The 57,671-nt window shown below is 52.2% G+C and carries 48 protein-coding genes and 3 pseudogenes (2 of these 51 running past the window's edge); 32 read left to right on the top strand and 19 right to left on the bottom strand.

The window, feature by feature from the left end; translation table 11 throughout:
• Both PVT68_RS00760 and PVT68_RS00755 read right to left on the bottom strand, forming a co-directional pair.
• Nucleotides 1–638 carry the 5' portion of a hypothetical protein gene (locus PVT68_RS00760; RefSeq protein ID WP_280320666.1) on the bottom strand. Its footprint begins 109 nt before the window's first position, so the window shows 638 of its 747 coding nt (coding positions 1–638); it begins with the start codon at nt 636–638; its stop codon lies off the left edge, out of view.
• Nucleotides 639–862: 224 nt separating this feature from the next.
• Nucleotides 863–3,472, bottom strand: a complete 2,610-nt coding sequence (locus PVT68_RS00755) for a TonB-dependent receptor (RefSeq protein ID WP_280320665.1) — start codon at nt 3,470–3,472, stop codon at nt 863–865.
• Between the two features lie 745 nt (nt 3,473–4,217).
• On the opposite strand from PVT68_RS00755, the gene PVT68_RS00750 reads away from it, so the two are divergent.
• Genes PVT68_RS00750 through PVT68_RS00740 form a run of 3 tightly spaced genes read left to right on the top strand, consistent with a single transcriptional unit; the run spans nt 4,218 to nt 6,767 of the window.
• Nucleotides 4,218–5,078 (top strand): NAD-dependent epimerase/dehydratase family protein, encoded by an 861-nt coding sequence (locus PVT68_RS00750; RefSeq protein ID WP_280320664.1) that lies wholly within the window; start codon nt 4,218–4,220, stop codon nt 5,076–5,078.
• Nucleotides 5,079–5,103: 25 nt separating this feature from the next.
• The gene (locus PVT68_RS00745) at nt 5,104–5,913 is read left to right on the top strand and encodes an SDR family NAD(P)-dependent oxidoreductase (protein ID WP_280320663.1); all 810 of its coding nucleotides are present in this window, start codon (nt 5,104–5,106) and stop codon (nt 5,911–5,913) included.
• 26 nt (nt 5,914–5,939) lie between these two features.
• Entirely contained in the window at nt 5,940–6,767 is an 828-nt protein-coding gene (locus tag PVT68_RS00740) for a hypothetical protein (RefSeq protein WP_280320662.1), read from the top strand.
• Between the two features lie 29 nt (nt 6,768–6,796).
• Here PVT68_RS00740 and PVT68_RS00735 read toward each other — a convergent pair whose 3' ends face one another.
• Nucleotides 6,797–7,417 carry a hypothetical protein gene (locus tag PVT68_RS00735; protein WP_280320661.1) on the bottom strand — a complete coding sequence of 207 codons (621 nt, stop codon included), beginning with the start codon at nt 7,415–7,417 and terminating at the stop codon, nt 6,797–6,799.
• 449 nt (nt 7,418–7,866) lie between these two features.
• Between PVT68_RS00735 and PVT68_RS00730 the strand changes: the two genes are divergently transcribed.
• From PVT68_RS00730 to PVT68_RS00715, 4 genes are all read left to right on the top strand, one after another.
• Nucleotides 7,867–9,183 (top strand): MFS transporter, encoded by a 1,317-nt coding sequence (locus PVT68_RS00730; protein ID WP_280320660.1) that lies wholly within the window; start codon nt 7,867–7,869, stop codon nt 9,181–9,183.
• A 141-nt stretch (nt 9,184–9,324) separates the two neighbouring features.
• A complete protein-coding gene (locus tag PVT68_RS00725) occupies nt 9,325–10,161 on the top strand; it encodes a hypothetical protein (protein ID WP_280320659.1) in 837 nt (278 codons plus the stop codon).
• 12 nt (nt 10,162–10,173) lie between these two features.
• A complete protein-coding gene (locus PVT68_RS00720) occupies nt 10,174–11,070 on the top strand; it encodes an isocitrate lyase/PEP mutase family protein (RefSeq protein ID WP_280320658.1) in 897 nt (298 codons plus the stop codon).
• Between the two features lie 29 nt (nt 11,071–11,099).
• Nucleotides 11,100–12,614, top strand: coding sequence for an aldehyde dehydrogenase family protein (locus PVT68_RS00715; RefSeq protein WP_280320657.1), 1,515 nt, complete (start codon nt 11,100–11,102; stop codon nt 12,612–12,614).
• 92 nt (nt 12,615–12,706) lie between these two features.
• Here PVT68_RS00715 and PVT68_RS00710 read toward each other — a convergent pair whose 3' ends face one another.
• The 11 genes from PVT68_RS00710 to PVT68_RS00660 all read right to left on the bottom strand — a co-directional run bounded on the left by PVT68_RS00710 (nt 12,707) and on the right by PVT68_RS00660 (nt 26,679).
• Nucleotides 12,707–13,150, bottom strand: a complete 444-nt coding sequence (locus tag PVT68_RS00710) for a DUF2141 domain-containing protein (RefSeq protein ID WP_280320656.1) — start codon at nt 13,148–13,150, stop codon at nt 12,707–12,709.
• 255 nt (nt 13,151–13,405) lie between these two features.
• Entirely contained in the window at nt 13,406–14,374 is a 969-nt protein-coding gene (locus PVT68_RS00705) for a hypothetical protein (RefSeq protein ID WP_280320655.1), read from the bottom strand.
• A 121-nt stretch (nt 14,375–14,495) separates the two neighbouring features.
• On the bottom strand, nt 14,496–17,144 hold the full coding sequence (locus PVT68_RS00700; protein WP_280320654.1) for a TonB-dependent receptor: 2,649 nt from the start codon (nt 17,142–17,144) through the stop codon (nt 14,496–14,498).
• A 179-nt stretch (nt 17,145–17,323) separates the two neighbouring features.
• On the bottom strand, nt 17,324–18,100 hold the full coding sequence (locus PVT68_RS00695) for a maleate cis-trans isomerase family protein (protein WP_280320653.1): 777 nt from the start codon (nt 18,098–18,100) through the stop codon (nt 17,324–17,326).
• Nucleotides 18,101–18,185: 85 nt separating this feature from the next.
• Nucleotides 18,186–19,487 (bottom strand): MFS transporter, encoded by a 1,302-nt coding sequence (locus tag PVT68_RS00690; RefSeq protein WP_280320652.1) that lies wholly within the window; start codon nt 19,485–19,487, stop codon nt 18,186–18,188.
• Nucleotides 19,488–19,572: 85 nt separating this feature from the next.
• On the bottom strand, nt 19,573–20,199 hold the full coding sequence (locus PVT68_RS00685) for an isochorismatase family protein (protein ID WP_280320651.1): 627 nt from the start codon (nt 20,197–20,199) through the stop codon (nt 19,573–19,575).
• Nucleotides 20,199–21,113 carry an alpha/beta fold hydrolase gene (locus PVT68_RS00680; protein ID WP_280320650.1) on the bottom strand — a complete coding sequence of 305 codons (915 nt, stop codon included), beginning with the start codon at nt 21,111–21,113 and terminating at the stop codon, nt 20,199–20,201. Before PVT68_RS00680 ends, PVT68_RS00685 begins: the two co-directional genes overlap by 1 nt.
• The gene (locus PVT68_RS00675) at nt 21,110–22,558 is read right to left on the bottom strand and encodes an aldehyde dehydrogenase family protein (protein ID WP_280320649.1); all 1,449 of its coding nucleotides are present in this window, start codon (nt 22,556–22,558) and stop codon (nt 21,110–21,112) included. Before PVT68_RS00675 ends, PVT68_RS00680 begins: the two co-directional genes overlap by 4 nt.
• Before the next feature lie 74 nt (nt 22,559–22,632).
• Complete coding sequence (locus PVT68_RS00670) at nt 22,633–23,898, bottom strand: acyl-CoA dehydrogenase family protein (RefSeq protein ID WP_280320648.1); 1,266 nt, start codon at nt 23,896–23,898, stop codon at nt 22,633–22,635.
• A gap of 108 nt (nt 23,899–24,006) precedes the next feature.
• A complete protein-coding gene (locus PVT68_RS00665; protein ID WP_280320647.1) occupies nt 24,007–24,753 on the bottom strand; it encodes a hypothetical protein in 747 nt (248 codons plus the stop codon).
• A 126-nt stretch (nt 24,754–24,879) separates the two neighbouring features.
• Nucleotides 24,880–26,679 carry a nitrilase-related carbon-nitrogen hydrolase gene (locus tag PVT68_RS00660; RefSeq protein ID WP_280320646.1) on the bottom strand — a complete coding sequence of 600 codons (1,800 nt, stop codon included), beginning with the start codon at nt 26,677–26,679 and terminating at the stop codon, nt 24,880–24,882.
• Nucleotides 26,680–26,867: 188 nt separating this feature from the next.
• On the opposite strand from PVT68_RS00660, the gene PVT68_RS00655 reads away from it, so the two are divergent.
• Nucleotides 26,868–28,208 (top strand): MFS transporter, encoded by a 1,341-nt coding sequence (locus PVT68_RS00655; protein ID WP_280320645.1) that lies wholly within the window; start codon nt 26,868–26,870, stop codon nt 28,206–28,208.
• 49 nt (nt 28,209–28,257) lie between these two features.
• Here PVT68_RS00655 and PVT68_RS00650 read toward each other — a convergent pair whose 3' ends face one another.
• Nucleotides 28,258–29,073, bottom strand: coding sequence for an SDR family NAD(P)-dependent oxidoreductase (locus PVT68_RS00650; protein WP_280320644.1), 816 nt, complete (start codon nt 29,071–29,073; stop codon nt 28,258–28,260).
• 174 nt (nt 29,074–29,247) lie between these two features.
• On the opposite strand from PVT68_RS00650, the gene PVT68_RS00645 reads away from it, so the two are divergent.
• The 15 genes and pseudogenes from PVT68_RS00645 to PVT68_RS00580 all read left to right on the top strand — a co-directional run bounded on the left by PVT68_RS00645 (nt 29,248) and on the right by PVT68_RS00580 (nt 48,008).
• Nucleotides 29,248–29,883 (top strand): hypothetical protein, encoded by a 636-nt coding sequence (locus tag PVT68_RS00645; RefSeq protein ID WP_280320643.1) that lies wholly within the window; start codon nt 29,248–29,250, stop codon nt 29,881–29,883.
• 139 nt (nt 29,884–30,022) lie between these two features.
• Nucleotides 30,023–31,009 (top strand): alpha/beta hydrolase, encoded by a 987-nt coding sequence (locus tag PVT68_RS00640; protein WP_280320642.1) that lies wholly within the window; start codon nt 30,023–30,025, stop codon nt 31,007–31,009.
• A 24-nt stretch (nt 31,010–31,033) separates the two neighbouring features.
• Complete coding sequence (locus PVT68_RS00635) at nt 31,034–32,473, top strand: FAD-dependent oxidoreductase (protein WP_280320641.1); 1,440 nt, start codon at nt 31,034–31,036, stop codon at nt 32,471–32,473.
• An 83-nt stretch (nt 32,474–32,556) separates the two neighbouring features.
• A complete protein-coding gene (locus PVT68_RS00630; RefSeq protein ID WP_280320640.1) occupies nt 32,557–33,528 on the top strand; it encodes a hypothetical protein in 972 nt (323 codons plus the stop codon).
• Nucleotides 33,518–34,051: a flavin reductase family protein gene (locus PVT68_RS00625; protein WP_280320639.1), complete on the top strand. Its 534-nt coding sequence runs from the start codon at nt 33,518–33,520 to the stop codon at nt 34,049–34,051. The genes PVT68_RS00630 and PVT68_RS00625 overlap by 11 nt, the downstream gene beginning before the upstream one ends.
• A 109-nt stretch (nt 34,052–34,160) precedes the next feature.
• On the top strand, nt 34,161–34,850 hold the full coding sequence (locus tag PVT68_RS00620; RefSeq protein WP_280320638.1) for a Crp/Fnr family transcriptional regulator: 690 nt from the start codon (nt 34,161–34,163) through the stop codon (nt 34,848–34,850).
• A 304-nt stretch (nt 34,851–35,154) separates the two neighbouring features.
• On the top strand, nt 35,155–39,858 hold the full coding sequence (locus PVT68_RS00615; protein ID WP_280320637.1) for an RHS repeat-associated core domain-containing protein: 4,704 nt from the start codon (nt 35,155–35,157) through the stop codon (nt 39,856–39,858).
• Between the two features lie 65 nt (nt 39,859–39,923).
• Nucleotides 39,924–40,529 (top strand): hypothetical protein, encoded by a 606-nt coding sequence (locus tag PVT68_RS00610; protein WP_280320636.1) that lies wholly within the window; start codon nt 39,924–39,926, stop codon nt 40,527–40,529.
• A gap of 167 nt (nt 40,530–40,696) precedes the next feature.
• Nucleotides 40,697–41,042: pseudogene (locus tag PVT68_RS18470) on the top strand (helix-turn-helix domain-containing protein); the annotation flags it as partial.
• Nucleotides 41,043–41,188: 146 nt separating this feature from the next.
• Entirely contained in the window at nt 41,189–41,701 is a 513-nt protein-coding gene (locus tag PVT68_RS00605) for a hypothetical protein (protein WP_280320635.1), read from the top strand.
• A 603-nt stretch (nt 41,702–42,304) separates the two neighbouring features.
• Entirely contained in the window at nt 42,305–42,697 is a 393-nt protein-coding gene (locus PVT68_RS00600; RefSeq protein WP_280320634.1) for a hypothetical protein, read from the top strand.
• Between the two features lie 485 nt (nt 42,698–43,182).
• Nucleotides 43,183–43,971: a hypothetical protein gene (locus PVT68_RS00595; protein ID WP_280320633.1), complete on the top strand. Its 789-nt coding sequence runs from the start codon at nt 43,183–43,185 to the stop codon at nt 43,969–43,971.
• 1,522 nt (nt 43,972–45,493) lie between these two features.
• Nucleotides 45,494–47,077, top strand: coding sequence for a lipase family protein (locus PVT68_RS00590; RefSeq protein WP_280320632.1), 1,584 nt, complete (start codon nt 45,494–45,496; stop codon nt 47,075–47,077).
• Between the two features lie 153 nt (nt 47,078–47,230).
• Nucleotides 47,231–47,701 carry a GNAT family N-acetyltransferase gene (locus tag PVT68_RS00585; protein WP_280320631.1) on the top strand — a complete coding sequence of 157 codons (471 nt, stop codon included), beginning with the start codon at nt 47,231–47,233 and terminating at the stop codon, nt 47,699–47,701.
• A 121-nt stretch (nt 47,702–47,822) separates the two neighbouring features.
• Nucleotides 47,823–48,008 (top strand): hypothetical protein, encoded by a 186-nt coding sequence (locus PVT68_RS00580; protein WP_280320630.1) that lies wholly within the window; start codon nt 47,823–47,825, stop codon nt 48,006–48,008.
• Nucleotides 48,009–48,194: 186 nt separating this feature from the next.
• Here PVT68_RS00580 and PVT68_RS18380 read toward each other — a convergent pair whose 3' ends face one another.
• The gene (locus PVT68_RS18380) at nt 48,195–48,440 is read right to left on the bottom strand and encodes a DUF6482 family protein (RefSeq protein WP_407666115.1); all 246 of its coding nucleotides are present in this window, start codon (nt 48,438–48,440) and stop codon (nt 48,195–48,197) included.
• Nucleotides 48,441–48,607: 167 nt separating this feature from the next.
• A complete protein-coding gene (locus tag PVT68_RS00575) occupies nt 48,608–48,745 on the bottom strand; it encodes a hypothetical protein (RefSeq protein ID WP_280320629.1) in 138 nt (45 codons plus the stop codon).
• 259 nt (nt 48,746–49,004) lie between these two features.
• On the opposite strand from PVT68_RS00575, the gene PVT68_RS00570 reads away from it, so the two are divergent.
• The 5 genes and pseudogenes from PVT68_RS00570 to PVT68_RS00550 all read left to right on the top strand — a co-directional run.
• Entirely contained in the window at nt 49,005–49,484 is a 480-nt protein-coding gene (locus tag PVT68_RS00570; RefSeq protein WP_280320628.1) for a hotdog fold domain-containing protein, read from the top strand.
• Between the two features lie 418 nt (nt 49,485–49,902).
• Nucleotides 49,903–50,550, top strand: coding sequence for an SOS response-associated peptidase family protein (locus PVT68_RS00565; protein WP_280320627.1), 648 nt, complete (start codon nt 49,903–49,905; stop codon nt 50,548–50,550).
• A 330-nt stretch (nt 50,551–50,880) separates the two neighbouring features.
• The gene (locus tag PVT68_RS00560) at nt 50,881–51,198 is read left to right on the top strand and encodes a hypothetical protein (protein ID WP_280320626.1); all 318 of its coding nucleotides are present in this window, start codon (nt 50,881–50,883) and stop codon (nt 51,196–51,198) included.
• Nucleotides 51,199–51,261: 63 nt separating this feature from the next.
• Complete coding sequence (locus PVT68_RS00555) at nt 51,262–51,840, top strand: hotdog fold domain-containing protein (RefSeq protein ID WP_280320625.1); 579 nt, start codon at nt 51,262–51,264, stop codon at nt 51,838–51,840.
• 147 nt (nt 51,841–51,987) lie between these two features.
• Nucleotides 51,988–52,212: pseudogene (locus PVT68_RS00550) on the top strand (transposase domain-containing protein); the annotation flags it as partial.
• 162 nt (nt 52,213–52,374) lie between these two features.
• Here the strand turns inward: PVT68_RS00550 and PVT68_RS00545 are convergent.
• Nucleotides 52,375–52,971, bottom strand: coding sequence for a hypothetical protein (locus PVT68_RS00545; RefSeq protein ID WP_280320624.1), 597 nt, complete (start codon nt 52,969–52,971; stop codon nt 52,375–52,377).
• A gap of 65 nt (nt 52,972–53,036) precedes the next feature.
• A pseudogene (locus tag PVT68_RS00540) lies at nt 53,037–54,223 on the bottom strand (IS3 family transposase).
• A gap of 164 nt (nt 54,224–54,387) precedes the next feature.
• Here PVT68_RS00540 and PVT68_RS00535 point away from each other — a divergent pair.
• From PVT68_RS00535 to PVT68_RS00520, 4 genes are all read left to right on the top strand, one after another.
• On the top strand, nt 54,388–55,248 hold the full coding sequence (locus PVT68_RS00535; RefSeq protein WP_280320623.1) for a GIY-YIG nuclease family protein: 861 nt from the start codon (nt 54,388–54,390) through the stop codon (nt 55,246–55,248).
• A gap of 144 nt (nt 55,249–55,392) precedes the next feature.
• Nucleotides 55,393–56,502, top strand: a complete 1,110-nt coding sequence (locus PVT68_RS00530) for a YecA family protein (RefSeq protein ID WP_280320622.1) — start codon at nt 55,393–55,395, stop codon at nt 56,500–56,502.
• Nucleotides 56,503–56,564: 62 nt separating this feature from the next.
• Nucleotides 56,565–57,344: an HNH endonuclease gene (locus PVT68_RS00525; RefSeq protein WP_280320621.1), complete on the top strand. Its 780-nt coding sequence runs from the start codon at nt 56,565–56,567 to the stop codon at nt 57,342–57,344.
• A gap of 61 nt (nt 57,345–57,405) precedes the next feature.
• A protein-coding gene (locus tag PVT68_RS00520) for a hypothetical protein (RefSeq protein ID WP_280320620.1) crosses the window boundary here: on the top strand, nt 57,406–57,671 show its 5' portion. The gene runs 142 nt beyond the window's last position; 266 of the gene's 408 nt are visible here — the first part of the coding sequence; it begins with the start codon at nt 57,406–57,408; its stop codon lies beyond the right edge, outside the window.

The raw sequence follows: 57,671 nt of genomic DNA, 5'->3' as shown, positions 1-57,671 counted from the left end.
TCAGCGACCCAGAAACGGGTGTCATCCCCATACTGCTCTCCCGAATACTGGTAACAGTCCAGGGACGCGCCCAGAGGAATGTTCGACGCGTGATCCGGGAATACAGGAAAAGAACACTGGCGCGGTATCGCTGTCCGTGTGGCGGTGGAGGGTTCAAGCAACTTTCCCTTCTGTGCCGGGTCCTTGATCCAGGGAATCAACACCCTGGCGGAATGCCCGGAGCCTGTGTCCGCGCCCCGTGAAAGAATTCCACCTAATGCCAGACCGGTATACACCCTCAGCAATGGGAAAAATACTCGCTCACTTCTGATATAGCTGCGCGCTGGCTGTCCAGCAGGCCTGTGAAAATAACGCGCAGATGAGTCGCTCTCGCGGGTAAATATTGCTGAGGACACCCGAAGCCCAGAATCCACCCACGATACCAGGCAACGGGTGATCTCCCCCTGAACCAATTCCGCACGGGCGCTCAGACGTAGCGATATCGATGAGACATATCGTTCACTATCCAGCCAGAGTTTGCGCTGGCGCCTGTACAAGCGCCAGCGCTCTTCAATGGGTTGCAGCTCACGATCAAGAAAATATTCGTAACGCCCCGAGGCAATCAGCGCATCATCAGAGGAACCGAAAATACAATTCATGGAGTCTCGTACACCTTGCCAAACAGATATCTATAACGTGACAGCGCGTTCAATCTGCCGGGTAACATCCTCACAGTACGGCCTGCACCACTTTTACCTCGTCGGGGACATTTAAGATGATCGTGCGCATAATAATCTTACTACCAATACCTCATCAAAAAAGGCCGATGGAAGTGCGCACAGACTAGACGCATTCCACCGGCCCGATTAAGGAGCAGGACTAGTTAGAAGTCGTAACTGATCGTGGCGCCGTAGGATGGCCCCATACCAGTGGCAACAATCATTTTACTGAACTGACTCAACACAAATACCCCACCCACATATTCCTCATCCAGAATATTCTTGCCCCACAGGTTAATACGCCAGTGATCGGCAGAGGACAGAGAAATATTCGCGTTGGTGATCGTCCTGCCTCCGGCATAGGCCAGGTTCAACGGCGTTATATACTGTTTGGACTGGTAGTTGCTATCCAGACGCGCCCGCAGCGACCAATCACCAAACAACTCAGTCTGGTAATTGATGCCTACCGAGCCCTGCCACTCACTGGTACGCGCCAGCTGGTTTCCACCTACGTCCGAGTTTCCGCACATCGTGGGAGTCGAGGGAGCGGTCTCAATGGACTCATCACACTGGTAATTGATATACAGCGCACCCTCTTCAAAGGTCACGTCATCGTCATAGGTCGGGTCCGACCAGGACAGTGCAAAGTCTGTACTCCAGTGATCCCCCAGCAGCCAGCGGCCATCGACCTCAAACCCGAGCGACTCTGCATCACCGATATTGGCAACCAGGGTGGTGTCTCCAAGCCCGCCACTCTGGGGTGCCTGGGAACCCTGAATATCTTCCCAGTCAATCAGGTAGAGCGCCGCGTTCAGTTGCAATGCACCGTCCAGCAGCCAGTTCTTACTCCCAACCTCATAAGTCCAGTTCTGCTCCTCATCGTATGTGAGGTAGTTCTGGTCGGAGGTATTGTTAAAGCCGCCGGACTTCACACCCATGGCCGCCGAGGCATACAGGAACTGGTCGCTATTGAGGCGGTACTCTGCAGTGAGGCGCGGGGTGAAGTAATAGAAGTTCGCCTGGTCTTCCGGGATGACAATATCGGATGGCGCAAATCCACCCGGTGCAATACCGTTACCGTCTGTAAGGCGCACAATGGACTTGTCTTCCTCGGTGTAGCGCATCTCACCGCGCAAGGTAAAATCCTCGCTCAGGTTGTAAGCCAACTCGGTGAATACTGCAACGATGCTGTCGTCATACTCGGTATGCGCCGCTTGGGCTCCATGCCAGGCCGCCAACCGCTGTGAGGTCTGGTCAGAGGCACCAGCCAGCGGCGAAGGCACGCTGCCGTCCGCCGGCAGGTTACAGGCCTCTTCGGCCGAAATACCGTAGTCCACCCCCGCATTAAACGGAGAACACAGCGGCATAAACAACGTTATCTCGTGGCTTTCGTCACTGATGTTACTGTAAAAGAAGCCGACGGCACCCTCCCATGAATCACCGGAGAAGTTCAGGCGCAGTTCGTGGGAATCACTTTCGAGCTCGGAAATTGGGCGTCCACTGAAACTGTTCACATACGCGAACTGAGGGATCACTATCGGGGCGCCGAAGGGCGGAGTGATAACCTGTACTCCCCACGGAGCGGTAACCCCGGCAAGCGGGTCGCGATCTGCGGAACCACCATTGGTCTTGGAGTCATTGCTCGTCATACCAAACAGGTATTCGAAACTGGCGTTGTCACTGATTTCCAGACTGGTCTTGAAGCTCAATACTTCCGTTTCCGCCACCGCACCGTAGGAACGCGGATCGATGGTAATGGCGTTGTGCCCGGTATCAGCAGGGATACCAAGTCCCGCTCCGTAATTCACAGCTGCACTGCTCGGCATGGTAGGCACTTCGCCGCACCACCAGCTGTTGCCTGTAATGCTTTGTCCGAAATTGGTAGCGCGAGTGACCGAATTACAGTTCATGTCACCATACATGCTAAACCCCCAGGCCACGTTGTTGAGACCTGTCATCACATAATAGGGTTGCGACTCTCGCTCGATTTCGGAACGGTAATAGTCGAGTTTGAAATTGAGTTTTTCATTGGGACGCAATTCCAGTGTGGCCGATACAGTCTGATCATCCCAGCCACCCACATTGCCAGTCGTACTGGGACCGGGCGCATCCACATCCGCATAGGGGTGATCATTCTCGGTATGACCATCGTACTCGGTGCGGGCAATATTAAGTTTGCCCAGAAGTACATCGCCGATAATCGGGCCGCTCACGCTGACTTTAATATCCTGACGCTCATTGTCGCCGAGAGTAGTCTCGACATTGGCCTCGAAAGTCTCAGTGGCGGGGCTGGTGATATAGTTCACCGCACCCGCAAACGCATTGCGCCCGTACATTGCGCTCTGCGGCCCCTTGACCACTTCAACCCGTTCCATATCCACCAGGCCGAAGTTCATCATGCTCTGGCTTTGCAGGTGAATACCATTCAGGAAAAACGCCACGTTCTGGGTGCGCGCAGTGGTAAAGGTCTGGGCCATTCCGCGAATTACCGCGTTGCCGTTAGTACCACTGGTGGAAAAGCCCTCATAGGTAAACCCTGAGGTAGATGCGGCAATATCCTCGAGCCCGGTATAGGCTCGCTGCTTGATTTGCTCGCTGGTGACCGGTGAAATAGAGATGGGCACCTTCTGCAAACTCTCGCTGCGACGTCGCGCAGTAACCACCACCTCTTCAATGGATTGAATGGATTCGTTAATTTCCTGCGCGCTGACCGTGACCGGCGAGCTCGCAATGGCGATTGCGGCCGCCAAAACGTGTTTATTGTATTTATACATCCCCTTGCTCCCTGAGTTGAAAAAACTACGGCTGAACTTTTTCGGGGCGATAAGTCAAACAACGGCCTCTTCTATCGCCACTTTGCATCTAATTCGTAAAAACCATCTCCTGACAACGATGTCCCCAAGATCACATCAAATTATGAATTTCGCCTTCAAGCCCGAACCTTGAACGAAAAGTCGCAAATCAATTCGCCTTCTGGCTCTACTGTGGCTCTCCCGCGGCGATCCAATATCGCTCCAGACAGGTAAAGCAATTGTGACTTTCGATTCATAACCATTGACTTGAAAGTCTCACACGCTGAACATTTCCCTCGCCAAGCAGATAAGGCGAGGTCCAGATTCGAACCCCGCTCAACCGGATGGCACTTGCGATAAGCTACCTTCCGAATCTATTGCGGCGCCTATTTGCGAGAAATGATAAAAATCAATTTGCCGAAGCAAATGCTCCTCACCCCTGACCTCCGGGCCGGAACAGCCCCGCTCCCCCACGACAACTACCAACCCTTTGGCAGCACTGAGCCCTGCTTCCCCATTGGCACACGGGAGGCCCATGCCACAGGGAGATTGCCCCGGAAGTCGCCCCCGCCCGCATTGACTGTAGCGCTTTTTGATATTGGTCAATGAGGGCGCAAGGTGCTTTCCATAGCGTGAGAGGCTGTTGAAAACGCTCTCACGCTGACACGGCACCGCAACTCACCTGCCGCCGCCAGCCAAAACGACAACCATACAAACGGAGTGGGCGATGACGATCCTGATTCTGGGGATGGGCCATGTAGGCAAGGCGCTGGCACAAAAACTCAAAAGTGACGGCCATCGGGTGGTTGGTACCACCACGACGGCGGCAAAAGTAGAGCCTCTGTCTGCGATCGTCGACGAGGTTTTTGTGTTGCGTGGCAGTGAAACCGAAAAAGTGGCGAAAGCAGCCGCTGACTGCGACCAGATAGTGGTGACCGTAGCACCGGATGTAAAAAATACGCGTACCGTTGAGGAGCGTCACGCGCACTATCGGGAAGTACTGGTAGAGAGCTGCCACAGCGCTGCACTCACCGGAAAGCCTACCGTGTTCCTGTCCTCTTTTTCGGTCTACGGCGACGGTGGCGACGGCACTACACCAATTACCGAGGAAAGTCCCACCGCCAACCATGAGGAACCCTCTTCACGCTACTACCAACAAGCGGAACAGGAGATCCTCTCTGCCGGCAACGGCTGTGTACTGCGTTTTCCCGACATGTATGGCGCCCCCGGTGACCTGAGTTTTCCCGAGCGGGTCAAGCTCGCCCATACCTACTTCGGTGGCAAAACGCTATTTGGCGCCGATGCCCTGCTCTATGCGATTCACTTCGAAGATGTGGTGGAAGCGGTGTACCACGGGATCAACAACAAGTTGCGCGGCATTTTCAATGTATGCGATGACCAGCGCATCCCGGCTACCAATAAAGAAGTATTCGATGCGATCTGCGCCGCAGAAGGCCTTTCAATGCTCGAATACCTGAACCAGATCAAAGCGCCGCAACGAAAAATTTCTGCGGAAAAGCTCTACCGCACCGGCTACTGCGTAAAGCATTCAGATCCAAACAAACACTATCTCTCGCAGCCGGCATAACCGACCAGATCAGGGGAAATCAACCATGGCCAACGTCGTAATTACCGGCAGTAGCAAAGGGATTGGCTTTGGCCTCGGCAAGGCGTTCCTCGCCGCTGGCCATCACGTGTTATTCAGTGGCAGCCGCGAAAATTCCACTCAGGCTGCAAGGGAAAGGCTACAGCAGCAACTGCCGCAGCATGTCGCCAATGCGCGGTTTTTCCCGTGCAACACCTCAGATCACCCTCAGGTACAGGCACTCTGGGATTACGCATTACAGGAATTTTCACAGGTTGATATCTGGATAAACAACGCCGGGCTCGCACGCACCGGATGGAAAATCCTTGACATCCCGGAGTCGGAAATTCACAGCATGGTTCAAACCAATCTGATCGGCACACTGAACGCGAGCCGTGTAGCGGCCGCAGGCATGCTGGATCAAGGTGAGGGAAAAATTTTCAATATGCTGGGCGGCGGATCCGATGGAGAGTACTTTCCCGGCATGGGCATTTACGGCACGACCAAACGCGGCCTGGATTACTTTACCCGTGCGCTGGCAAAAGAGTTACAGGGTACTGGCGTTCTGGTCGGCAGGATTCGTCCCGGGATGGTGATTACCGAGGCTGTCGTCCGCGAAGCGCGGGACAACCCTGAGCGATTCAATCAGTCTCGTCGCCTGATGAACAACCTGGTCGACCAAGTGGACACCGTCGTCCCCTACCTGATGCAACGTATCCTTGCGACCAGCAAGAGTGGAGAAAAAATAGCCTGGCTGAGTGGAGGAAAAATAGCCCTGCGCATGCTCACCGGGCTATTTCGCAAGCGCCCAGACCAGTTTCTGCAGCACGGCCTGTAACAACTATAACGGAAGTGGAGAAGAATATGTCGATACATACGGATACAAAAACTATTGACCAGTTTCTGTCAGAAAACCCCAATGTGGATGTAAGCCGCGCGTGGGAGCGCTGCTGGGATATTCTCACCCGGGTAAAAAGCCGAATCGCCAGCCGCTTCGATCACCTCGCCCTTGAGCCCAACTGCGTAGACCGCGAATACTACCAGTCGCCCAACGGCGAGTTCGAAGGTTCCTTCCAGGCGTGGAGTGGCGGGGACTGCGAGTGGTTGGTGAACTCCTGGCTCGGCAACCGCAAGGCCAGTATCCTGGATATGAACGCCACCGCCTATTTAGGGCAGAAAACCGATGTGCCACATTTCGTGATGGTATTCGGCACCATTCCAAAACTGTTTTTCTACTTCGATTTCATGCCCCGGCGGAACCTGATGCTGAATATGGACTACCTGGACAAGTACTACGCACCCATCAATACCGAATATCTGGCGCTACGCGGCCACAAAAATTTCCAGTGGTCAGTGAGTCACGGCACCTACATGCGGACTCTGATCAACCCCTCTACCCAGAGCCTGACCGCAGACCTCAATGACAGCAATATTTCCATTCTGGAAGACTACGCGGAAAGCATGCTGGAACACTGGCTGAATTGGTACGACACAGCTCCTGAACTGCCGGAATCAGAGCGCCCGCTACTGCGCAGCAGCGACCACACCCTGCGCAGACTCTGCTACGAACGAGATCCGATGAACAAGCTGGCTGAACAGGTATTTGGCACCGAAGGCGTGCAGCAGATGCTGTCATTGCGGATGGGGGAAAGCCAGATGCACAGGGTCGCCAGTCAGGCGACCCCATATTGACGATTACTATTTAGACAACACGTTTTTCATCAAGGTGCTGTGGGAGCACGAACCTCTCCCAGCACCAATGCCCGCAGGTACTCTGGCGCGATGCTGTGGCAATAGTGGGTACCCATAAAGCTGTCCGGCATTGGTATCCAACGGGAATACTCCGCATGCAGAGCCTTGCTGCGCAGCACCAGCACACTGCTCTCCTGGTACGCCGGCTGGTAGGGAAAAGCCCTGACCCACAGAGGGCCTATGTACACGTTATCTTCGTCTTCCAGGCGAATACTCTCCCGCGTCAGCGCTGTTTCCGCCACCTCCTCGCCCTCTCCATCCGTTGCACGTTGCAAATCTTCGTATACCGCGTCCAGCAGTGCCGCCGTCCACTGCTGGCACGTGCGATCTTCCTCTGCGGCCAGGGGCGGATCTTCCCCGCGCCCGTCACCCTCGGCGTATGCCGTACGGATGCGCTCAGCAGTTTTAAGCTTGCACGAAACAGTCACAGGAAAGGGCTGCTCAGTGTCCGCCAACTTGTACCCTACAAACTGATGGGTTACCAACGGCTTGGCTGTGGGCTTGGATTTTTTAAACCCCACGTCGTAATCACCTACGGCGTAGAGACGCGTCTGTGCCGACAGAGTGGTACCGGCAATAAACTGCTGCATGGTGCCGCAATAGTCGGGCCCAGTAACGAGCGGTGGCTGAACGGTCCCACCTGCTTCTGATCGAACGCTCTCAGCGCTCGCCCCCGCGACAATGGCAACACTGGCGAGCGCACTTAAAATTACCCTACAGCAGAGATTCATGTTCCTGTCCCTTTAAGAATTTGAGTCTGGTACAACGTTTGCACATGACGCGCCGTGAATGGCTTCGCTTTACTACGCCCGGGAGCATAGGGCAGATCAGTTGGTCAACAGCAGTTCTACCTCAGTGGGCATCCGGGAAGTTGATAAAAAGCAAATGACAGATCCACCCGGATTGCTACATTCTGTACCTGAACAGGCCCGCAACGACAACAGCAATCGAAGATCGGGCCTACCCAGCTCTGCCAGCAGGCAGCCCGGACAACCTCAAGTCCGGACAACAGAGAGCCCTAAATACAAAGAGCCGTGCCATGGATCACTCCCCTCGCCTGCTCGGGGTCACCCTGAGCGATGCCATCCGTCCACGCCATTTCGTGGTGTACCTGATCGCGGTGTTTGTTTCTTCCGGCTACGCGGGGGCACTGGCGATTTTGCAGCCAGGCCTGCTCGCGGTGATGGCCATTGACCAGCAGGCCCAGGCGGTTCTGACAGGCTACCTCGGCGCCCTGCAGGAGCTGGTGTTCATTCTACTTCTCGGCACCTTCGGCACACTGTCAGATCGTATCGGACGGCGTCCTGTATATATGTTCGGTCTATTGGTTACAGGCCTCGGCTTTGTGCTCTACCCCCACGCCACGAACATCGCTCAGCTGGCATTGTTTCGTCTGGTGATCGCCATCGGCAGCGCCGCCATGATCGGAATGATGGTCACGGTGGTGGCCGACTACGCTGCAGAGCAGTCCCGCGGTCACGCTAATGGCCTGCAGGGCCTCACCGCTACCCTTGGTGCATTTATTCCGCCATTACTTGCCATACTGCCAAAAGTCTTTGCCGGACAGGGCTTCGACGAGCTTACCGCGCAGAAACTGACTTTCGCCAGCGCTGGCGCCCTGGGCGTGGCCGCTTCAGTATTGGTCGCCCTGGGCCTGGCTCCAAAGTTAACCGCCGCAACTCAGCGTACAGCAAAAGCCTCAGGGAACCTGTTTGCCGATATGCTCGCCGGGCTGCGCGCCGCCCGGGACCCGCAAACCGCGCTGTCTTACGGAGCGGCATTTATTTCTCGCGGCGATCTGGCGGTGACCGGGGCTTTTATTTCACTCTGGCTGATCCAGTACGGTACACAGCAATTGGGAATGTCGCCCAGTGAAGCCATGTTTACGTTGGCGGTTCCGCGCACCCTCGCAGTAGTGGTCGGTGCGCTGGTAGGCTCAATCCTAATGGGGCAGATAGCCGACCGAATCAGTCGCGTCGCCGCTGTCGCCCTTGCTTCCGGACTCGCCGCCGTTGTCTACGGTGGTGTCTTTATGATCAATGACCCGACCGCAGACTGGGTAATGATCTTGCTCTGGGCAATGGGTATTGCCGAGATCAGCGCGTTCGTAAGCAGCCAGGCACTAGTAGGACAGCAGGCACCCGCAGCACAGCGCGGCGCGGTGATCGGGTTCTTTGGTGTCGCCGGGGCGGTGGGAATACTTGTGGGAACGTCTGGCGGCGGACTGCTGTTTGCCCATGTTTCGCCCAGCGCCCCTTTCGTACTGTTTGGCTTGCTGAATGGCGTAGTCTGTCTGTGGAGCCTTGTTCTGTTGCGTAAACCCGCAATGGATGGCGCCACTCCAGAGGGGGCATGAGCTACCCTTCTCTGCAAACTTTACAACAGCCGCACCGAGCGCCCCCGAACACAGCCAGGCGGATTACAGAATCAAAACCGCAATCCGACGATTTCCGTTCGGGATTTGCAGATTTATTAGCACCAATTGGGAAGTACCACTGTGACTGACGCAAAGCAGAAACTCACCAAGGAATTCGCCGCACACCTGGATGGCGATAACCATATCGACACCAGCGAGACTTATACCGCCGTGCTGGCGACCCGAGATCGCGTCTGGGAAAAAATTTCTTCAGCCCTGTCATTGCGCGAAGACACCCGCTGTGCCGATCTTCACCAGTTCAACACCCTGGAAGGAGAACCCATTGGTCGCATGCGCACCTTCACCGGCGATGCTTCACCGATTGACTGGGTGATCCACTCCAATATCGGCAGCCCCCAAAAAACCTTCACCAATATTCATCTGACGATATATGTCGATGACAGCGTAGACGTCCCGCACCTGGGCATGGCCTTCGGCACCCTGCCGGACGCGTTCTTCTATGTCGATCCGATGCCGCGCTACGAAGTATTGAGCGAGCCTGGCTACCTGCAGAAATACCTGGCGCCATTGAATGAAGCCTATATGGCGCTACAAAATGAACTGTTTGAAGCCGGTGTCAAACCTTTCAACCCCGCCATGCCTTTCATCCGTTCCAGTCTCTCGCCGGTAGCGCTCGCCGGTGTCGTACCCCTGGCGTTTTATCTGGAAAAGGTGGAACCCAAAATCTTCGCCTACGTCGACCACTGGATCGAGCTGGTCAAAAACGCGCAGCCGGTTACCGATACCGACGAACGCGCGCGACTGCGCGCACGCGATGAACGCGTCCGCCGCAACATCGTGCACCTGGACCCGGCAAATCCCATTGCCGAACGCCTTGTGGGCAAAGACACCGCTGACCGGCTGGTTCGCATTCTGTGTGGAGATGAGCGCGAAAGCTCTCCCGCAGAAACAGTCTGACAGGAGTGTGGAATGACCGGCAACGCCATTACCCGCCCCTTGTCCGAACCAAACCTGGCAAATTTACTGGGGGCTGGTAACGTTCTCCAGGCACCAGGCATTTACGATGGCCTGAGTGCTCGGCTAGTCGAGCAGGCGGGCTTCGAGGCGGCATTTATATCTGGGGCCTGTATCTCCTTTTCGCGATTTGGTCGCCCGGACATGGGGCTTGTCAGCGCTTCCGAAGTGGCAGAAACCGTTGCCGTCATCCGCGAGCGCACGGCCCTGCCCCTGATCGTGGATATGGATACCGGCTTTGGCAATGCGCTGAATGTACAACGTACCGTGCGTACCTTCGAGCGTGCAGGTGCGTCGGCTCTGCAAATGGAAGACCAACTGATGCCGAAGCGCTGCGGCCACATGAGTGGCAAGCAAGTCATCAGCACACGGGAAATGGAAGGTAAAATTCGCGCGGCTCTGGATGCACGCAAAAGTGACCAGACACTGATCATCGCCCGCACCGATGCGCTGGGTGTCAATGGCCTTGAAGACGCGATGGAGCGAGCCGAACGATATCTGCAAGCGGGCGCAGATGCACTGTTTGTGGAGGCACCGCAGACGCTGGCGCAAATGCAGGAAATTGGCCGGCGCTTCGGTGATCGTATCCCCCTGGTGCATAACCTGGTGGAAGGTGGCAATTCTCCGGTAGAGAGTGCCGGAGATCTCGCCCCCCTGAAGTACCGGATCGCACTCTATCCCGCGTCCCTACTCCACCTCTTCCTGCCGGCGGCACAGCGGCTGCTCCGGGATCTGAAAGCCCATGGTCACGTGGGCGAACATCGCCAGCGCATGGTAGACCTCTCTGCAATCAACGACCTGCTGGGCGCGGAAGAGTTGCTCAATGCCGGCAAAATTTATCAATACGAATAACCAGAAACGCTCCAGGACGGTAAAGATTTATGCACCGCGACCCTGTTACCTCAAGCGACATGAACAACGCAACCTATTCCGGGCAACCGCTGCCAGAACTGCAAAACTATATCGACGGCAACTTCTCGACACCGGCACAGGACAAGCAGCTGACGCTCACCGATGCCAACACCGGCCAACCCCTGCAAGTACGTCGCAGCTCCGACCGCGAGCAGATCCAAAGTGCCCTCGAAGCTGCGGACCAACTTCACGCCCAGGGAAGCTTTGAAGAAATGTCAGGGGTGGAACGCGCCGAGCTGTTGGAGCGTGTCGCGGATGAGTTGGCAGGCGATGACTATGCCGATATCATCAGCCGCGCCGACAGCCTGACTTCCGGTGCCATCATTCGCACCACCCGTAAAATGGCCAAACTTCTGCCGCTGGTTTTCCGCGGCGCCGCCGCCTACCTGCGCGCTGGCCATCTGGACAAATTGGTGCCCGGTCCCTGTGGTGACGTGGAATATCTACGACGCCCCTGGGGACCGGCACTACTCATCGCACCGTGGAATGGTCCCACAGCCATCGGTTCCCACAAGGTCGCCAGCGCACTCGCCGCCGGCGCACCCTGTATCCTCAAGCCCTCAGAGTTTACCCCCCACTCCGCGATCATGATGGCCCGCGCCATCCACAAGGCCGGCTTGCCAAAGGGCGCCTTCCAACTGACCCTCGGCGATCGGACTATCGCCGGACAGATGGTCGAAGATCCGCGAATCAAGGCAGTCTCTTTTACCGGGGGGCTCTCCGGTGGCCGCGCCATTGCGCGCGCCTGTGCCGACGATTTTGTGCCCACGCAACTGGAACTTGGCGGCAACAATCAACTGGTGGTGTTTGAGGATGCCGACCTGGACAAAGCGGCCACCGGTATTGCCTATGGCCTCACTAACCTCAATGGCCAATGGTGCCGCGCACTGGGGCGACTTCTGGTGCATGAATCCGTCAAGGAGCGCCTGCTCGACAAGGTACTGTCCATTCTCGCGACCATCAGGCTCGGTCACTCACTGGATGAAGAAAGTGATATGGGCCCGCTGGTACACAAGGGTCAATACGACCAGATACAGCGCGATCTCGAGCGACTCACATCCTGTGGCGGTCGACTGTTGAGCGCCACCCCACTTCCACAGCTTCCGGGTTATTTCATTGCGCCGACACTGGTGGATGACTGCAACGCAACTGACACCCGCGAGGAAGTATTTGGCCCCGTGGCAGCAGTGCATACCTTTAAAGATGATAGCGAAGCGCTGGTACTGGCAAACGGCACCGACCTCGGTCTGGCCGGCTATGTGTACAGTGAAAATACCGAACGCGCGTTTGCTTTCGCCCGCCGCATGCGCACTGGAGGAGTAAAGATCAATGGCTACAGCCTGTTAAGTATTGGTGAAGGTACTCCTCGCAGCGCCTGGGGACTATCCGGTCTCGGGGAAGAAGGCCACGCCCAGTCCATCGAATTCTTTACCGGTGCCCGGGTGATCGGTATTTCGCCACAGGATCTTCTCGGCGGAAAATAATTGAAGAAATCGGTGGTCATAAAAAGGCCCGCACGAACATCCGTGCGGGCCTTTTTTAGAGCGGTCATTTGTCGATGTGTAAATCGATCAACTCAATCGATCAACTCAATTGTTGTAACCTGCTGCGGCTCTGCCACCTCCATCGCCGCCTTGGCGAATTTTGGTGGCCCAAACTTGGGCACGTGATTGTTAGACAACCCCATTGGCTCTGACGGAATGCCAAAAAAACCATGGTCCAGCTTGCCGTTGGCATTGTCATCGTGATACACAGCAATGGCGTAAGTCCCATAGGGCAGCTCCAGTTCCACTACCGCGGCGCCATCCTTTAACAGCCCCTCGAGCACAACCTCTTTGGACAGAACCTTGGTGTCGCCCAGAAAGGTCTCTTTCGAGTCAAACACGTTGATAAACAGGTTTCCGGTTGTTGACTGGATATTTTTTACAGTCAACGTAAGACTCGACGTTTCGGCCAGGACACCCACACTCGCCACAGCCAGTACTGTGGTGCAAACAGCTTGAATGGTTTGTTTCAGCATAACTTTTCCTCGCCAGTTGTTTCTGCGTATTTTTTTGAAAAGGCAACCCGCAACTATTGCGGTTATTCCCGTGGAAATTCGTGAAAGTGACAAGCCAGGCCCGAAGCACATACTTCATGTACGTGCAGGAACATCAACCGGTTCACTTAGCGGGCATCGCGACGCCAATTGTGCCGACAACCAAGTATCGAAACATGGCAAGGTTTGGAATGCACGGGCAAACATGGAGTTCCCCCATGCATCCATGGAATCAAGTCAGAGGGATTTTCCGGTTTCCGGGTTTACCGGCGTCTTCCAGAACAACACAGCCAGAGCGATGTAGGCGCCAATAATCAGGCTAGCAGTGATTGGGAACTCCAGGTAGTGCACCCAGGGCTCACGAAACCACTTCCACAACACCGTCTGCTCCGGCAGGAACCAGAACACACCAGCCACCGCAATGGCGTAGCGAATCGCCAGCCCTACCTCTCGCTGCTTGAATTGTTTGAGAATGATATATCCCGCCCAGAGTGCAACCGCGACGGTAGTAATGTATGTAGCAATGTGGTGGAGGCCAAAAACACGCTCGTCATTCACAAATAGCATGAGGGTATACATAAACCAATTGACAAACATTACTTCCATTGCCGCCACACGCGCGTATTGGGGTTTATAGCCCTGGGTCGGCTTACCCGGACGCAGTCCGAACAACTTCCGCACCCAGAGAATCAACCGGCAGCGAATATCCTTGTTCAAGCCCATGTAGATCATCAGCATGACGCAAAACAGCGTTGAGCTCTGCAGGAATACATGCTCCCCCATAAAATAAGGACGCGGAATTGAAGTGTCACCGGAAAACAGAGCCGCTAACTGATTCTTATCCAGGTACTGAATACCAGTATCTGTCGCAGCCAGCGCAAAATTATTATTGGCACCAATAAAGTGCAGATACATTTCAAACCAGAACACCCAGATCAGGCCGCCGCCCATAAACCCCAACCAGGTCCCGCGTACTTCGTTTTTGTCCAGCCCTTTCCACACCAGGAAGAGACCAAAGGCTCCAACAACAAAGGCCACACTATAAGCGATCGATTCCGGTATACCGGCATAGATCAATGTGACCAGATAGATGTGGGCGATCATTTTTTCCAGCAATACCCAGGCAAAGGCCAGGCCACCTACATAAGGCGCGCTGTAATACCAGGGTCGCTCCGCCAAACGGGCGTCAAGGGAAACGGCGGTCATTGGAGTACCTCTTATGATTTTATTGTTCAGTTTTTATCGTTCATGCGACCCGCATAAAGGCCCAACCGGATCATACTCCCAATCCGGAGCGATGGCACCACCGCTCCGGATCGAGTGTTCATCAGAAGCTGTAGCTTGCGCGCAGTCCGACGGTACGCGGGTTGGGCAGAATCAGGTCCACGACCTGTGCGGTAAATGCCCCGGCTGGCAAATGTCCGTAACCCACATTGTTGATACCTGATTTGACCTTATCGTCATCCAGCAGGTTATTAATGTACAGGACCACATCCAGATCCTGCCAGCTCACGCCACCCTGGAAATCGACCAGCGTATACGCTGGCAAGTAGGCATTATTCCCTCTATCCAGATAGCGCTTTGACTCGTAGTTGGCCAGTAGCTCGGTAAAGTAACCGGCTCCATTGGCGAACTCACCATCATAGCGGATAGAGGCGAGAGCCGAGGTTTCCGGTGAGTTGATGAACTGATTACCGGTGTAATCCCCATCCTCGGTGCCGGTCCAGAGTTTGTCGAGTGTTCCAGGATTACCGACGTCCGCAATCCGGAAATCGTCGAAGCGACTCTTGACTCCGGTATAGGACGTGACAAATGTCCAGTTACTGGAAGGACGATAAACCACCCCCAGCTCCACGCCTTTCAGTGAACTCTCACCCACATTGGTCACGGCAGCGTTCTGAGCACCGGTATTTACATCGGCCACAAAATAGGAAATTTGCTGGTCTGTGTAGTCATACAGAAACGCGGAGGCAGTCAGCTGCAGGCGGTTGTCCAGCATACTGCCCTTGTAGCCCACTTCGTACACGACAAGTTCTTCCGGGTCGTATTCACCGATAGAAATATCGCCGTTGCCATCGGTGGTGGTCATGCCACCGGGTTTAAAGCCCTCTGCCGCAGACGCGTAGACCATGGTGTCATCGCTCACTTGCCAGTCGATGCTCGCACGGGGAACAAAGGCAGTATCGGTGCGCGCATAGGTTTGCTCCTGTGGCTCACCGGGCATAAATGTCACCGGGTCAAAGTAAGGTACACCCATCAACCCGTTGAACTGCGTGGACAGCGGTACGCTGCGGTAATCGATATCTTCCTGCAGATAACGACCTTCCAGCGACGCGCGCACAGACTCGGTAATGTTGTAATTCAGTGCGAAAGCCGCTGAAAGATGTTCTGTCTCACGCGACATGGGGATCGGAAGATCTACCGGACTGGTGCGATGATCCACCATTCCCATTCCACCGAAGTAACTATCCAGATAGGCGTCCCAGAACGCCTTGTCAACCCCTTCGCGCAACCACCATTTCTGGTTCATCACCGTATCGAGTGTCTCACGCCAGTAAAGCGCACTCACCTGCCAGTCCAGCTTCTCCGAAGCACCAGACAAGCGGAATTCCTGGCTGAACTGCTCGCCATCAAACGTGGTGTCACTGTTGGAATTTACCCCGTACTGCGTGTATTCACCGGGGTAGCCGGGAAAATATGTGGGGTCAAACGGATGCGAAATATAGGCGCCGGTACCTGGGCCCAGAGACTGCAGCGCGTAATCGGTGCGGTCAAAATCTTCCTGCACTCGGGAATCGTTGTAATTGATACCGGTCAATGAAACCAGATCAAAACTTTCGGTATTCCAGGCCAATTCCAGGGTGGTGCGAACACTGCGCACCTGGGTCCCGGCAAAGTCTTTTCCGGTGAGAGGATCTGCAGACAGGTCGATTTCACTTTCGCTCGCGCCACCCACGTTACCGGAAAAAATCGGTGCGCAGGCTACCGGCATGCCAATCATGTAGCCATAGGGCGTCGCCGTAGCACAATCGGCAGCAGTAGCACCCCGGCCAGGCACGGGAACCATTACGGTGTTCTCCCCTACCGAACCAAGAAGTGCAAAATCACCAGGCGCTGAGCCGGTGTTGACCAGACTTTCACGCTCCACGATAGCGCGAGGAGAATAATGTTCTTCGCTGTATTCCCCGCGCCAGTAAGCGGAAAACGATTCAGTAGGTGTCCAGAACAGCGCTGTGGCAATACCCTCAGACTCTGTGCCTCCCAAATCGCCGCCAGTATTCGGGTTTTTGTAGTAACCATCGAATTCTGTCTTGGCCAAATTGATTGAGCCTGCCAGGACATCCGAAATCATTGGTACATTCGCGGCCACTTGCAGTTTCGCGAATCCCTGATCATTGGCGTCCACGCTGACGGAGGTTTCACCAGCGTCACCCGGGCGCTTGGTAACGTAATTCACGGCACCGGAAAAAGCCGAACGGCCATACAGTGCGCTCTGCGGGCCCTTCACCACTTCAACGCGTTCCAGATCCATCAGGCTCAAGTTCGGCCCTATGCCGCCACCGGCAGAAGTCATGGATTCTGAGGAAATATCTATGCCGTCCACAAGGATCGCCACATTGGAGCGACCGCGAGTGGAAGAAAAGCCACGCAGACTGATACGAGTGTCGTTTGGCATCAAGCCGGTTTGAAAGTTCAGGCCCGGGGTGTAGCGGGCAACGTCGTCCAGTGTCGAGATGCCTTTCTCCATCAGTGCCTGACTGCCCAGTACATCGATGGCCACCGGCACAGTATCAAGAGTTTCTTCACGCTTCCGCGCAGTCACCACCACCTCTTCAATGGCAAAGTTCTCGCCACGAAGTGCAGTAACGTTTTTATTGTGATCCGCTTTGGAATCCTGAGCGTACACAGGAGTAACCAAAGTTCCTGATGAAAAAATTGCCGACGCCACTGCCAGCGTTAAAGGTTTACGGTACATATCGGCTCCGCTTATTGTTATCTAGAGGTACAGCTTGTTAATGGCTAGCAGAAGGCGTTACCTCCACATTCCGCATATGTCGTTCATCACCTGCTTTTGCATCCAATGCACACGGCTTCAGCCGCTTATTGTTATCCGAAATTCATCCGGAGCCCTTCCACTAAGCTCCATGATTTGTATTAAAACTCTTCCAGCAACCGCCCTTTCCCGGTAATCCGATCGTTCACACCACATGCGCGCAATGCGTGCCATGCAGTGGCGACATTGATCGGCAGTAGCGGCTTCTGCAACCAGTGTTCAAGGGTTGGAAAAACATCCATGGTTGAGAGGTTGGTACCGCACTGCACAATGGCATCCACGTTGTCGCCATCCACTTCCCGTATCGCATCCAGCACTTGCTGGATTGGTGTCTCGGCGATGGAAGTGGCGGAGGGGCGGTTCATGCCTTTCACTTTTACCACTTCAAAACCGATGTCACTGAAAAAGCGATACACATTGTCGTCACCCACCGGAGGATAGGGTGTAATTACAGAAATTCGTTTTGCTCCAAAGCAATTGAGTGCGTCGCGGGTTGCACCGGCGCCGGTGGTCAATCCGAGATCGCCAATCTGATCGCGAATTTCCTGCTCAAAACGAATATTCCCATCCAGTCCACCCCAGAAGGTTTCCGCGGACATACCCAGCATGATGTGATTGACCTTTGCGGACAGCACATTGCGGATAGAAGTGGGGATTTCATCGCGCATGATGTCGAGGAAACGCTCGAATACCGTATTGGCATCGTCGCCCGTCTTTTCCATTTCGTCAGACCAATTGCGCAACTCAATCCAGAAGCGCGATGGATGCCAGGTCACACCATCAAAACCAAGCTTCTGCAGATCGTACTCCACACCAGTATTGGTAGAAGGAATGATGACCCCGATCTGTGCACGCCGAGCAATTTGGTAGTTGTCCATTTGCGACTCCGTAGAAACTGTTAAATGTTATATAAGTATGTCTTTTGGCGTGAGATGATTTTTATCAATTAACCGGACCCATCGTTCAAACCGAAGTGGAATGATCGACATTCAAGCCTTTATCCGTTACCGAACCTGTGACCCTTGCGCCTGTCGCCAACTGCGCACGCACTACCCACAACGCGATCGCCAGCAACGGAATCATACACAGTGCACCCAGGTAGTAAGAGGCATGCAGATGCACTCCCGAGAATAGTGCTCCGGTAACTGCAGTGCCTATGCCGCGGCCAAGCGTACCCAACGCGCTGTAACTCCCCATTACGGCACCGCGGTTATTCGCCAGCGCCTGCTTGGAAACCAGAGACTGCATGGAAGTAATCACCAGCGCAGCGCCAATGGCCTGCACCACAAGCGCACCGGTCGCGCCAACCGATGATGAAGCGCTTCCAGCCAGAGTGAGCCCGAGCACAGCCAGCCCAAACACCACACTGCCGGTGACAACAAGGCGGGCCTCTCCAAACCGGCGACTCAGCGGGCCAATAGCACCTCCCTGCATAACGACCATGGCAAGCCCCGCGACCAGAAGAATCGGTACCAGCCCCTGGGGGCCGTCGGCAATCCCTGTGGCTTCCGCCCAGATAGGAAATACCGATTCCACCAATCCTGCCGCCACGTTGTATACCGCCATAGCGATAAACAGCAGAAGCAGTAAGGGTTGAGAGGAAAAAAGCCAGCGCAGAAAGTCCCCATAGGAATTGGTCGCCGCGGCACTTTCATTCCCGACAGCATCATTCCCGACAGCTTCGTTCGTGACAGCATCGTTCGCAGCAGTATCTGGTTCAGGCCTGCTCTCGCGGAGAAACAGCAGAACACAAAGGAGTGCGGAAGCCGAAAGTAGTGCAGAGATCATGGCAGGCAGGCGCAGATTGGCATCCTCGAAGCTGTCACCGGCCAACACACCCCCCAGTAGCGGGCCGAGAATAAAACTCAAGCCAAATGCAGCGCCCAACATCCCCATGCCCTTGGCCCGGTCTTTCTCATCTGTCACATCCGCCACATAGGCCTGTGCCACCGACAGGTTGCCGGCCATCAACCCGCTGAACAGACGACTCACGCCCACCATCCATACTTCGGTTGCAAAGGCCAGCACGATGTAACCCAGTACGCTACCTACAAGACTGATCGCCAGAATCGGCTTGCGGCCAAACCGGTCCGACAACCGCCCCCACACTGGGGTACCAATAAACATGCCAAACACATACAGGGCCATACAGAAGGTTGCGGTGGACGCATCAGCTCCAAGTTGCAACGCGTAATAGGCAAGAATCGGTAACATGATGCCGAAACCGATCATGTCCAGCAGCACGACAAAAAATGCAATTTTCATGGGAGTTACTACCGCATGTTCTTACCGGCATTAAATGCAGATTCAATCTCAGCATAACCGGCAGATTTTTCTGAAGGGTTCGGTTCTAGTTTGGCGAGGTTTCGCGGCAGTTAGCCATAGGCAGTGCAGCAACGGCCTGCAGAACAGATGCCAGCTTTTCGACGTCCGCATATTTTGCGTGCATGTCAAAAAGATTGGCGCGGTGGGCATCCGGGTTTCGATCGCCCACCGCCTCTTCGGCGACCACAACTCTTAAATCATGCTGCAGTGCATCAACCACCGAAGCGCGCACGCATCCGCTGGTCGTCAGGCCAGTTACCACAATCGAGTCCACACCCTCGCTAGCAATGTGGGCCGCCAGATCAGTGCGAAAAAAAGCACTGGGCCACTGCTTTTCGATCAATATCTCACCGGCTTGCATCGCCAGATGGGCATCGACTTCAACCCAGGGACTTTCCGCCTGTAACCATTCCAGATGCGGAATGCGCTCGCGGAAGACCCGCGCCTGTGCGGTATCTCGATATACAACCGTAGTAAAGAAAATTGGCAGGCACCTGGCCCGGAAGGCATTGAGTAATTGCTGGTTCGCCTGGATCACCTCGGGGCAGTGGGTCCCAAGGGGGCACTCAGGATTAGTGAACCCGTTGATCATATCCACCAGCAGCAGCGCCGGTCTTTCACCAATACCCAGAGAGTTACGTTTGAGATCCATCAGCTGATACTTTCCCGTTCAACCCGGTTTACTACTGAAACAGCTTCCGTTACCGCATTTGTCGGCGCTCTCTCCACTTGTAAATCCGGGGCCACAAAGAATTCGCGCAGGGCCGATGCCACGAAAGGCGCATGGGTTTCACACACATACGTCGCGGCGTCCACTTCGGAATGCAACGTTTTCGCGTCTCTGGCAATTTTTTTCGAAGCCGCGACGGCGCCATACAGCAGGTCCCGTTTACCGGCAAAAAGGAGAATCGGACAGGTCACTCGCGAAAGATCACTGGCGAAATCGTAATCCGCCACAGCCTGATAACACTCGCGATAATAGTTGCCACAAGTAAACGCCAGCTGCAGCTCCCGCTGGCTGATTTCCAGCGGAGCACTATGGTCCTTTTTACGCAGGCGCCACCACATTTTCAGCAGGTGTCCACCATCCTCCTCAAGTGGAATTTCTTCCGCAGAGTGCGGCAGCGCCTGGCGCTGCGCTTCGGTCAGCAAGGGCGGCCCACTCAGAGCCAGAGAGGTGACCCACTGGGGATTCTCGGCCGCCATGCTGGTGGCAATGGCTGCGCCGCTGTGGTGACCAAAGAGAAAATACGGACAGGCATATTTTTTTAGTAACGCCTTGTGAAGCTCCTGCCCCAACCCTTTGACGCTCACTCTGCCGGGCATCGGGTCACTGGCACCAAAACCGGGAGTGTCGATAGCAACCACGTGATAGCGCTTGGCGACCAGCCGCATCAGCGGCAAGTACATTTCCGATGCACTGGGGGTCTGATGCAAAAGCACCAGTAGCGGCAAGCTACGACACCCCATGGAGCGGTAGTGCAACTGCCCCCAGGTGTAGTCCAGATACCCCCTGCGCAGATTGCTCTCCGGTGCAGGGGGTGGCTGAAGTTCAAGGGTACTCATACTGGCAGGCTCCCGGTATCCGCACTGATCCATTTCACTTCGGTAAATTCTTCGGTGCTGTAACGACCGCCGCTGCGCCCTACCCCTGACATACCAACGCCACCGATGGGCGCCAGGGCATTGCTCTGAAAGCTATGCATGCCAATATGTACCGCGCCGGACCGAATCTTCCTGGCCGCTTGCAAGCCCCATTGCAGGTTGTTGGTCAGCACCGCCGCCGACAGGCCATATTCACTGTCGTTGGCAATTTCAATGGCGTGTTCAAGACCAGCGGCCTGCGCGACGCAGGTGACCGGACCAAAACTTTCCTCTCGCCAAACGACACTGTCTCTGGGAGCTTCCAGCAGCACCGTCGGCTTGATCACCAGCGGACCCACCGAAGAAATTTCACCACCGGTAAGCAGTGTCGCCCCGGCGCTCTGTGCCGCGCGAACCTGCTCCAGTACTTTTTCTACCGCGCGGGCATTGATCAAAGGCCCGTAAACCGTTTTTTCGTCACGTAGATCGCCGAGAGACAGAGATTCGGCCTCCCGCTTAAGTGCCTCGACAAACTCCGGGTAAATTTTCTGATCGACCACAATGCGCGAGTTGGCCATGCAGATCTGACCCGCATGGGTAAATATCCCTTGCGCCGCAATCGCCGCAGCCTGCTGCGGGTCGGCATCCTCCAACACCAGCAGCGCACTTTTACCGCCCAGCTCCAGCTGGACCCTGCGCATGCGATTGAGGGCCTGCTGCGCAACCAGCACACCGGTCTGTGTACTGCCGGTAAGTGCCACGGAATCAATGCCCGAGTGATTGATCAGTTCTTTGCCACATTCATTGCCAAAGCCTGTGAGCACGCTGATAGCCTCAGGCGGTAAACCGGCATCCAGTAACAGGCGCCCGAACGCCAATGCAGTCAGCGGGGTTTCTTCCGAGGGTTTGATCACAATGGCATTGCCCGCAGCGAGCGGAAAAGCGGCCATCTTGGTAAGCAATGACAGTGGCGCATTGTAGGGAGAAACGACAGCGACCGTGCCCAGGGGCTCCCGGATCACCAGGCTGATTTTATGCGGGTCATCATTGGGGAAAGTCTCGCCGTAAAGCCGCCGCGCTTCACCCGCCGCTGTGCGCAGCAGATCCACGGTGTACTGGATTTCCCGGCGCGCCTTGCGAATCGCCGAGCCGCTTTCGTCGATCAAGGTATCGAGAAAACGTGCCTCCCCTTCCCGGGCTACCAGTTCCGCCGCCTTGAGCAATACATCTTCACGCTCAGCCGGTGCCATCCGATACCAGGCGACAAATCCTCTGCGCGCAGATGCGACTGCATCGTCGACATCTCTCGCGCCCGCCCTGGCAACAGAACCCAGTGTAAGACCGGTTTCCGGTGCTAGTACCGGAAAGGTTTCGCCAGTCGCAGCGTCCACTTCACGACCCGCAATCAAGAGACCTCGATGAAGCATGGTCTTTTCCTGTTGCAATTTTGAATTATTGTTCTATCAGGCACGAAGCCTGAACCGGCGCGCCTGTGCGTAAACTACTTGCTAGTGACACCAAACAAACTCTGCTCGGCACCTTCGATCTCCATCTGCGCGGCCATTAAACGTCCGCGCTCGGCTGGGAACGCCTGCACTACCCCCATACTCAGTTCGCGAAGGTAGCGCGCGGGATCACCCATAGTGCCGGATGTGCCGCTCGCCTTTAAGGCATTGACGGCAATATTGAAGCCGCACTCCGCTACGACGCCCTTGCACAGACGCCACTGCTTGACGACTTCGTGCTTCGGTTTCAACGGCGGCTCGCTGGTTTCCAGCTGCAATTGGCGGCGCAACCACATCAGTGCCGTCTCCAGATCCACCAACATCTTGCCAATCAGTTCCTGCTGATAGGGCGCGGTACCGATGGGCTTGCCCGTATCGGCAAATTTCTTTTCCGTGAGGTTCCTGATGGCATACTGGTAAGCGGAATAACCTGCACCGGCATAGCCACACACGGCAGCCATCTGATTACCGACGAAACTGCCACGGCTCATCTGCATGCAACGGGTAAAGGCACCGGGAATTGCCAGGGCGCTTTCCTCAGGTACAAAACAATCTTCCAATACGATGCCACCGGAACTGGTGCCGCGCATACCAATCGCATCCCAGGAAGCGCGGGGTCTGACACCCGCCCCATTGGGATCAACAAAGAAAGTACACAGGCCTTCCGCGGTTTCCACACCTTCAAGACTTGCGGTTACCAAATAGACATCCGCGATGCCGGTACCGGTGCCGAAAGATTTGACCCCGTTCAACAGGTACCCACCTTCCACTTTGCGTGCAATCGTACTGATGGTGACCGCCGCCTTTTCTGATTTCACCGACTCACTGGCAAAATTCGCAAACCACTTGCCATCGCGCCCCATGGAGTGAAGCACCTGCTCGGCGAAGTGCCGCACCTGCGGCGCTTCCGCTTCGGTGAACAGCCCCTCCTCCAGCGCCTCGATCGCCAACAGCCCCCTTGACGCAGCGCTGCAATGGAAGAAAAACGCCAGTGCGGTCGACGGGCAAGCACTGCCCAGTGCAAAGCAGGCTGCCGCCAGATCGCGCAAGCCACCGCCGAGACCACCGTAAACTTCAGGAATAATCAGCCCCAGGAGCCCACGCTCACTAAACAGCGACACATGCGGCATATGAAACTGGGCATTCGCATCGACTTCGCGAGCAGCTTCTTTTACCTGCGGCAGTACCGACTCCACCACTTCGGCACGGCGACGTTCGGATTCATTCATGTCTTCAAGCAGGATTTCAGCAGTCAATGCCATCGCTATTCCTCCAGGGGTACTTAGACGTCACACGCCATCGCACCCGGATAATTTATTCGATTGTTTCGGCGATACAGAAAATTCTATTCTGAAAATGAAATCGGAAATTCAGCCGCACATGGTCAGCAATTTACGCAGTGCCAGCGAGCTTTCCTCGCCGATCAAACCACCGATTTGATTCCAGACCTTGTCAACAGCCGGGTCAAAAATAATGGCTTTATTGCGTGCGTCCCGACGCGCAAGTAACTCGCTATCCACATCATCCAGCACTGCACTGTCGATGCCGCTATTGAGCAGCCCCAGCCAGTGGTTCAGATAGGCGGTGACGGTATCATCAATGTTCGCGAATGCTTCGGGGGTGGCGCGATGCGCGAGCATCCAGGGAGACATCACCGCGTACTGCCGGGGATCCAGCTGGGCAGCGGAGAGCCCTTCGATGGAACGACCAGCCTTACAGGCCTCCGTAAGCGGCGTGAAAACCTCGTCCATGTAGGCGAGGTTCGCGCCCAGATCCAGGCGCGGAATGAGATCCAGGTGAAAAGCGCAGTGCCCGCCTGCACCCACGGAGTCGAGGGTGAAGTGCGGGACCGCGGTTTCACTGGGGGTAAAAGCAAACAACATGTGGGAGTCGAGACCAATCTGCGGCACGACGATGGCACAGGTCACCAAGTGCAGCAGGCCACCGCCGGTATAGCGGCGCACTTCACCGACCGGCCCCTGGGCCATGGGGGCATGACTTTCCAGCGTCATCCAGGGGCCGCCTTGGGCACTCAACTGCTCGGACAGCCCCAGCTCACTAACAAGCCGATCGCGGGTTTTATCTGCCAGCGATTTAGGAAGTGAGATTCCGCTCATGGTGTTTCCCCGACTTGTCAGTAATTGGCCTATGTTGGATTTTATTGTCGGAATCTACTCGCTCGGAAACATTGATAAATCTCAAAATGCCCGACTGTTACGCAACACAAACGCCGGGCACGTAAATCAGGAGGCAGCCGCCGAATCCGCTTCCAGCTCCGCCACTGACGAAAGCGCCGCAATTGGCCCACACAGCTCCCAGGGACGATTACGCACCAGATCCGTGTTGCGCGAAACCTCCTTGTTCTCGGCGCAAGCCGGGTACAGAGTGACATCCAGGTGACAATCACCCCCCCCCATGGCATAGATCTCCGGCTCGCTCAACAACCCTTCAAACGGCCGCTCTTTCCACTCCGTCATTACCGTAAATTCTCGCTGCAGAGCGGTAGCAAAGCTCACGCCCCAGGGGAAACTGCCATCAGCCTGCTGCATTGCCGGCGCCAGCAAATTGATCCGATTTTCTGCAGAGCGCTCCAGCAGCCCGGTCCGCAACTCCCACGCCTCCAGCGGCTCCACCGGCACCACAGCGGTGTCCACGCCAGCAAACGCCAGCAGTCGAAATGTCTCCGGGTAAATACTGTCATCGCTGGTCACCAGCCCCAGGCGCGCAAAGGGTAATTCCACTGGCGCAAACCCTGCAGCCAGCTCGGACCAGGCGAAACGTTCACTACGGTGCACCTGCGGCTGTGAAGCAATGAGCCCATCAGCACCAATCAGCACCGCACAGTAATGGAAGCAGCCCTCCCCCTTTGCCAGCGGCAGTGCCGTAGCGACATAAACCTCGCTCCCCGTCGCACCACCACAAACTGCCGCGAGTGCCGCAATGACCTCCTCGGCGGCAACCGCAGCTGCGGGCACGTCAGCCGCAATCAACTCCGCCCCCAACAAGGGCGACAGCCCGATCAGGCGGGCACCGCGCGCGACCGCCGCAGCTGCCTGATCTACTGCGCGCTTCGCCGCATCGCCGGCATCTGAAAGACTTGCAGCGGCGGGAACAGAAATCATGGACGCCGCGAGCTTGTCGGCGCCGAGCCACTGGGGATAGATTTGGCCGGCCGGATCTTCCGCGATGGCCTGGTAGAGTTCCGGGCGACGACAGGCAAAAACATCAGTGCCATCAGGACGCAGTTTGCTGTCCGCCGCGGCAGGCTCGATATCCGCCCACACTACCTCCTCCTGATCCTTCGATGCACAGGCGAGCACGGTACCGTCGGGCGCCACGATCTGGCTTTCCCCCGAACCATAAAGGTGCTTTTCAGGAATGCCCGTCGCCGCACTCACCGCCCCCAGCAACGCTTCGGGCACCAGCGGACCCACCTTGTTGGCGGCGACGATAAATACGCGGGACTCCGGTGCCCGCACGGGAATATGTAGGGATCCCTCATCGCTGGCAAAAGAGTTGACACTGTTACACAACACCTGTGCGCCGCGCAGGGACAGCGTCCGCGGAGGCTCATTGATCACCCCGTCCATACAGGCGTACATACCCAGTCGACCAACAGGTGTATCGACAATGGGAGCCGGGGAATCTGCCTTTTTCAAAAAGTCATTTTCGTGGCCAATATAAATCTGCTTGGTATTGTCCGCGAGCAGCTTACCTTCCGGTGAATACAACAGACTGGAACCGGTCACATCACCGTTTTGCCGCCGCACTGTACAGTTCACCACAACAAAGAAGCCCTTTTCCCGCGCCTTGTCCGCAACGGCTTGCAGAAAGGAACCGTCGAGCGTAGCCGATACCTCAGCGCAATGTTCCGGGCCGTCATACCAGGAGAGGTGATTGCAGAATTCCGGTAGCACCACCAGATCCGGATTTACCTCGGCAGCCTTGTCGAGCATACGCAGGGTTGTTTTCAGGTTTTCCTCGATATCCGTTCCGGCATGGAACTGGACGGCTGCGGCACGGATGGTCGCTTTGGCATTCATGGGCATTCTCCTGTTCAATCTTATCTCCAACCGCTCCGAGCCGGCGCGGTAGCATTTGACCTAAAATACGGTCATTATATCTTTTCCGCAAGAATCCACATCGATATATTCGACGTAACAAGCACTACAACGGACAAGGCAACACCCAAAAAAACAACGGCCTTTCGCGCCTCTACGGGAAAAGAAACATGAGCCAACACACCGGGCACCGCTTCCTCGGCATAGACCTCAACCCCGCGGTCAGCGGTGGCAACCTACTTACGTTCTACTTCTCTTGCTTCGCGACTATTATGTTCGCGTCATTTATCCCCCAGGGACAACCTTTCCTTCTTACCGAGTTTCTGGGGATTGAGCAAGAGCGCCACGGCGTGGTCAGTGGCCTGCTTAATTTCTGGTCGGAAATCGTCATCATTGTCGCAGTAGCAATATTTGGCCCACTGTCTGACCGGCTCGGCCGGCGCCCGGTTACCGGATTCGGGTTTCTGGTGATGGCTGCAGGCATTGCACTCTACCCACATGCAGACACCCTCAATGAGCTATTGGCGTTCCGACTGATCTATTCCGTTGGTCTCGCCGCAATAACCACCTGCATAGTCACACTAATTGGTGACTATGCGGCAAATGCCAGTCGCGGCCGTGCCACCGGCCTGCAGGGCGTCATGAATGGTTTCGGCGCGATGGTAAGTGTCTTTTTCCTTCTGCAGCTGCCTGCGATTTTTCAGAATACCGGCGCCACCGCGAAAGAGGCCGGACTCTGGACCTACACCCTGGTGGCTGTCGTCGCCGCCATTACCGGCATCATCATGTTCTTCGGCCTGAAGAAAGGTACCGGCGCCGGCGCAGAAAGCGAGCACAGCGAGAGTCTGTGGCAGATTACTCGCGCCGGATTGCGCGCTGGCAGAGATCCCGCCATCTCGCTCGCTTATGGTGCTTCATTTGTGGCACGGGGTAATCTTATGATTGTCGGCACCTTCTTCACTTTGTGGGTAACCAACTACGGCACCTCAGAACTGGGCATGAACCGGGCCGACGCTCTCGCGCGTGCCGGTATGATCGTGGGTATCGCCCAGGGATGCGCCCTGCTGGGCGCGCCGGTTTTTGGTATTCTCGCAGACAAGATCAATCGAATTGTGGCATTGCGAATTGCCCTGCTGGTCTCTGCCATCGGCTATGGCTCCACCCTGTTTATTCACGACCCCTTTTCCCCGGCCATGATCCTGTGCGCAGTGCTGATCGGCCTCGGGGAAATCAGCTGCATCATCACCAGCGGAGTACTGATCAATCAACAGGCGCCGGAGCGCCAGCGCGGCGCGGTGATTGGATTCTTCACCCTGAGCGGAGCGGTGGGCATTCTCGTCGCCAGCGTCATCGGCGGCTACCTGTTCGACACATGGCGCCCCTCTGGGCCCTTCGTGTTTTTCTCCGCGGTGGCCCTCGCGGTATTCACGTGGGCGATGCTTATTCGCCGCGACAAGGGAACCACCGAATCTGCAGCGCCTATCAGCTCTAGCAGCCCCAGCGGCGCCTGAGAAAACCGATAGCAGAAAAAAGAGGCCCTCCGGGCCTCTTTTTTTATTTTCACACGGACTGCTGTACCTGCGCCTCGTGCTCGACAAACAGATCCCGTTTGTTGAACCCCGCAGTAAGGAACCGTGCAAACGCTTTACCGGTGGTAAGCCACGCAACCCGCGCACCGGACTTGGCCGTTTTGAGCACCCCGTCCACAAGAAATGGGGTTACCGTTTCTACGGTATCTCCGAGAATATTGAGAATCTTTTTGGTCTTGCGCCACTCGTCCGACGCCAAATCATAGTCCCCGACCAGCAGATCGGTAACCACAATACCCGGACTCAAGGTGTTTACCTGTACATTGGTGCCCTTGATTTCCTTCTGCAGGCTGCCATTCACGTAATTCAGTGCACGCTTGGTTGCGCCATAGGCAACCATGCCCGGTGCGCTTTGCCCGGTACTACCGAATCCCTCCATGTTCCAGATCTGGCCGTGGTTTTTCTTCAGCATTTCCGCCAGCACCACTTTATTCGCGATCAGCAAACCGGTGAGATTGGTGGCAACAATTTTCTCCAGCTCACTCACCGGCTGCTCCGCCAGTGGCTTGCGTGCGATACTCATACCAGCGTTGTTAATCCACACATCCACACCGCCAAATGCTTCGCACGCCGCGTTCCACAACGACTGAATATCGGCAGCAGAGGTGATTTCGCAGTGACGACCGGCAACACGCCCGGGATACTCGCTTTCAAGCTCGGCCACCACCTGCTCAACCGCTTGTTGGCTACGCCCACTAATCACTACCCGGCAATCTTTTTTCAAAAAATTTTCAGCAAGCCCCCGCCCGATGCCACGAGTACTTCCAGTAATCACTACAGTTTTCATCACTCTCTCCTTAACTAAAACTGAAAAAAACAATTGCGAATTTGTCCACGCCACTTTTTCACTTTGAAAGATTGTTATATGTTTAACTCAATTGATACATAGCAATCAGATCTTTCACCGGCGTTCTGCCGTCGAACAGCCCCCCGCTCAAGGGGATTTAAAAGAGCATCAACCATGACAAGCAGTACCGAGACCTGTACCGAAAAGAGTACCAACCACTACCCCACCTTCCCTGTAGGCTCAGTAGGCTACAACCTGATGCTGATGCGCGGCATCTGGCACGATCAGGTCGAACTGTTTCACCTGGATGGACGTCCGCTACAGGACGACACCAGTGCAGGGAGCGGCACGCCCGGCCCCAGCCCGTTCGATAATCTCGTGTATCTCGATTTCGACGGCTACACGCTCAAACTCACCAACGTCCACATCCGCGGCCGCGAGCCGGTGGCCAAAACATTTGCCGGACGCATGCAGGATAACCTGCTGGTTTTCGATGCCCTGGGCCCCGGCGCTTACGAAAATGTTGGCGTTTCAGGTGGCGTCGGCCTGCTGACATTTAATGCTCGCCAACTGGATGCCGCGTGCAACGTCTACATGGAACCTGATTTCATTATGTTGACGGCGCCAGGCCAGCGGGTACGACACACCGTGCTCTATCGCAATGGCGACGCGGTACGCACACTCACTGCACGCGGCACCCGCCTCTCACCCCTGTGCGATCGCCGCCACGAACTGGATCCCCGCGGCCTCAGTGGGCCTGTGCATGAAGCACCGTTCCAGGCCAAAATCTGGCAGCATCTGGTCACCTGAACCACGAGGCACAAGCGCCAGCTTCTGCCACTGTTTGTAGCGCAACCGCCTGCTTTTCTAATTGACAATTGTCATACTCCCGGACCGGCAGCCAAATATCCTTTGGGCCACAATCACAACCACAGGCCGTGTCCGGATCATGTCCACTACCCGCGCATTTTTTACCAGCTTCCGAATTGCGACTCTTGAGTCGCCCTACGACACCGCCACCCTTAAGGTGTATTACCCGGCCTCCTTCTCCAATTCGGAACTGGAGCGCAATACCGGCCAGGTCCCTTGCAACAATGAACTGGCCCCCTTCCCGGTTACAATTTTTCTCCCCGGAGTGAATGTTGAGCCCAGCTACTACACCTGGCTGGCGTCGGAGCTTGCAGCGCACGGTATCGTCACGGTAATTCCGTCGCTGATCGCAGAAGAGATGCCCGGCAGTATCAGTCTCACCCCCGGCATCGACATGGCTGCACTCACACCGGAAATTTATGGATCGCGCCCATCTGCTGTGCTGCTTCCGGCCATTCAGGAAAAACTTGGGGAATTAAACGAGAAAGGCTTACTCGCCGGAAAACTGGATCTTGAGCGCCTGGCTCTGGGGGGGCATTCCGCAGGTGGAACGCTGGCATTGATCAATGGTCGCAGTGAATGGCTGCCGGGATTGCGCGCCCTGTTCAGCTACGGTGCCCACACCGGTGCGGCAACCGCACTAGGCTGGGAAGCCGATACCTTGCTGGCCCCGCAGGCGGATATTCCACTGCTGCTTGCCGGCGGCGACAGCGACGGTTGTATTGCCGCAAGCGGAAAACGTTACGGGGACACAACCAATAGCAGTGGACACTGTAGCGGCCGCATCGAGGAAACCTTTTCTCGCGCAGTAGCCAGTAACGACAATAAAAACTGGTTGTGCATTCTGCAGCAGGCAAATCACTTCAGCGTCTGCCACCCCGCAGATGAATGCACCGGAAGAGGCTTTCTCGATTTCCCGGTAGCAAACCCGGATGAAGCCCGGGAATTACTGGGCAACCTCTTCGCCACCTTTCTTTCCACGCACCTGCGTGATCAGGAAGCAGAAGTTTTCAGCGCAATGATTAAAAGCCAAAGCGCCCGATTTGCAATCGTGCAGAATAAATAATTTGGCCCATTTGGAAGTAACACTATGCAGTATCGAGTTTGGGAATGCCTGGTTTGTGGCTGGGTTTATGACGAAGAGAAAGGCGCTCCGGAAGAAGGAATTGCCCCCGGTACACGCTGGGAGGATATCCCAAGCGACTGGCTGTGCCCGGAATGTGGCGTTGGCAAGGGCGACTTCGAGATGGTCGAAGTACGCTCCGTAGAATCCCAGCCCGAAAAAACAAATGAAACAGAAGCAGCCGCCGTACCTACAGAGGCCGTCGCGGAGCTCACAGAATTCTCTGCGCAAATCGACTACACACGCAAACCGATCGTGATCGTCGGTACCGGACTTGCCGGTTACAACCTGGCCCGGGAAATTCGCAAGCTGGATACGCAAACACCACTGATCCTGATCAGCGCTGACGACGGCACCTACTATTCCAAGCCCCAGCTCAGCACCGCATTTCAGAAGCGGCGCACGCCATTGGATCTGATGACCAGCGATGCACGCACCATGGCCCAGTCCCTTGCCGCTGAGATTATGACCTTCACTCGGGTACAGGCAATCAACAGCGCCGAAGAATACCTGACGCTCGAAAGTGCCGGCCGCACACAGCAGCTGGCGTACGCGCGACTGGTGTTGGCCGTGGGCGCGGATACGGTAACTGCCCCACTGGAAGGCAACGCCAGTGGCGCTGCGGTACCGATCAATGACCTGCAGGATTTTCAGCGTTTCTATGCCGCCAGTGCCGGTACGCGCTCGGTGCTGATTATTGGAGGTGGCCTCATCGGTTGCGAATATGCCAATGATCTGGTTCAGGCTGGTTTCACCGTGCATGTGGTGGAGCCCCAAAGTGAAGTCCTGGCCACCCTGCTGCCCGCCCCCGCCGGGCAATTGGTGAATCAGTGTCTCACTACCGCGGGAGTCAACTTCCATCTCGGTACGCGAGTAGTCCGCCTGGAACGCCATCAGGGTCAGCTCCTCGCCACCCTGGAAAACGGCGAGCAAATTCTTTGCGACCGAGCCATCTCCGCCATTGGCGTGCGCGCACGTACGCAGCTGGCGGAGCAAGCCGGACTAAAAGTCGCGCGCGGTATCGTGACCGACCGGCTGCTGCAAACCAGCGCTGAGAACATATACGCCCTCGGTGATTGCGCAGAAGTGGACGGCCGCAATCTGTGCTATGTAGCTCCGCTACTCGCTGGCGCACGCGCGCTAGCACAAACCCTCTGCGGCAACCCCACCGAAGTGCGTTATGACGCAATGCCAGTGACCATCAAAACCACACTCTGCCCGGTGACCGTCTCTCCCGCGCGCCCGTGGATTTCCGGGAGCTGGGAAATCCAGCGTGCCGATAGCAATGGCGTAAGGGCCGTGTTTGTCGACAGCCAGGGCTTACTGCAAGGGTTTGCATTGTGTGGCGATGCCGTGAGTGAAGCGGCAAGACTGACGGAACAGGTCCCGGCACTGCTGCAGAATTGATATTTGGCAAGGCCGCTGTCCGGGCACACGGTAATGTGTGCCCTATGGAAACAGCAAATTCGGATTCCAGAACGGAAAAAACCATGAGCGATAACAAACAACCGAGCAACTGGCAAAAATCCATTGAAGGCGAATGGCACGGCATGCCATCCCTGTTTGAAGCCAGTGGCACCCACGTGGGTTACAACAAGGTATCCCGCGCCAGCGAATTTGCCGATGGGCGCACCACCTACTGGATGCAAACCCGGTTCGACGCCACCGGCCCGCTCAATGACCGATTCGAGCTGGGCAGCCCGTTCAAGTTTGGCGTGATCGACTCAGATCAGGACCGCATCTACACCGGCCCGGACTTTATCGGTAGCGGACGCCCTTACGGGCTGCTGGTAGATTCCAACTACTATTCGCCGGGCTGGAATGTAAACCTGCGTACCATGAACCATGTGGTACCGGACCTCGGCATACAAGTCTACTCCTCCCAGCTGTTCGAGGCTGACACTTTGGTAGGCGTGTTCAACGGCCTGTATATCGTTACCAAAGACCATGAAACCAACCCGAAAACGCAAAAGCGTGTGGAGCAGTTTCTCGAGCATGAGCGCAGAGACGGCAAGCGTCCGTTCAACCTGCCGGTCAAACACGCCGGGCGCTTCACCGGCACGTTCGAAGTCTACAACGACAAACAGGAACTGATTGGTCACAATGAGGTGACTATCCACCACAAGCCCATCAATCTGCTGCATTCCGAACAGACCATCGAAATCAAAGGCGTAGTGAACGCGCGCTGGACAGCGATGCGCACCCGCAACGGCAACCACCACCAGTATCACGGCCCGGATATGTTCGGTAACGGTATGTCCTACGGGCGCTACCTCTACTCCGTGCGTCACGTATTCGGCCAGGCCTACAAACTGTGGTCACGGGAGACCCAGGTGGACGAAGACTACACCCTGGTCTGCGCCTGGCAGTTCATGCAGTCACAAAAAGAGCAATACACCACTTTCGGCGTACTCCGCTGGGAGGAAGGTGACCTGGTACTGGGAGCACAATATGTCGAGTAAAGCCGAGGTACTTGCGGTGGAAACCTCATGCCGGCAATCCGAGGCAGACACCACCTTTGATCCCCTGGCCTTGCGCCAGGTCTTTGGCCAGTTCGCCACCGGCGTGACCATTGTCACCACTCAGGATCCAGCGGGGCTGCCGGTGGGCATGACCGCCAGCAGCTTCAACTCGGTATCCCTGGAGCCACCGCTGGTGCTCTGGTGTATCGATCGTAACGCTGGTTGCTTCGACGCCTTCAACCGCTGCGAACACTTCGCCATTCATGTACTGAATCAGGCACAAAGTGACCTCTCTACGCTATTTGCCCGCAAAGGCGTGGATCGGTTCGGGCTGATCGAGTACGACCTGAACGAGCGCGGTGTACCCCTGTTGCGGGAATACTGTGCCCGTCTGGAATGCAGCATGGAGCACCGCTACGAGGGGGGGGACCACATCATCATGGTCGGACGGGTACGCAAAATGCATACTCAAGAACACGCCCCGCTGGTGTTCCACCGTGGCCGATACGCCCAGATCGCCTAAAAATTGCACACACACTTTTGTGTCTTTCCATACATTTTTCACTGTAGACAGGTTTTGGCATTGGCAATAAGATCTGGGAAAAACCAATCAATGAACAAGGTTTACATCCGTGACTGCCACTGCGCTAAAAATTCCTGAAACCTTCTTCCACTCCAAGATGTTCCGTGGGCTTGGGCAGGAAGAGCTGGGTCGCCTCACCCAGATCTGCCAGCGCCGCCGCGCCGCTTCCGGCGAATACCTGATACACCAGAACAGCACCGCGCAAAATGTCTATGTCGTGGTTTCCGGCATCGTCATGATCGAGCGCCTGTCCCGCGCCGGGCGCCGCCAGGTCATCTCCTTCGCTTTTTCCGGTGACTACATCGGCTTTACCAATACCGACGAATTTGAATACAGTGTTGTCTGCCTCAGCACCACCGAACTCCAGATGTTTCCCCGCAGAGCGCTGTTGGAAATCATTGACCAATACCCACTACTCAAAAGCAACGCTCGTTTGATGGGCGGCAACGTATTGGCCCAGGCCATGGACCACCTCTTCGCCATGGGTCAGAAAAAAGCCCATGAGAGGGTATGCTTTCTGCTCGACCAGATCCAGCGCCGCCAGTGCGGCATCAGCAAAAGCGAAATCGACCTGGTGATGAGCCGGCAGGATATCGCCGACTACCTTGGTCTCACCATCGAAACCGTAAGCCGCGCGCTGGCGAAACTCTCGGGCATGAGCGTGATCGAAATTACCAATGCGCATCGCATTCGTATTCTGGATCGGGTTCAGCTGGAAGAAATGGCGAGCGTGCATTAAAGCGGAAAATAAATTTTCTAAATTCAGCGTCGAGAAATAAAAAGGGCACAAAATTTTGTGCCCTTTTTATTTTTCTCCGACCTGAGATCACATTACCACCCTACCTTGTACGACCGTATCGAGTTGCCTAAAAATACGTTACACCATCGTCTCAATTAGAATTTTTTTGCCTTTTTTCGCGTACCAATATCAGAGAATGTGAAACCGCGCACACCTGACTGGCATCCAGTTCTCTAAGTTCGCAGCCTCTTTGTCACACGCTGTGACACAACGCGACCTATTTAGAAAACACAAGGATGTGTTCGTGCGCAATTACTCTTTTCTGTCAAAAGGGTTCCGTTTTTCGTTCCGAAAAATTCGCGGTGCCGCCCTCGCAGAATATCTCCCGATCATTTCCATCGGTGTACTCATGGGCGCGATCGGCGTGCAACAGTATGGCGGTGTGGTACGGGAGCATATTGCCGAGGCCTCCGAGCAAATTGCCTCGAACTATTACAAGGGATGGTTTTATCCGGAAGCGGAGGAAGCACTTCCGCCCATTGGGGGCGGCGCGGGCAACCCATCCACCGGCAGTCCGGCAGACCCCAGCGATCCGTCGAACCCACAACCGGGAGATCCAACAGACCCGGACGATCCCCTCAATCCCGGTGAGGACCCGATTTTCCCACCCCCCATCAGCAACCCCCTCCCCCCCGGCACCGGTGGCGGCGGCCCGGGTATGTGCATGTCAGACGGTGGCGGCGACGGCGGAGCCTTCCCGAGCGCTGCCCCCACCAACACCTTTGTCGGCAACCCGATCAACTTTGGCAATGGCAACAAGTATCAGGCGGAAGCCGATTATCGCCATTACCTGACCAACCCGCTGGTCTTTACCCGCTATTACAACAGCCTGCAGCAAGATCAGTCCCGCACCCTGGGCCATGGCTGGGGACACAGCTTCCAGCGGCGTCTGGATATCGAGCAGGATAGTGAACAGCAGGACAGCGATACGCAGGTGGTACACGCCTTCCGGGATGACGGCAGCTACTATCGGTTTACCTTTGATGATCATCGCTGGCAGGCGGAAGGCGTGGTAGACCGACTTGCCCGGACAGAAAACGGCTGGCGATACACCACCCTGCAAGGCGCCACCGAAGAATACGATGCAGGCGGCCGCCTGCAGTCGGTGCAATACATAGACGGTGCCAGGCACAGCCTCACCTATCAGGATGGTCTGCTACAGCGGGTCGAGGATAACCGCGGCCCGGCGCTCCAGTTTTACTACGACGCCGCGGGAGCACTCGAGCGCGTCGCCCTCCCCGGCGAGCAGAGCCTGTATTTTGACTACGATACCCATGGCAACCTGCGCGGGTACCGGAAAACCGATACCAGCGCCTGGCAATCCCTCTCGCGGGTGCTGACCGGCAGCGATGCCACCTACCACTACGAACACTCCAAATTCCCCCATGCCCTCACCGGCATCACCGATGCCGACGACAAACGCTTCGCCACCTGGGATTACGATGCCCTCGGTCGCGCAATCCTGAGCCGCCACGGGGACAACACCGACCAGATAAAAATCGCCTACAACAAAGATGGCACCGTCACCGCCACCAACGCCATGGGCCTGCAGACCACCTACCACCTGGAGCCGGCCCGCCCCGGCTACCGCCGCCTGGTGCGCGTCGACGGCAAGGCAACCCCCACCTGCCCCGACGTAAGGGAGTCCCACGAATACGACGAACAGGGATTTCTCGCCCTGTCGGTCGATGGTGAAGGCCACGCCCTGCGCCTGCAGCGCAACCCGCGCGGATTGGTCGAACTGGAAGAAGACGGGCTGGTGCAACAACAGGGCCAGTGGGTCGCCGCAGAGGGCAGTCGCCGTGTGGAGCGCCAGTGGCACCCGGACCTGCCGCTGATGACCGAAGTGACCCACAGCCGCTTCCACGAAGGACAGTGGCAGAGCTACCTGAAAGTGGATCACCGCTACGACCCCAGCGGCCGCCGTGTCAGCACCACCCAAACCGACATCAGCCAGCAGAGCTTTCCCTACAGTACCTACGGCGATACCCGCAGCTGGAACTACGACTACACCGAAAACCCGAATCTCCCCGGAGTCCTCGCCAGTATCACCATCGATGGTCCAAGGGCGCCGGACGCAGATGGCCGTGACGATCTATACGTTTACACATTCAACGACCGGGGACAGATCGCCCGCGTCACCAACCCCCTCGGCCACACCACCGAAATCGACAGCTATGATGCGCAGGGCAATCCCACCGCCGCGCAACTTGCCAACGGCCTGAACATCCTGCTCGGCTATGACCACCAGGGTCGCCTGCAAAGCCTTACCAAGCAAAGCACAGACAAAGCGATCACCACTCGCTTCCAGCACAACCCCAACGGCACCCTGGAGCGCATCACCTTCGCCGACGGCAGCTGGCAGCGCTACCAGTACAACGACGCCCGCCAACTCACCGAAGTCCACAACAACTGGGGCGAAACCCTCTACATCACCCCCGGTGACATCAGTGGCAACTGGACCGCCCAGGAAATCTACGATGCCAGCGGCCAGCTGGTGCGCAAATCCCAGCGTATGCTCGATGCCCTCGGGCGGGTCCACCAGATCATCGGTAACTACGGCCAGCAAACGGAATTCCGCTACACCCGCACCGGGCAGATCAAAACCGTCACTCAACAGGGAATCGACAACCCCAGCGAGCGTCACTACGACACCCTCGACCGACTCGTTACCAGCATCGACGCCCTGCAGGGCAAAACCCAGATTGAATACAGCCTCCAGGGCCCCGTCGCCCAGGTCACCGATGCCGAGGGCAGCAAAACCCGCTATATCCACAACGGCTTCGGCGACGTCATCTGGCGCGGCAGCGACGCCACCGGCGAAAGCACCTACTGGCGCGACCCTGCCGGCAACATCATTCGCCAGCAGAGCGGCGAAAACCCGAACACCACCCACTGGCACTACGACCACCTAAACCGCGTCACCTACGCCGACTACCCCGGCGAAACCGAAGACAGCCAGTACCTGTACGACCAGCGCGACGACATTCACGGCAATGGCATCGGCAAGCTCACCAGCCTGATCGACCACCACAGCCAGACCGACTACCAGTACAACGACCACGGCCAGACCACCGCCGAAATCCGTACCTTCAACGATGGCGACACTCAGATCCTGCGCTACGGCTACAACGACACCGCCGCCCTCGAATATATCCAGTACAACAACGGCGCTCAGGCAAGGTACCACTACAAAAAAGACCGCATCACCGCCGTCGACTACATCGACAACACCGGTAAAAAACACCCCATCCTGGATGACATCGAATACCAAGCATTTGCCGGACCCAAGGCATGGCAAACCGGTAACGGCCTCAACTACCGCCGGGAAAGCGACCTGGATGGACGCATTACCGATATCCGGCTCACCGATGACGACGAAATTCTCTGGCAACAGAAATACCAGCACGACACCAGCAACAACATCACCCAGATTGAAAAGATCGAACAGGGCCAGAGCCAGCAAACCGACTACGATTACGACGACCTGCACCGCCTGACCGGCGAAGAGCACCAGGCCTCAAATCCGGAATATAGCTACACCACCGGTTACACCTACGACGGCGTCGGTAACCGTCTCACCAAAACACATAACGGCAAACTAACAGAATACCAATACGAAACCGGCAACCGATTGACACACTGGGGGCCAGTAAAATATCTGCAACAACCCAAACAAAGCGAATACAAAAATAAGAAATCTGTACCGACATCAGCAAGCGAAAGCTTTGAGAACCCGCCGCTCCAGTCTCCCAATGTCAGATTGCAGCTAAATGAAGAAGGAGATCTGGAAGAGCACCGGCATAACCAGAAAAACCGGCTGGCCGCCTACTTCAAGAATGGAAAGCAAATTGCCGAATACCGTTATTCCAGCAATGGCCAGCGTATAGAAAAGCAGCTGCAAAATGAGAGCATCCGTTTCCAGTACTTATTGAATAGACAATTAGCCCAGGAAATTACAAAGACAGAAAATCAGACGCTAATTTCGGATAAAGTTACTACACAAAGTGAAATTCATTACCTATGGATAGGTTCTACACCCATTGCACATATTGAAATCAAAAATGACCACACCTCCGTTACTTACCTACATAACGACCACCTGGATACACCGAGATCTGGGAGTAGCGAAGACAAAAAAATAATATGGCGCTGGAAAAGTGACGCTTTTGGTGCTCCTATTAACACCACAAAAAATGCGTCAAATTCGAGACGTAATATCAACCTACGATTCCCTGGACAATACTATGACCTAGAATCCCGGGTGCACTATAACTACTTCAGAGATTACAGCCCGTCACTAGGGCGCTACATTCAAAGTGATCCGATTGGGTTACTCGGAGGAATGAATAGATTCGGTTACACCCTAAATAATCCATTAAAAAAAATCGACCCAATGGGACTTAATGAATATGATTGCTATGGAAACTATTATCCAGGCAACAGTGGCTTTCAAAATATAGGGTTTTCCATAGGTATTGGTGAGGTCATAGATTTAGTAAAGTTGTCTAACGAATTGAGAGATGATTTTAAACGAGACATGGACTACCTAAATGATATGGAAAAACAAAACCGAAAGGCTCCAGACAATAAGTTGATATTAATTGCATTAATTAATGTAGGATATATGGAATGGGAGGTGGTAGACAGCAATGATTTTTTAATCACTAAGAGTTCCAAAACAGATACATTAATTGGCACAATGGTCGCAGAAGCGCATATAGGACTCCGATCGAATTGGGTAACCAAGCATTTAGAAACAATCGCAGATCAATTTAAAGATATGCAATGGAAACATCTAACTGGCGATGGACTTTTCGACCCTACAAAGCAAGTGAAAAAGCAAATAAGAAAAATTATTTACCAAAGGAATGGACTAAATGAGAAGCAAGAGAGAATATATGAAATTATTTATGATGCAGCTGAACCTATACTAACAAAAACATGATTAATAAAACATTAACAGCTTGTTTTTTTATATTTTTCACCTGTAGCTGCGAAAACAAACCTCAAATGGAAATGCAAAAAGAACTCCAAAATATATGTGAAGAACTTTCATACTACAATTCAAAATCTCTACCAAAGCCCGGTTGGCTAAAGGCTGAAGGTTATACCCAAAGATATACAACTCTTCCAATCTACACTTACAACTCCATTGAAATCCCCGTACTTGGAAAGAATTTAATTTCGACAAATCAAGATCTCACATCTAAATACCAAATAGTTACCATTGAATTTTCGGAGAGCATTACGGAAATATTGTTTATCAATCTAAACCAATCACATTTTAAGAAAATTATTGACAACATATTCAAAATATCCAATAGCGAAGGTAGAGCACTGAAAAAATTCATTGAAAAAACATCCTTTAAAAATCAACTCAAAACATACCTGAAAGATACCGACAATAAAATTGATTGCGAATCTGAATTATCCAAAATATGGTCTCAGATTTATATCGAGGAAACTTTGATCGCTGCAACCATGTCTGCCACTCAAGTAGAGAACATTCAACTATATGGCTCAGGGTTAGCCTATCAGCTTCACGATGGAATTGTATTTGTCACCATAGCTGATGATAAGAATGTTTTAATAAAGGCTGTTAGCTATAATAAATAGAAACCCAAACGGCATTATTCCAAGAATAGCCGACTTAAGATTACGCGGTTTCGGATAATAAGTGCAATTGGTAAGAGAGATGCCAGCTGGTAGAATCGGCGCCTCTCCCTACCAAGAAAAAAGCGCTGATGAGCTACTACCAGCTGACCGAGCACGAACGATACTAGATTTACAGCCTGAGAAAAGCCGGGCACTCACAAGCAGAAATAGCAGAACTACAGGAAAGACATCCATCGACGATCAGCCGAGAACTTCGTCGGAGGATATCGCCTCGGTCAAGCCCATAGACTCCCAGATGGCAGACGACGCGAGGCCAATAGGGCGAGGAAAGTGACCGATGAAGTGCGGCGACAGTTAGAGGTTTTAATCCGTCAAGAGTTGAGTCCGCAGCAGGCTGTGATCTACTTGAAGAGGCACGCAGGCGTTCCGCTACACCCTACGATCTATCAGATGATTTGCGCGGATAAAGCCAACGACGGAGGTCTGCATACACATCTTAGGATCGTGTCAAAGGGTAGTGTCGCCCAAAAAACACCAAATCACCGCACCTCAATTCCCGAACCTAGAACATATGATTAATGAAAATTATGAAAAAACGTATGAGGCACAGTAAATATGGAAACATGTGAGAAATGACTTAAGAACCAAGGAGTCTTAGAGTGAAGCTTCTTAAATATTTTGCACCCCTATGTTTTTTGCTTTCCCTAACCTCTGCCCCAAGACAAGTGATCGCCTGCGAAAAGCTCATCGGCTTGACATTCCATAATGATTCCGCGCATGACTTATATAATGTAAAAATATGGGATGATAACAACGAGCTATTAATGTACCCCTTTGAGGATGAAACCCCAATCCGCCCAAATGAATACAAAAGCGGGAGCATTTCGGTCAAAGCCATACCAAAATACCTATTGGTTTCGCTAACCCCAGGAAAAACATCCGCACACTCACAGAGAAAAATTTACTTGGGAGAGGACATAATTCGAAATTTTAATGGAGCAATATTTGTTAGTTATTTAACTGATGAAAGTATGAAACTTTCCTGGAAAAAAGTTAATTCTGAAAGAAGGGCTATCGACTGTAACGGCTATATTTTTGACAAGTATATTGACAAGGCCAAACCTCTTATCAAAAAACGAATGGAAAAATGGAGAGCTTATCAGGAAAGATAAAAAATTGGACTTGGAAAGAGGAAATATTGAGCCCTACAAATCTCCCAAGTATTTCGACTTTAGCACAGAAGCAACTTTTCGATGTAATGAATTATTTTACCTTAAACAAAAAAGAAAATGGGACTTAAACAAAAGCAATGCTAAATAATCCTATTCGATATAACGGATATAAAATCAAAGTTCGACAAAAATCTCATGAGAGCTATTTATGGAAGCATTCAAACCCGCCCCAATCCATTCAAATAAACAATGATTTAAAATTTAACGAAGTAACTTGAATTAGTCTATGAGGCTAGAACGCAGTGGAAAAATTAACTCATGATTATACAAATCTAAATACACTTCAATTTTTTCCGAAAATTATCGATGCGGAAAACCACCAAATAATTTATGAGCCTGTCACAAAAAACCCCCTACACTATAGCAATCGTTTTTTGTATTTCGATATTTATTTCATACAGAAAATTTTGGCCTCAAACGCCCGAGTTTATATATCAAAACAGTTCACCAAATATTCTACCGTTATTTAGTGTACTTGATGACCATAATCATATCGTAGCCACTCACGGATTCGAACCACTACACGCAGGTGAGCGAATAGACGTGAGCGGTACCATTAGTAAAATCCCAAAACACTTAATCATAAAATGGAAAATTGATAACAATCAAAACAGTCTAAAAAAAGCTGTAGAGATCAGTGAAACCCTTCCTTGGTGTATACGAACTCGGTTATACCTTATGCCGTGGAAGTATGATGTGAAATTTATAGTTAGCATAATTTCTATTGATGAATTTAAAATTAGCTGGTTTCTTATAGATAGAAAATCTGAAAGGAAAAGCACCGAATGTGGAGGCTGGCTAGTAAATAAATTTGAAGAAAATTTACTCTCAAGAAATCCGAGCATTAGTAGCTTTACAGAGGGAAAAAGGCAAGAGTTTCTTTGTACAGCTCTTGTATATGTAAATCTAGAGCGCACATTATTAAAACATAATTAAATTCTGACACAAATTTACTGGAAATCATAAGCGAATTACATCATCGGTAACAGCAGACGTAAAAACACCGCCTGATAGACGACCAACCATTTTTCAGACATTTACTAATGCGGCAACACAATTCTGAGCACATCCAAGTTTTACTTTTACACATATACCGTACCGAAATTCAGGACAAGCAGAAAAAACTCAGCTGCATCTTAAAACCTCCCAACAAAAACGAAGAATCTACCCTAGCTCACATGGCATTTAATTTTGATATTTTTCAGAAACACGCACTTAAATTAACCAATCCTATTGTCTCCATCACGAAAATAGCAAATACACATTAAAGGATATTAGAAAAATACGTGAGCATCTCTAATAAAGACACACAGATTTCGAATCCAAAATTACAATATGATTGAACAGTTTAACCAAACACATGGCGACTCGAACAGGAACCTATATGAATGCAACTTTAGTTGTGATCCGGGATATATTTGATGAGAAATCTATATTTTTTAACATGCATGATCTTATCTACAGCTTGTCAACCTACAATAGGTGATGAAAAACCAGGTTGGATTGAACACTGTAAAAATGAAAAACAAAAAATCCTGGCATCACCAACAGTTGACTTTGATGCTAAAGCAAAAAATATAGAATTAGAAGATGAAAATTTCTCCACCATACTTCTAGAAAATATCGAAATTGACATACAGGACTTAATAAGAAAAATGCGAGTATCTCAAGATATTTTAAACATTCAAAAAATATCAAATGGCGGAGGAAGAGTATATTTAGAGGCAGGCTCAGAAAACCTAACCAGCATATATAAATATTTGTCAGAAAACCCAAGACTGGATCCTGTTTTTTCTTATTTATCAAATGAAGAAATCGTCACCCCAGAAAAATCAATAAACAAACATGGAAACACCTCAATAACCTACAGAATATCCGCATCTAAAATTTCTGGTACCGACATACTGTGCAGCAATGAAAGCAGAACTAAAGATATTGAATACCTTGCGCTTTTAAGACTCAAAGATATACCTAAAAACCATTCCAACTACACATCATTTAAAACCAATAACATACGAGGCTTATTCGTCATACAGACGATTAATGATAAACTAGTCGTTAACGCATACTACGAAGTCCTCAATCACACTTACATAAAAATAATCTATGTTCCACCCCAAAAAGAAGCAATAAATATTGACGAAATCCGAGAAAGGTTCTTGGGAAAGCAACCTGCCACCCATAGTAGAGAGAGTAAAAACAGCAATTAATGGGAAGAAAAATTTCGACTTTGATCACAAAATAAATCAGAGAACTATAAGCTGATCCACAAATTGATCGATAAAATCTAGAAAAAGGAATACTTGCACTTAACATGAAACTAAAATTATCCACGACCGTAATTAGATGCTAATGAATTCCTCGAGCACAGTCACCTGCGCTGCAACCAAAAAATCGACATCAATAATCTCCAATTTAAACAAAAACACTTACAAAAGACTTTAATTTACCTATGGACGACGAGCAACATAAAAATATGTAACCCTTAAAATAACTTATTATCACTATAAAAAAGAAGGTTTTCATGTGTGAAAAAATTCAAAAAAACTAATTGAATCGATCGCTGACCTACTGGATCATGAAAATACAGACCAACAAGAAAAAGAAACATTTCTACTCATAGAGCAGCTATAATTTCCACTCTAACAAATTACGATAAAGGTCAATAAAAACAAAATTGGATAAACCTTCTCGAAAACTTTATTTAAAATGAATATGCAAAATTTTCAAGAAACTTTTATAACACAGACAAAAAAATTAGACTTGCAAATATGAGAGATTTCATGCGAGCCGCGAAAAAAATTGTATTTATAGATATTTATATTATCGACGAAAACCCAAAAATTAAAAAATATAAAAACCTAAACCTAGAAATGAAAAGTGATTTCGAATAGAGCGAGAAATGATAACCCCAGGTGACCGCATGAAATTTAACTTACTATTAGCCACTACACTTCTTCTCCTCATAAACGCATGCGGCCAAGAGCCTTCGAAAGAGTTAAGGTCGGAAATCCATAGTGACATATATTACATAAAGCTCGAAAGCCCACAAAAAATTGATCTCATACGAGATCGAGACTCTATATCTGAGATCAAGAGCTGGATAGAAAAAGCCAAAAAATCAGATACCGATTACGCTTCATACACCACCACTCAACTATCGATAGAAATATTTTTCTCCACCAAAGAGCCCCTAAAGCTATCGACAAACTACCCAAGCAATAACACTCCGGCCATCATAAAATACCAAAACTCCTATTTCTATTCAGAACACCACCCTAATATCGCACCCTTTGAATCATACAGGTCACTTTTTTCTGACAAAAATCTAACTCCGAATACAAATTGAAAGTGAAATAGCTCGTAAATAATCTTGTGCGTCTGAAGCACTTATTTATTTTTCAGCGAAAACTGACTTGTCACGAAATTGAACCTCCGCGTTCACTATCACCATTTTGAATTGAGCCAAAAGTACGAACTCAGCACTGCATTCAAAACACGCCTAATCAATAGAACGCAACTTCTGCTTTCAATATATTTTTCATATTTGACACAATTTCTTTATAGCCATGTCTCATGTACCCGCGAGCGTAATGCGCATTGGAACTATTAACCGCCAAAACCGAAGAAAATTGAAGCCCGTGGCAGACCATTCGACACCCAGCAATCCTGCCTCTTTAAAGCCGGTCTAGTTCATGCGAGGATTTTCCAAATATCCAAGGATGGACAACAATGAGCCAATTAACATTTCCCCTCCCCCACGTTACAGACGCGTTGGACTTCGATAGCAGTACTCTCACTGCGACACTGAACCCAGAGCGCGCAGCGCTTTTCGCCTTCCTATGTCGAGCTGCCTATTACCCGGTTGATGAGTTGGACCGCAAAGGCTTTGAAGAGGGAGACAACGATTTCGATCAGTACGTCTGCCTATCCAAATCGGACGAACTCGAAAAGACACTGATGCTCGATACACCTGACCCCGGCAGTGAGGGGGCAATGGAAATCGAGAATTTCCTGCACTCAACGGGCTACTCGCTGGTGGGTACATTCAATACCCGGACTTCAGAAGCCTCTGACAGCCTCAAGGAGTATGCACGTGATGTACTTGAAGGTATTCCGGACACACAGGGTTTCGTGGCCGCGCACTTCTCCTCCGCTGAAGCTCTAGAACAAAAACAGGCCGAGACCCTGGTAATCTGTTTCCGCGGCAGTGGGTCAGCCGCGGACTGGGGCACCAACCTGCGCGCCCGGGCGGTATCGCCTGCGGAGCTATGTGAGAAGTACCGGGCAGAGAGCCTGAAAGCGCAGGAAGAGGTGGCTAAGGATGGCTCGAAGGCGGAACCCACGACGGGCGTAAACTTCGCCGAATCCATTGAATACGCCTTTCCCGAAAACAGCCGCTTTCACCGCGGATTCCTGTTCCAGTTCGCCACCTGCGTCCAGGCCATCGAAGAAATCATCGACGGTATCGACGCCAAACGTATCTATATCACCGGGCACAGCCTCGGTGGTGCCCTCGCAGCATTACTGACCATCTACCTGGAAAACCGCAGCAGGAAACTAGGCACACCGAACAAGCTCTCGGCCTGCTATACCTTCGGGGCTCCCCGGGCAGGTAACCCCAATGCGATCACCGGGTTACAGACTCCGATTTATCGTTACGTCAATGCCTGGGATCCAGTACCCAAGCTTCCGCTCGATGGAGGTACACTGAGATCATCGCTGACCAATATAGGACGCCGGCTAGCCAAGACCTGGCTTTTCACTCTCGCGAAGCCCGCCTGGAATCTAATGAAGCGTCTCGCCAAGAAAAACGAAACCGGAAACACCTGGCATAACGCCCTCGATGACTTCACCCACTATGGTGATTGCCGCTACCTCTACCCAGTTCCGGGGGCGAAGGGTCCGGAGGAATTTCGCCAGAATGTCGCCAACGCCCGGGATTTACGCCCTATCGTCTGGCCCAACCCTTCCAAACGCAGATTGGCGCTGATCAGAGCAGAAACTCGGATACTGTATTGGGGTAGCGCCCTGTCATTTACAGGTGAATTGGCAAAGCGCCTTAAAGGAAGAAGTCTCGACATCTACCACTTTGTGCGTAGCAAGCTGGGATTCCCCGAGAATAGCGACGATGTTTCCAACAGTCGCAAAGCGCGGACCTGGAACAGCATCATCGGCGACCACCGTATGGAGTCTTACCTGCTGAAGTTGTTAGTGCTCCGCCCGGTCAAAGTTACCGCCTACCAATCACCGAAGGGTGGCCAAAGTCCCGATCCAGCGGAAGATACCCTCGAGCCGATTACAGAAAACGAATAATCCTATAGCGTCGGTCCCCAACCATCCTCGGCGATGGTTGGGGACCGATGGAAAAGCCTGAGACGACACTCAGTGCCACCCTCTCGCTTCGTTATCCGCGCAGACAGCGCTATATTTGGGCGATCAATTGCAAATTTCTCTCCTGCCCTCCCAATGTCGATTCAGCCTTATACTTTCGAATGGTCGAGTTTTGACCAACTAACGCCCAGCGAACTCTATGAAATCCTCCGCGTCCGCCAGGAAGTATTTACCGTAGAGCAGGATTGCCCCTACCAGGATGCGGACGGTAAGGACCAGCACGCCTGGCACCTGGTCTGTTGGGACAGCGATACAAGCTCCCCCACCGCCCTCGCCTACCTGCGCGTGGTGTTTCCCGGTAAGAAATACCCGGAACCCTCAATCGGTCGGGTTCTGACCAGTAAAGCGGTGCGCGGCACTGGCATTGGGAAGGCATTGATGGAATGCGCAATTGAGCACACGCAGCGGGAATACCCAGGTGCACCTATTCGTATTTCTGCCCAGCTGTATCTGAAAAAGTTCTACGGAGATCTGGGCTTCAAGCAGGTATCGCAACCTTACGACGAGGATGGTATTCCGCATATTGAAATGTTGCGGAATGGGTAAGTACTTCGGTTCCCCAATCCATCGCGATAGGAAATAAACATATCCTACCTACCCTGTTCGTAAGAGCCATTGGCCAAAGAGTAATAGCGAATGCAAACAATACTGGGAGCAAGCGGCGAGATTGGACAAGAGCTGGCACCTGCCCTGCGACGACGAACACCTGACCTACCGGCAGTTTATTCAGCTGGCCGCAGAAGTATTCGGTACTGAGGAACAATATAAAATACTGAAGAAATGGCAGCTTAAACTTGCAGGTATGTTCAATAAGACCGCGCGGGGCGCGGCTGAACTGCTTCCCCACTTTTGAAGTTACGAGGATTGAACAGGGCTTGTCGCGATACGCGATGAACAGGGAATTTCGTAAATCGGCCGCTTAACTAATCCAGCTAAAGATTTCGATAGAAATCGAAAATTTCGGTAAACACGGTTCGTGAGTAACAATTTACGTCAAAACGCTACTCTTTACCCCAAATATTCTTCTCAAATATTCTTCTTACCAACTCAGTTTTATTTTTAATGGCCCAGTATCGTCGGATAATCCACACATCTCTTCATAGGGAGTATGTTGTTCCAACCATACCTCTTCCAGTTTATGCCTCCCGAAGTGATCTCGGATCTCCTCAAGACAATGAAACCTGTAAGGGTTGTTTCGACGGTCAGTTAAGAGGTGTGAACCGGACTCATCTACCGTCCTTACGAGATAAAACTGTCCCTCTAAAGAGAGAATCTGCAGGTTCATATTGCCTCCCACAGCACCCAAGCATAACGGACGGGGCACCATGTTTAGCTTAGGGTGTCAGAAAGGAAACCGGAAATTTATCACTTCTGGTACTTAAGCCTCCTCAACGAAGTTCTGATTATGCGCGTCTAACGGTGGCAGCTCTGTGCGAATAGTAGCTGGCCCATTCAGAACTGAATCGGATTTCCAGGGTGGTGATTACCCTCGCCGCCTACGAACACCATCCCGCGCTCCGACAGATGCACCTTCTCCAGGGCCTGACCGAGCTCGCGAACCGGTGACCAGCAAACATTGATGCTATCCACTAGGAACTGCTGATCCTTGGTCTCAGCTATCCCAGGCAATATCCAGGGCTATCATCCGCTTTCACGAGTGGATAGTGCGACCGGTTGCTGAATTCGAAAAATGCTGAGCGGCAGTGAGCGCAATTGGAGTCTTAGGACACACCGACAGGGAACGATCAGCGATAAGGACAAGCCTATCGAGCAGTTTGATACTTAATCTGCGGGTGACAAAGGTGCAACAATGAAGCTCTTACTGATACAGTCAGACACGGGATAGCAAATGACTTACACACCCTCCAAAAGTCCGGTCCTGAAACTCTGGAAAAGCTTAGGCAGCAATGGCTTTGGCCGCTGGCTGGTGAGCAAGATTGTCTGTTTCAATGCCCCCTACTTCAGCTCGATCAAACCGCGCTTTACCCAGATAAAGCCGGGCCTGGTTGAGGTAACACTGAAAAAGCGCCGCGCGGTGCAAAACCACATTAAAACCGTACACGCCATCGCCATGTGTAACGCCGCGGAGCTGGCGGGCGGCGTATGCCTGGACGTGTCCCTGAACGGCAACTTCCGCTGGATTCCGGTAGGTATGACCGTGCAATACCTGAAGATGGCCAAGACCGATTTGCGCGCCGTGTGTAAAGTGGATGACTTCCATTGGGATACTGCGCAGGATGTGGTGATGCCCGTCAGCGTGTTTGATACCAATGGCGAGGAAGTCTTCCACGCGGACATCACCATGCGAATTTCACCCAAGAAAAAATAAACTGTGCCGAATGGTCATGGCACGGTTCAAAGTGCCATCCGTATCCGAGCCTGAGCTCCCAGCTGGACGGCCCGCCAATTCCAGCAGATCGGCGGCCCAAAAGGGTTATCGCATGGAGAGAGTTTCGCAGGCTAGCACACAGGCTCCTTTAAAGATTGAAAACTATAAGTCTTTAGATTTTATAATTCTCTTGGAATGCTATATACGCCAAAAATTTACTCTGACCCGAAGAATATGACCCGAAGAATATTCAACTGGATGAAGACGGGATACCGCATATCGAGATGTTGCGTGCCCCACCCCAGTAGCCGTATACCCAAGAGTGCCCGCTTGCCCGCGAACGCCCGGGCAGAGAGATGCAAGCCGCTGGATTCAGGCATATGCTGGACACAATACGCGGCAGATCGACGGTAACCCCATGTGCAGCCTCTTTGATGTAGATGACCACGCAGGTATTGAACGATTCATCGAAGAACACGGCATTCACCACCCGCAACAAATGATCTTCGGCCGCCGACGGCGCCCCACATCCAAGGTCAGTATCGTCACAGCCCGCCACGGCGAACCCGCGGTTGAGAACGCCATCTGGCACCTTTACCTGCAGCGGGACGGCGACGACTGGAAGCCCCACAAGAAGTACTGGTCCATCAACAGCAACTGGAAAAAGCTGGGACAACGCCCGGAATACCGCAAATCCCGCTGCCTGATCCCCGCCACCGCCTGGGTGGAAAGCCAGCACGGCGAGCACCCCGTCGAGTTCTGCTTTGGGAATCACAAACCGTTCTTTTTCTGCGGGCTGTACAAGACCTGGGGTGAGACCGTGAGCTGCAGCATCATCACCTTGGATGCCCACCCGGATACCAGAAAGTATCACGAGAAAAGCTTCCCAATGATTGCCCCGGACGATGATGCGTTTATCGAGCACTGGCTGGGCCCCGGCGAAGACATCATGCCCTTTGAGCCTTATTTACACGCGGATAAGGAAATCGGTGGGGAGCCGCTTTACGTACAGCCGGTTAGGAGAGCCACCGCTACGGAGTATGTTGGTTCACGGCAGGAAGTCTGATAGCTGGCTGCCCAATGCGCACATGGAGGCATCTCTTCATCGCGTAGGACGCCCCCTTCACATCGGGAAAATTCTTATTACTGGCAAGTAGTTACTGGCTCCCACCTACCACTGGCACCGGTCTACTGATAGAACACCGCCAGCCAGACGGTGGTTTCAGTAGGATGGGTCCAGATGACACGGTGTCGCTCATGCGCAGGGATATCCACGTAATCACCAACCTCCAGCAGCAGCTCCCGCCCCACTCTCGAACAACAAGCGTCCGGCGCCTTGCAACACCATGACCCACTCGTTTTCCTCCTGGTCGTACCACTCGCCTTCAGGGGTACTATGACCTTGAGAGACGATACGTTCGATACGAACACCGTCACGCGCAAGCAGGTCGGTGAACGACTCCTGGTTGGTAAGTTTTGGGATAGCAGAAAAAATATTGTTCATATTCAATTTAAAGGGGAATCCCGGAATGGCAGTCTCTCACCTCATAATGATTTGAAGGGCATGGGCCTTTGGAACCATCGCTCTTCCGAAAGCCGTATATTTCCCTCCGGCCTGAAAAGTATGACTGAAAACCTCAATCCAGGTTTAGGGTACATAGGCAAGGTACCGTTAAGCGATATAGACAAGCCTATCGCGCAGTTTGATACTTAATCTGCGTGTGACAAAGGCGCAAGAATGAGAGCCTTGATAATACGGCCAGACACGAGATAGCCAATGACCTACGAACCCTCCAAAAGCCCGATCCTGAAACTCTGGAAAACCCTCGGTGGCAATGGTTTTGGCCACTGGCTGGTGAGCAAGATTGTCTGTTTCAATGCACCCTACTTCAGCTCGATCAAACCGCGCTTTACCCAGATAAAGCCGGGCCTGGTTGAGGTAACACTGAAAAAGCGCCGCGCGGTGCAAAACCACATTAAAACCGTACACGCCATCGCCATGTGTAACGCCGCGGAGCTGGCGGGCGGCGTATGCCTGGACGTGTCCCTGAACGGCAACTTCCGCTGGATTCCGGTAGGTATGACCGTGCAATACCAGAAGATGGCCAAGACCGATTTGCGCGCCGTGTGTAAAGTGGATGACTTCCATTGGGATACTGCGCAGGATGTGGTGATGCCCGTCAGCGTGTTTGATACCAATGCGAGGAGGTCTTCCACGCAGACATCACCATGCGGATTTCACCCAAGAAAAAATAAGCTGTGCCGAATGGTTATGACGCGATTCAGAGTGCTATCCGATTCCGAGTATGGGCGCCTACCAGGAAGCCCCCCCAATTCCAGCAGATCAGGCCAATAAGGGTTATCGCATGGAGAGAGTTTCCCAAGCTAGCACCCAGACTCCGTTAAAGGTTGAAAATCTATAAGCTTGCAGATTTTTTAATTCTTTTGGAATGCCATATACGCCAAAAATTTACTCTGACCCGAATATTCTGACCCGAATATTCAGATCCGACCGTGGGCCTTGGGGCGTAGCAACTGGCTGTTCGCCGGCAGTTTACGCAGCGGCCAGCGTGCGGCTGCCATTATGAGCCTGATCCAGTCAGCTAAGCTGAATGGCCACGATCCCTATGCGTATCTGAAAGATGTGATGCAGCGACTACCGACGCAGCGCGCTAGCGCGATTGGCGAACTGCTACCTCATAACTGGAAGGCTCCTTACAAGGTGTGATGCCCGGACGCTTACCATGAATCTCCCAAAGATGCCGATGATCGGCGAATATTGGGGTAGACATCAATCCCGTGGTGAAGATTTGTGTCAAAAGGTTACTCTGACCCCGAATTATCGGCTGGCGGCGACTGGAGAAATTCCACTGGAGACGGGTTATAGTTATCACAAAATGAAAAAAACGTTAATAAGAATGATTAATGCAATTACTAGAAAAAAGGATATTAATAGGCCGGTGATTTCTCTCCAAGTGGAAGAATGCTCTAATTTCATTCCTCTACTTAATTTAAACACTTCTTCAATGGTCTGATAGAATGATTCTCTTTGAGTGTCATGATATCCGGTCAAGTAGTCGGGATGTGGATGAGTTTTTCCGTGAAAAATCATTAAATAATTCTTGAAATAATCCAGTTGTTCGATATTGCAACCGATGCTTTTTCCGTAAAAAATTAAGGGCTCAAGGTTAATTTTTTGACCCTGAATCCCGTAGCACGCAAATGATATAGTGGAAATCATTGCCATCTCATTGGGTTCAAAACCTTCCGAGGGAGAGGTTTCGTACTTTCTTTTATTTTCCTGGTAGCTGGTCCAGAAAAAATTGCTCAGCCCCTTGTTCTCGGGGCGCATCAAAGAAAGAGCGGTAATCATTGCATACTCGGTGGGCTCCTTGAGTTTATGGGGATACGCTTTTAACCATCTTTTTGATAGTTCATAAAGTTGCTCAAAGGATTGAGATTGACTCTTAGAATTAGTTTTGGACATTGAATCTTCCTTTTTCAATGTGATAGTTGGTGTCGCTATTTTTTATCCAAAAAGCAGTGTACTGGTCAACTCTTTTTGGCCACCGAATTCTGAGCATTCCTGTAATTCTCTTCAGCCACATTAGGTGGCAGTCCATCGTTATGGTGTGGCCGTATTTGGCTGTAGTAGCCAATGATGTAACTTGTGATTCCCTGTTTGGCTGAAGGAAAAGACTCGTAGCCGGTTTCCGGTACCCACTCCGTCTTGAGGCTGCGGAAGAAGCGCTCGGTTGGTGCGTTGTCCCAGCAGTTTCCGCGGCGGCTCAGGCTCTGCGTCATTCGGTAGCGCCACAGCAGCTGCCGGAACGCGAGGCTTGTGTACTGACACCCTTGGTCGGAATGGAACATGATGCCTTCAGGTGTAGTAGTTCAGGCTCTCCTCGCGACTCGTAGGCCATCGTGAGAGCCTTTTTAACCAGGGCGATGTCAGGCGATAACATAGCGCCCAACCAACCGGCTTACGTGCAAACAAGTCTATTACTACAGCCAGATACGCCCATCGAGCGCCGGTCCAGATATATGTGATATCGCCGGCCCAAGCTTTGTTTGGCGTAGCGACGTAAACTCTCGATCCAAATGATTCGGTACGTGAATGTGAGGCTGTTCGGCCTTCTTGTATCAATGATTTGGGAGCTGGGTGCTTTCCAGACCGAGTAGCTTCATTCGTTTTGCTGCGCGGTATCAGCTAAGCGAGGTGCCGCCCTGCGTTACGATCTTTGAGATAGTTCTTGCTCCAGCAGAACCATTACTAATCCTATGGGCAGCCTTAATCAACGCCTGCAGCCGTATCTCCTCTGGCTTCGATTCTACTGGCCTGTCGCGCCAGATACGGTAGCTGCTGCGGTGCACATCAAATACGTCGCACAGTCGCTGAACGGTGTAGCTCTCCTTCAATCGCTCGATTTTCTTGAACTGTTCAGCGAGTCCGACATCAAGAGAGCTGTAGCCTTTTTTAGGATTTCTTTCTCTTCTTCGACTCGCCTAAGCTTCCGTTCTAGCTCTTGGATGCGAAGTTGCTCGGGAGTAATAGCAATGCCTTCAGGCGCCTTGCCTCCTCGCTCTGCCCGCAACTTCCGAATCCACGACTCCATCGTGGATTTACTGACTCCCATGGCTTCGCAAGCCTCTTTCACGGTGTAGTTCTGGTCGACTACCAGTTGGGCTGCCTCGAGCCTGAACTCGGGGTCAAATCGCTTCTTTGTTGACTTGGTCATTAATTCACCTGATCTCGTTGAGCGTGATAATATCACTCAAAGTCAGGTGGCCAAATTGAGTGTGCCACTACAATCATCTAGCGAATATACCCGTACATCAAATCAAGCATTGTTATCCCTAAAAAGCTAGAACAAATCGGCCCAGATACCACTTAAGGAAAACTGTGGGTAAGAAAATCACAATATATATGATCGATGGCGTCCCAGAAGGACCTAAGACATTCGAAATAGGTAACTGGCCAGGGAAAGCTATTTCTGCACAGAGAGCCAATGCACATACCATTCTTTCTCGTGAAGAATTCGAGAATTCAGGTGTCTACCTTCTTCGTTCTACAGCCGGATCATCCGATTATGATGATTCCATTTACATTGGCGAAGCAGAGTCTCTCCGAATAAGAATTAAGCAGCACTTATCTGGCGAAAAAGATTTCGATTCATTTATTTGTTTCTATTCTAGAGACGACATGCTTACCAAAGCTCACATTAAATACTTAGAATCTAGGCTCGTGAGCATCGCTAAAGAGGCAAAAAGTTCTGAAATTTTAAATTCTAATCAACCAACACTATCCAAACTATCAGAGGCAGACATTTCCGACATGGAGTATTTTATTGAACAGATTTCTCTAATACTCCCTGTCGCGGGGATTAGATCGTTAATAAGCTCTATTGCAAATCAAGAAACCAAAGAAAACTTCGAAAAAGGGATTACATACTTCCTCAAGAGCAATCGAATTGAAGCCACCATGATTGAGATCCCCGAAGGCTATCTAGTTCGCTCCGGAAGTAAATTTTCGCTAAAAGAAACTGGTTCAATCTCAGACGGATGGAAAAAACTCAGAGCAAAGCTAATGGATGAAGACTTAGTAGATACCAGAGGAAAAGTGGGAACCTTAAAGAAAGATATTTTATTTTCATCACCAAGTGCGGCTGCATCAACTTTGCTTGGCGCCCAATCTCCAGGACCGATAAGGTGGATCGATAAGAATGGAGCCACATACAAAGAAAACCAAGAAACAACCATATAATGGCGATAAATTTGAAATTGAAAATTTATCTTCCACTTATCGTTGAATGTGAAAATTTCACATCTTGAGATAACAAACCCATACTACATCAACACTCACGATAAAATTAATTACAAAATTTCTCCAAATGGTAAAGAGCAACAAATGAAGATAGGCAGAAATGCCCCCTGCTGGTGCGGCTCTGGAAAAAAATTCAAAAAATGCCACCTAGATAGAGACAAACAGACACCAATTAGCGAGCAGACTCTATACAAGCAGTTTAATAGCTTTTACTCACAAAAGTATTGCAGCGTCCCGGAACCTATGAAGGATGGATGCTCGGGTAAAATTGTTAAAGCGCACTCGATTTCAAAGAGCTCATCTTTGAAAGAAATCTCAAGTAATGGGCATGTCCTAACAACTTTCAAAACAGGCGCAAATTTCAACAATGGATTCGACATCAGCCCTCAAAAAATTGGGCTACAAAAGGCGTCGACTTTTACCGGCTTTTGCAACTACCACGATAATCATCTATTTCAGCCTATAGAGAAGAAAGACTTCGAGATTTCTGAAGAAAACTGCTTTTTAGTAGCCTACAGGGCTCTCACTCGAGAAATATTTGTCAAAGAAAAGTCCGCTGGAACATTTGATTTATTAAAGAATCTAGACAAGGGAAAGAGTATTGATCAGCAAATATCAATACAAGCTGGGCATAAGTGGACTTACGAAAACAATGATCTTACAAAAAACGATCTTGAATACCTAAAGAAAAAAATGGATTCAATATTGCTCAGCAAAGATTACAGCGGCGTTAGCCATATTGTTTTCACCCTAGCGGAGCCTCCTATGGTAATGACGAGCGCAGCAGTAGCTCCGCGGTTTGACTTTCAGGGAAAAGAGCTTCAAAAAATTTCTATGCAGCCCGAAAAAATTCCTAGCTATATCATAGTTAACTCCTTTTCAAGCGCCAGCACGGGCTATATTTGCCTTTCTTGCATAGATGAACATATTCCAGCTGCCGATCAATTCTACGCAAGTCTCTGCAACTCAAAATCTATCGAAGACTCATTAACCGCTTTTATTTTCTTGTCAATAGAGAACAATTATTTATCTGAAGAATGGTGGTCTGGACTAGGGAAACCCCAAAAATCTTATATTGAAAACTTGTTCTCTCAGGGAGTTACAACACCAACTGTTAGTGACGCCCTTATCGACACGAAAGATCTTGGCGCATTCGAGATAGAGAATACCAAACTTTTAAACATGAAAAATTGAATATCTCAGATATTCCATATCCAGCATTGCTATAGCATGGGATAAATATATAAGGACCGATAATGAAAACCTATAATTTCACTGCAGGCAATGAATATACGAAAAATGATATTTACCATATATGCAATGTACCCTCAGAAAAGCAAAAAGGAAACTGGAATACTGGCTATACAAATTATGAAGGAGACTGGTTTATTTTCTGTAATGTGGGAGTTGCCGGGCGTACGGGCCATGATTATAAGAATAAATTCATTGGTGATGACCTCGTTTGGTATGGAAAGAATCAATCACATATTGAGCAAGGATCAATCCAATCACTTTTGAGCGACGAAACTAACGTCTACATTTTTTACCGAGAAGAAGATCGATCACCGTTTATTTTTGCCGGCCAGGCTTATGCAAAAGAGTACAAAAACGAAACTCCAGTGCAAATCACGTGGAGCTTTAGAAGTGGCACCGACACTCGACCTGACATTTTAGCAGAGGAGGTTTCTGAGCCAGAGAAATACATCGAAGGCAGCACGAAGACTATCTCTATCAATGTTTACGAGCGAAACCCACAGGCGCGTAAAGATTGCCTAAAAGCCCACGGCACCACCTGCTCAGTTTGTAGTTTTGATTTCGAGCGGGAATACGGCGAAATTGGAAAAGGGTTCACCCACGTCCATCATCTACTTCCACTCGCGGAAATCGGTGAAGAGTATGAGCTCAACCCTGTAGAAGACCTAAGGCCTGTGTGCCCAAATTGTCACGCAATGCTGCACAAAAGAAGGCCCGCATACTCTATTGAAGAACTCAAGGTGCTCAGGGAATCGACAGAGAAGCAAGGGAGCAGCCGATAAGATGTATATAGAGCTCCCACTTGGGCCTTCCTCATAAGCAAACGATATTTCAGAGACTGAGATGGGACTAATACTTAAAATTGCCGCTGGAATTCTACTGGCCGGATTTATCTCCCTTGGTTTAAGGCTAGCGTATGTAAACTACACAGCACACATGGCCCAGCAAGCAATGCAGGAGCAGATCGAAAGGCAAAAAGAAAGAAGAGCAATGCTCGAACGCCAGAGGAAAGAGCAGGCTCAGCTGAAAAAGCAACGCGGGTTAATAGCAGCTCAACGCGCGAAGGAGAAAGCGACAGAGAATGCACTCAAGCTTAAAACCTGGTTTCA

This window comes from Microbulbifer bruguierae (assembly GCF_029869925.1).
Classification (GTDB): domain Bacteria; phylum Pseudomonadota; class Gammaproteobacteria; order Pseudomonadales; family Cellvibrionaceae; genus Microbulbifer; species Microbulbifer bruguierae.
This window is presented reverse-complemented; position numbering and strand designations above follow the sequence as displayed.

Coding starts and splice junctions, on each gene's coding strand:
- PVT68_RS00755 (WP_280320665.1), bottom strand. CDS start 3,472: ATGTATAAATACAATAAACACGTTTTGGCGGCCGCAATCGCCATTGCG.
- PVT68_RS00750 (WP_280320664.1), top strand. CDS start 4,218: ATGACGATCCTGATTCTGGGGATGGGCCATGTAGGCAAGGCGCTGGCA.
- PVT68_RS00745 (WP_280320663.1), top strand. CDS start 5,104: ATGGCCAACGTCGTAATTACCGGCAGTAGCAAAGGGATTGGCTTTGGC.
- PVT68_RS00740 (WP_280320662.1), top strand. CDS start 5,940: ATGTCGATACATACGGATACAAAAACTATTGACCAGTTTCTGTCAGAA.
- PVT68_RS00735 (WP_280320661.1), bottom strand. CDS start 7,417: ATGCAGCAGTTTATTGCCGGTACCACTCTGTCGGCACAGACGCGTCTC.
- PVT68_RS00730 (WP_280320660.1), top strand. CDS start 7,867: ATGGATCACTCCCCTCGCCTGCTCGGGGTCACCCTGAGCGATGCCATC.
- PVT68_RS00720 (WP_280320658.1), top strand. CDS start 10,174: ATGACCGGCAACGCCATTACCCGCCCCTTGTCCGAACCAAACCTGGCA.
- PVT68_RS00715 (WP_280320657.1), top strand. CDS start 11,100: ATGCACCGCGACCCTGTTACCTCAAGCGACATGAACAACGCAACCTAT.
- PVT68_RS00710 (WP_280320656.1), bottom strand. CDS start 13,150: ATGCTGAAACAAACCATTCAAGCTGTTTGCACCACAGTACTGGCTGTG.
- PVT68_RS00705 (WP_280320655.1), bottom strand. CDS start 14,374: ATGACCGCCGTTTCCCTTGACGCCCGTTTGGCGGAGCGACCCTGGTAT.
- PVT68_RS00700 (WP_280320654.1), bottom strand. CDS start 17,144: ATGTACCGTAAACCTTTAACGCTGGCAGTGGCGTCGGCAATTTTTTCA.
- PVT68_RS00695 (WP_280320653.1), bottom strand. CDS start 18,100: ATGGACAACTACCAAATTGCTCGGCGTGCACAGATCGGGGTCATCATT.
- PVT68_RS00690 (WP_280320652.1), bottom strand. CDS start 19,487: ATGAAAATTGCATTTTTTGTCGTGCTGCTGGACATGATCGGTTTCGGC.
- PVT68_RS00685 (WP_280320651.1), bottom strand. CDS start 20,199: ATGGATCTCAAACGTAACTCTCTGGGTATTGGTGAAAGACCGGCGCTG.
- PVT68_RS00680 (WP_280320650.1), bottom strand. CDS start 21,113: ATGAGTACCCTTGAACTTCAGCCACCCCCTGCACCGGAGAGCAATCTG.
- PVT68_RS00675 (WP_280320649.1), bottom strand. CDS start 22,558: ATGCTTCATCGAGGTCTCTTGATTGCGGGTCGTGAAGTGGACGCTGCG.
- PVT68_RS00670 (WP_280320648.1), bottom strand. CDS start 23,898: ATGGCATTGACTGCTGAAATCCTGCTTGAAGACATGAATGAATCCGAA.
- PVT68_RS00665 (WP_280320647.1), bottom strand. CDS start 24,753: ATGAGCGGAATCTCACTTCCTAAATCGCTGGCAGATAAAACCCGCGAT.
- PVT68_RS00660 (WP_280320646.1), bottom strand. CDS start 26,679: ATGAATGCCAAAGCGACCATCCGTGCCGCAGCCGTCCAGTTCCATGCC.
- PVT68_RS00655 (WP_280320645.1), top strand. CDS start 26,868: ATGAGCCAACACACCGGGCACCGCTTCCTCGGCATAGACCTCAACCCC.
- PVT68_RS00650 (WP_280320644.1), bottom strand. CDS start 29,073: ATGAAAACTGTAGTGATTACTGGAAGTACTCGTGGCATCGGGCGGGGG.
- PVT68_RS00645 (WP_280320643.1), top strand. CDS start 29,248: ATGACAAGCAGTACCGAGACCTGTACCGAAAAGAGTACCAACCACTAC.
- PVT68_RS00640 (WP_280320642.1), top strand. CDS start 30,023: ATGTCCACTACCCGCGCATTTTTTACCAGCTTCCGAATTGCGACTCTT.
- PVT68_RS00635 (WP_280320641.1), top strand. CDS start 31,034: ATGCAGTATCGAGTTTGGGAATGCCTGGTTTGTGGCTGGGTTTATGAC.
- PVT68_RS00630 (WP_280320640.1), top strand. CDS start 32,557: ATGAGCGATAACAAACAACCGAGCAACTGGCAAAAATCCATTGAAGGC.
- PVT68_RS00625 (WP_280320639.1), top strand. CDS start 33,518: ATGTCGAGTAAAGCCGAGGTACTTGCGGTGGAAACCTCATGCCGGCAA.
- PVT68_RS00610 (WP_280320636.1), top strand. CDS start 39,924: ATGGAAATGCAAAAAGAACTCCAAAATATATGTGAAGAACTTTCATAC.
- PVT68_RS00595 (WP_280320633.1), top strand. CDS start 43,183: ATGAGAAATCTATATTTTTTAACATGCATGATCTTATCTACAGCTTGT.
- PVT68_RS00590 (WP_280320632.1), top strand. CDS start 45,494: ATGAGCCAATTAACATTTCCCCTCCCCCACGTTACAGACGCGTTGGAC.
- PVT68_RS00585 (WP_280320631.1), top strand. CDS start 47,231: ATGTCGATTCAGCCTTATACTTTCGAATGGTCGAGTTTTGACCAACTA.
- PVT68_RS18380 (WP_407666115.1), bottom strand. CDS start 48,440: ATGAACCTGCAGATTCTCTCTTTAGAGGGACAGTTTTATCTCGTAAGG.
- PVT68_RS00570 (WP_280320628.1), top strand. CDS start 49,005: ATGACTTACACACCCTCCAAAAGTCCGGTCCTGAAACTCTGGAAAAGC.
- PVT68_RS00565 (WP_280320627.1), top strand. CDS start 49,903: ATGTGCAGCCTCTTTGATGTAGATGACCACGCAGGTATTGAACGATTC.
- PVT68_RS00560 (WP_280320626.1), top strand. CDS start 50,881: ATGACCTTGAGAGACGATACGTTCGATACGAACACCGTCACGCGCAAG.
- PVT68_RS00555 (WP_280320625.1), top strand. CDS start 51,262: ATGACCTACGAACCCTCCAAAAGCCCGATCCTGAAACTCTGGAAAACC.
- PVT68_RS00545 (WP_280320624.1), bottom strand. CDS start 52,971: ATGTCCAAAACTAATTCTAAGAGTCAATCTCAATCCTTTGAGCAACTT.
- PVT68_RS00530 (WP_280320622.1), top strand. CDS start 55,393: ATGAAGATAGGCAGAAATGCCCCCTGCTGGTGCGGCTCTGGAAAAAAA.
- PVT68_RS00525 (WP_280320621.1), top strand. CDS start 56,565: ATGAAAACCTATAATTTCACTGCAGGCAATGAATATACGAAAAATGAT.